At 40.8% G+C, this 43,690-nt stretch carries 36 protein-coding genes and 2 pseudogenes; 6 read left to right on the forward strand and 32 right to left on the reverse strand.

The genetic code is table 11. The features are described 5' to 3' along the window. From AC1DE7_RS30680 to AC1DE7_RS30755, 16 genes and pseudogenes are all read right to left on the reverse strand, one after another. Positions 1 to 127 (reverse strand): Imm26 family immunity protein (locus AC1DE7_RS30680; protein ID WP_477535816.1); only part of this gene is annotated, 127 nt, incomplete at its 3' end. A gap of 1,104 nt (positions 128 to 1,231) precedes the next feature. Further along, positions 1,232 to 2,923 carry a dihydroxy-acid dehydratase gene (gene ilvD, locus AC1DE7_RS30685; RefSeq protein ID WP_282321207.1) on the reverse strand — a complete coding sequence of 564 codons (1,692 nt, stop codon included), beginning with the start codon at positions 2,921 to 2,923 and terminating at the stop codon, positions 1,232 to 1,234. A gap of 15 nt (positions 2,924 to 2,938) precedes the next feature. After that, positions 2,939 to 3,604, reverse strand: a complete 666-nt coding sequence (locus AC1DE7_RS30690; RefSeq protein WP_100527506.1) for a GntR family transcriptional regulator — start codon at positions 3,602 to 3,604, stop codon at positions 2,939 to 2,941. 522 nt (positions 3,605 to 4,126) lie between these two features. Next, positions 4,127 to 4,885: a formylglycine-generating enzyme family protein gene (locus AC1DE7_RS30695; RefSeq protein WP_127549216.1), complete on the reverse strand. Its 759-nt coding sequence runs from the start codon at positions 4,883 to 4,885 to the stop codon at positions 4,127 to 4,129. A gap of 234 nt (positions 4,886 to 5,119) precedes the next feature. Then, positions 5,120 to 5,230, reverse strand: a complete 111-nt coding sequence (locus AC1DE7_RS30700) for a hypothetical protein (RefSeq protein WP_477535807.1) — start codon at positions 5,228 to 5,230, stop codon at positions 5,120 to 5,122. Next, positions 5,196 to 5,699 carry a histidine phosphatase family protein gene (locus AC1DE7_RS30705; protein WP_477535808.1) on the reverse strand — a complete coding sequence of 168 codons (504 nt, stop codon included), beginning with the start codon at positions 5,697 to 5,699 and terminating at the stop codon, positions 5,196 to 5,198. Before AC1DE7_RS30705 ends, AC1DE7_RS30700 begins: the two co-directional genes overlap by 35 nt. 536 nt (positions 5,700 to 6,235) lie before the next feature. After that, a complete protein-coding gene (locus tag AC1DE7_RS30710; RefSeq protein WP_477535809.1) occupies positions 6,236 to 8,212 on the reverse strand; it encodes a sigma-70 family RNA polymerase sigma factor in 1,977 nt (658 codons plus the stop codon). A 204-nt stretch (positions 8,213 to 8,416) separates the two neighbouring features. Beyond that, a complete protein-coding gene (locus AC1DE7_RS30715) occupies positions 8,417 to 8,743 on the reverse strand; it encodes a hypothetical protein (RefSeq protein ID WP_282321211.1) in 327 nt (108 codons plus the stop codon). Positions 8,744 to 8,786: 43 nt separating this feature from the next. Further along, positions 8,787 to 10,103, reverse strand: coding sequence for a sensor histidine kinase (locus tag AC1DE7_RS30720; RefSeq protein ID WP_477535810.1), 1,317 nt, complete (start codon positions 10,101 to 10,103; stop codon positions 8,787 to 8,789). Then, entirely contained in the window at positions 10,090 to 10,785 is a 696-nt protein-coding gene (locus AC1DE7_RS30725; protein ID WP_036673666.1) for a response regulator transcription factor, read from the reverse strand. The genes AC1DE7_RS30720 and AC1DE7_RS30725 overlap by 14 nt, the downstream gene beginning before the upstream one ends. Before the next feature lie 26 nt (positions 10,786 to 10,811). Continuing rightward, the gene (locus tag AC1DE7_RS30730) at positions 10,812 to 11,936 is read right to left on the reverse strand and encodes a dimethylarginine dimethylaminohydrolase family protein (protein ID WP_127549222.1); all 1,125 of its coding nucleotides are present in this window, start codon (positions 11,934 to 11,936) and stop codon (positions 10,812 to 10,814) included. A 158-nt stretch (positions 11,937 to 12,094) separates the two neighbouring features. Beyond that, positions 12,095 to 12,412: a hypothetical protein gene (locus AC1DE7_RS30735; protein ID WP_477535811.1), complete on the reverse strand. Its 318-nt coding sequence runs from the start codon at positions 12,410 to 12,412 to the stop codon at positions 12,095 to 12,097. Positions 12,413 to 12,914: 502 nt separating this feature from the next. Further along, positions 12,915 to 13,934, reverse strand: a complete 1,020-nt coding sequence (locus AC1DE7_RS30740; RefSeq protein WP_477535812.1) for a DUF4367 domain-containing protein — start codon at positions 13,932 to 13,934, stop codon at positions 12,915 to 12,917. Then, positions 13,895 to 14,479: an RNA polymerase sigma factor gene (locus AC1DE7_RS30745; RefSeq protein ID WP_036673664.1), complete on the reverse strand. Its 585-nt coding sequence runs from the start codon at positions 14,477 to 14,479 to the stop codon at positions 13,895 to 13,897. The genes AC1DE7_RS30740 and AC1DE7_RS30745 overlap by 40 nt, the downstream gene beginning before the upstream one ends. Before the next feature lie 220 nt (positions 14,480 to 14,699). After that, positions 14,700 to 14,993: a hypothetical protein gene (locus AC1DE7_RS30750; RefSeq protein WP_036673663.1), complete on the reverse strand. Its 294-nt coding sequence runs from the start codon at positions 14,991 to 14,993 to the stop codon at positions 14,700 to 14,702. Beyond that, positions 14,962 to 15,153, reverse strand: a pseudogene (locus tag AC1DE7_RS30755) (PhzF family phenazine biosynthesis protein); the annotation flags it as partial. The pseudogene AC1DE7_RS30755 and the gene AC1DE7_RS30750, both read right to left, overlap by 32 nt. A gap of 88 nt (positions 15,154 to 15,241) precedes the next feature. Here AC1DE7_RS30755 and AC1DE7_RS30760 point away from each other — a divergent pair. Then, positions 15,242 to 15,586 carry an SDR family oxidoreductase gene (locus tag AC1DE7_RS30760; protein ID WP_235193947.1) on the forward strand — a complete coding sequence of 115 codons (345 nt, stop codon included), beginning with the start codon at positions 15,242 to 15,244 and terminating at the stop codon, positions 15,584 to 15,586. A gap of 406 nt (positions 15,587 to 15,992) precedes the next feature. On the opposite strand, the gene AC1DE7_RS30765 is transcribed toward AC1DE7_RS30760, so the two are convergent. Next, positions 15,993 to 16,934, reverse strand: a complete 942-nt coding sequence (locus AC1DE7_RS30765) for a ketopantoate reductase family protein (protein ID WP_051449946.1) — start codon at positions 16,932 to 16,934, stop codon at positions 15,993 to 15,995. 149 nt (positions 16,935 to 17,083) lie between these two features. Here AC1DE7_RS30765 and AC1DE7_RS30770 point away from each other — a divergent pair, with 149 nt between their 5' ends. Beyond that, on the forward strand, positions 17,084 to 17,635 hold the full coding sequence (locus AC1DE7_RS30770) for a TetR/AcrR family transcriptional regulator (protein ID WP_036673661.1): 552 nt from the start codon (positions 17,084 to 17,086) through the stop codon (positions 17,633 to 17,635). A 412-nt stretch (positions 17,636 to 18,047) separates the two neighbouring features. Here AC1DE7_RS30770 and AC1DE7_RS30775 read toward each other — a convergent pair whose 3' ends face one another. Further along, entirely contained in the window at positions 18,048 to 18,659 is a 612-nt protein-coding gene (locus tag AC1DE7_RS30775) for a DUF1349 domain-containing protein (protein WP_036673660.1), read from the reverse strand. A gap of 481 nt (positions 18,660 to 19,140) precedes the next feature. Here AC1DE7_RS30775 and AC1DE7_RS30780 point away from each other — a divergent pair, with 481 nt between their 5' ends. Further along, positions 19,141 to 19,581, forward strand: coding sequence for a GNAT family N-acetyltransferase (locus AC1DE7_RS30780; protein WP_036673659.1), 441 nt, complete (start codon positions 19,141 to 19,143; stop codon positions 19,579 to 19,581). 967 nt (positions 19,582 to 20,548) lie between these two features. On the opposite strand, the gene AC1DE7_RS30785 is transcribed toward AC1DE7_RS30780, so the two are convergent. Both AC1DE7_RS30785 and AC1DE7_RS30790 read right to left on the reverse strand, forming a co-directional pair. Next, positions 20,549 to 22,459, reverse strand: coding sequence for a beta-glucoside-specific PTS transporter subunit IIABC (locus AC1DE7_RS30785; protein WP_477535813.1), 1,911 nt, complete (start codon positions 22,457 to 22,459; stop codon positions 20,549 to 20,551). Positions 22,460 to 22,539: 80 nt separating this feature from the next. Continuing rightward, a complete protein-coding gene (locus AC1DE7_RS30790; protein WP_036673657.1) occupies positions 22,540 to 25,233 on the reverse strand; it encodes a glycosyl hydrolase in 2,694 nt (897 codons plus the stop codon). Positions 25,234 to 25,539: 306 nt separating this feature from the next. Between AC1DE7_RS30790 and AC1DE7_RS30795 the strand changes: the two genes are divergently transcribed. Beyond that, positions 25,540 to 26,541, forward strand: a complete 1,002-nt coding sequence (locus tag AC1DE7_RS30795; RefSeq protein ID WP_036673655.1) for a helix-turn-helix domain-containing protein — start codon at positions 25,540 to 25,542, stop codon at positions 26,539 to 26,541. 860 nt (positions 26,542 to 27,401) lie between these two features. On the opposite strand, the gene AC1DE7_RS30800 is transcribed toward AC1DE7_RS30795, so the two are convergent. The 4 genes from AC1DE7_RS30800 to AC1DE7_RS30815 all read right to left on the reverse strand — a co-directional run bounded on the left by AC1DE7_RS30800 (position 27,402) and on the right by AC1DE7_RS30815 (position 31,582). Next, positions 27,402 to 28,385, reverse strand: coding sequence for a glycoside hydrolase family 43 protein (locus AC1DE7_RS30800; RefSeq protein WP_477535814.1), 984 nt, complete (start codon positions 28,383 to 28,385; stop codon positions 27,402 to 27,404). Positions 28,386 to 28,413: 28 nt separating this feature from the next. Beyond that, positions 28,414 to 29,232 (reverse strand): carbohydrate ABC transporter permease, encoded by an 819-nt coding sequence (locus AC1DE7_RS30805; protein ID WP_405159396.1) that lies wholly within the window; start codon positions 29,230 to 29,232, stop codon positions 28,414 to 28,416. 31 nt (positions 29,233 to 29,263) lie between these two features. Further along, positions 29,264 to 30,160, reverse strand: a complete 897-nt coding sequence (locus AC1DE7_RS30810) for a carbohydrate ABC transporter permease (RefSeq protein WP_127549236.1) — start codon at positions 30,158 to 30,160, stop codon at positions 29,264 to 29,266. 84 nt (positions 30,161 to 30,244) lie between these two features. Beyond that, positions 30,245 to 31,582, reverse strand: a complete 1,338-nt coding sequence (locus AC1DE7_RS30815; protein WP_076317732.1) for an ABC transporter substrate-binding protein — start codon at positions 31,580 to 31,582, stop codon at positions 30,245 to 30,247. 261 nt (positions 31,583 to 31,843) lie between these two features. Here AC1DE7_RS30815 and AC1DE7_RS30820 point away from each other — a divergent pair, with 261 nt between their 5' ends. After that, positions 31,844 to 32,908, forward strand: a complete 1,065-nt coding sequence (locus tag AC1DE7_RS30820; RefSeq protein WP_047843252.1) for a GntR family transcriptional regulator — start codon at positions 31,844 to 31,846, stop codon at positions 32,906 to 32,908. A 187-nt stretch (positions 32,909 to 33,095) separates the two neighbouring features. Here AC1DE7_RS30820 and AC1DE7_RS30825 read toward each other — a convergent pair whose 3' ends face one another. From AC1DE7_RS30825 to AC1DE7_RS30860, 8 genes and pseudogenes are all read right to left on the reverse strand, one after another. After that, a complete protein-coding gene (locus AC1DE7_RS30825) occupies positions 33,096 to 33,932 on the reverse strand; it encodes a class I SAM-dependent methyltransferase (protein ID WP_076250501.1) in 837 nt (278 codons plus the stop codon). 528 nt (positions 33,933 to 34,460) lie between these two features. Then, positions 34,461 to 34,598 (reverse strand): paeninodin family lasso peptide, encoded by a 138-nt coding sequence (locus AC1DE7_RS30830; RefSeq protein ID WP_106427116.1) that lies wholly within the window; start codon positions 34,596 to 34,598, stop codon positions 34,461 to 34,463. Between the two features lie 421 nt (positions 34,599 to 35,019). Further along, a complete protein-coding gene (locus tag AC1DE7_RS30835; protein ID WP_339193560.1) occupies positions 35,020 to 36,198 on the reverse strand; it encodes a hypothetical protein in 1,179 nt (392 codons plus the stop codon). Between the two features lie 256 nt (positions 36,199 to 36,454). After that, positions 36,455 to 36,937, reverse strand: a pseudogene (locus tag AC1DE7_RS30840) (LLM class flavin-dependent oxidoreductase); the annotation flags it as partial. A gap of 435 nt (positions 36,938 to 37,372) precedes the next feature. Continuing rightward, positions 37,373 to 38,368 (reverse strand): glycoside hydrolase family 43 protein, encoded by a 996-nt coding sequence (locus AC1DE7_RS30845; protein ID WP_477535815.1) that lies wholly within the window; start codon positions 38,366 to 38,368, stop codon positions 37,373 to 37,375. Positions 38,369 to 38,731: 363 nt separating this feature from the next. Next, positions 38,732 to 39,085, reverse strand: a complete 354-nt coding sequence (locus tag AC1DE7_RS30850) for a hypothetical protein (protein WP_340982404.1) — start codon at positions 39,083 to 39,085, stop codon at positions 38,732 to 38,734. A 637-nt stretch (positions 39,086 to 39,722) separates the two neighbouring features. Beyond that, positions 39,723 to 41,096, reverse strand: a complete 1,374-nt coding sequence (locus AC1DE7_RS30855; protein ID WP_340982405.1) for a UDP-N-acetylmuramoyl-tripeptide--D-alanyl-D-alanine ligase — start codon at positions 41,094 to 41,096, stop codon at positions 39,723 to 39,725. A gap of 514 nt (positions 41,097 to 41,610) precedes the next feature. Then, on the reverse strand, positions 41,611 to 42,300 hold the full coding sequence (locus AC1DE7_RS30860) for an SDR family NAD(P)-dependent oxidoreductase (protein ID WP_340982406.1): 690 nt from the start codon (positions 42,298 to 42,300) through the stop codon (positions 41,611 to 41,613). 157 nt (positions 42,301 to 42,457) lie between these two features. On the opposite strand from AC1DE7_RS30860, the gene AC1DE7_RS30865 reads away from it, so the two are divergent. Then, positions 42,458 to 43,042, forward strand: coding sequence for a TetR/AcrR family transcriptional regulator (locus AC1DE7_RS30865; RefSeq protein WP_051447337.1), 585 nt, complete (start codon positions 42,458 to 42,460; stop codon positions 43,040 to 43,042). Positions 43,043 to 43,690: the final 648 nt, after the last annotated feature.

Below are 43,690 nucleotides of genomic sequence, written 5' to 3' on the forward strand. Positions count from 1 at the left end.
CACTTATCACATTATAGATTGCAATGCTGGCATCTTTAAGCCTTCTCCCAAAGGCAAACTTAGCGTTAGGCAGAGGTATAGCGTAGATATCACCCAATTTTATTCGTTTACGTCTCGTATTTTTCACGGTTTTCCAAACTCCTTCGTTGCGGCTTTAATATACTTACTGTACTTCTTATTTTTTGGAGCAATTCCATTATACGATGTGAACTGCACCCCAATTGTTAGACCAGCTAGCAATTGGAGGTGCAGTTCAATTGTGTCAGCTGCTTTCTTAGTTGTATTAAGCTAACGTTTCTACGTTAGTTTAATCCCAGTTCTTTTTTGATTTCGGCCAATTCTCATGATAACTTATCGAAAAGAATTTTGTTCTTTATATTCGACCTATCTCTGAAATTGCTCTTTCCTAAGAAGGCCATATATGTGCTTGCGAGGTTCTTCTTGATCTTCTCTTCGATTTCACCTTGTTGGTATTCATAATCAAAAAAGCTATCCATCGTTTTTCGAGCGCGGTCATTAAATCCAAAGTACTCCATACCTAGTGATAATAAATCAGTACAATCTAACGCGTCATTATAAAACGCCTTTTTGGACTTCCTTTTCATGCTATCCTGCCCGTTAGCTTAATGAATTAACGAGGAAAAGAACCGTTTAGTTTTATGCCTAATCGGTAATCGGACTATGTTCTTGTCCATTCCGGCAATCTGTACAAGTTCTTGTCCTTGACTCGGGACACGAACTTGTACAGATAAAATAAAAAAGCCGCTAAATTAGCGACTTCAATGGGACTATGTTCTTGTCCCTCGACATTTTTCTGTTTCCCTTTCTTCGAGAGTTTAATTTAATATTGAAAGCAGCTAGTTTGGATTGCCTAACGGGCTAGCGACTTGCATTGGCAATATTTACTCATTCGAGATTTACTCCATCCAAACATTCCTGCACTAGCCGGAACCTGCCTGCTATTCGTAGCGAACCCCCAATTAATGAAAGTCGAGAAACGGTACAAGCAAAAATACACCCCCCAGAATTTCATCGGCTAAACTCAGGGGTTTTTCCAATGTCTATTCTAGGGGGTGCACTTCATTTTCGAATGATGAAACTAAATTCTTCATCTTTTTCTTGCGACATTCTTGATCTCTAAAACTGGCGTTTTTTTGTTTAGCGCGCTTCATGCATTCGTTGTAGTAGCTTCTCCCCTCCCATTTTATATGTAGCATCAATGTTTAATTGTCTATTCCATCAAATCTGTTACTGCACCTCTTGAAGCAGAGGAAACTAATTTAGCATATTTGGCAAGTACACCGGATTTCACTTTCAGTGGCGGTTGTACCCAAGCTTGCGCTCGAGCGGCCAACTCTTCTTCTGGCACTTCAACCTTAATTTCCTGAATGTCGCTATCAATGGTGATAATATCTCCATTTTGGAGCAAAGAGATCGGTCCACCTACTTGTGCCTCAGGGGATACATGGCCGACTACAAATCCATGCGAGCCACCCGAGAACCTACCATCTGTTATGAGAGCAACTTTCCCCCCGAGACCTTTTCCTACAATGAGTGCTGTAACGGAAAGCATCTCAGGCATACCTGGTCCACCCTTCGGTCCACAATAGCGTATGACCAATACGTCCCCTTCTTGAATTTCATCATTCATGATCGCTTCTGTCGCTTCATCTTCGCTATCGTACACCTTTGTCGGCCCGGAAAACTGTTGTATCTTCATGCCTGACATTTTGGCAACAGCGCCTTCAGGAGCTAGGTTTCCTCGAAGCACAACCAGTGGTCCATTTGGTTTAAGCGGATTATTGAGTGGACGTATAATCTCTTGATCATTCTGAAGTGGAGTAGCTTCCGCTAAATTCTCCGCCAACGTTTTACCAGTTACGGTGAGGCAATCCCCATGAAGTAATCCCTCAGCGAGCAATAGCTTCATTACCCCGGAAACACCACCAATATCATTCAAATCCTGCATGACATACTGACCACTTGGCTTCAGATCTGCCAAATGAGGAACACGCAAGCGAATTCGTTCAAAATCATCCAAGGTTAAATCCACTTCTACGGAGTGCGCAATAGCTAGCAGATGGAGAAATGCGTTGGTTGATCCCCCTAGAGCCATAACAACGGTGATCGCATTCTCAAATGCTTTCTTCGTCATAATGTCTCTTGGGTAGATTTCCTGTTCAAGAAGTGAGATGACCTGCTTACCGGCTGCTTCGCATTCCAATGCTTTATCCGCTGAGATAGCTGATGTCGAAGAAGAACCAGGCAAACACATACCCATTGCTTCTGCAGCTGCGGCCATCGTATTAGCGGTATACATCCCCCCACAAGCCCCTGGACCTGGACAAACACTGCATTCGACCTTATGCAATTGTTCATCTGTTATTTTTCCATCTTGATATTGCCCAACGGCTTCAAAAGCTGAAACGATATCCACTTTTTTACCGTCGAGATTACCAGGTTGAATGGTTCCTCCATATACATAAACAGAAGGAATATTCATCCGTCCAATAGCCATCAAACATGCAGGCGTATTCTTGTCACACCCACCGATTGCAACAACGCCGTCAAAACGCTCGGCTCCGGTCACAATTTCAATCGAATCAGCTATAGCTTCCCGACTTGGTAGCGAGAACAACATCCCGCCATGCCCCATCGAGATCCCATCAGAAACGGTAATCGTATTAAAAATTAGTGGAGCACCGCCGTTATTACGTGCGCCCCGCTTAGCTTGCACCGCTAAATCATTGATGTGCATATTACACGGTGTTACTTCACTCCACGTACTTGCTATTCCGATCATTGGCTTTTTAAAATCCTCATCTTGAAATCCAACTGCACGCAGCATCGCTCTGTTCGGTACCCGGTTAGCACCTTCACTGATTACCTTGCTTCGAATGCGAAGATCTTTTTTATTTTCCATGTTTCTTCCCTCATTTCAAAGTATTTCGTTCAGTTCCTGCATCGGTCGAATAAAATTTTGTTTCATTAAATTATGGGCATCGTTGCTATTTTTGCCTTCAAAAGCTTTAATAATCTGATCATGTTCTTCAACTGAAGCTAGTGTAGCCGTAATAGGTTGTTTTAAAAATACGTATTTAAATCGCCTAATGTGAATCTGAAGAGATGTATTAAATGTAGCTACATAAGGATTATCTGAGAGCTCCACAATATAATTATGAAATTGCTCATCCACCTCCATAGCCTGATAAACTTGTCCATTTTTAATAGAACTTGCGAATTCCAAATTTATGGATCTTAGTTTCTCGATCTGTTCTGGAACAATAGTTTGGGCGGTGATTTCAGCAGCTAAGGCCTGAAGAGCAGCCATCGTTGAATACATCTTAAAAATATCGTTTTTCTCAATATTCGTTACTTTTGTTTCTTTTCCTGGATGCATGGACACGAGGCCTTGAACTTCGAGTAACTGAAATGCCTCCCGAATCGGTGTCCGGCTGACTCCAAGCGATTCAGCCATTTCCGCATCAATAAGCTTTTCACCTGGTTGCAGTGTTCCATCAATGATCCATCGCTGAATCTGAGAAAACGCTCTTTCTTTTGCGGACATACGGACTGGTAAGGAAAAATCTTTAGGTATTGGCATTGTTTTCATCCTCAATACAATTATTCTTATATGCAATATATCGCATACACGATCGAGAAGCAATTATTATTTCATTTACGCGCTCAATTAAGTTTATCCAGATAACTACCTGTTTCTATTGAGAGTCTGAGACAAAAAAGAGAACTATAATTTAAGAGTCTTTCTTTGAGAAATGTTACATTAGTAATATATTTTAATGTGAATGTTCTTATATAAAATTATTTGCTACTAATGAGGGCTTATGTACTTTTTACTTAAGTACACATCTAATCGGCAATCGGACGATGTTCTTGTCCATTACGGTAATCGGTACAAGTTCTTGTCCTTGGCTTGGGACAAGAAATTGGTTCCTTAAATCAAATAAGCCGCTAAAATAGCGACTTTGAATGGAACAATGTTTGTGTCCCGCGACATTTGGTGATTCTATAATCTTGCCTTCTGGTCATCAGTAAGTTATATTTTCGGATAGTTGAACACCTACCGTCAGCTCAACGACTTGAGCATACTCGATGTGTCGTTTTCTCAAGGATTTGTAAGTGCTATTCTAAAACCAAGATCATCTATTTTAAAATTGGGCATGCTTTTCCTTCTACTCGTAGAACCACAATTGTTCTCCACTTCAGCCCAACTGCCTCCCCTGAAAACTCTATAGTTCCCATATCGTTCAGCATCATATAGATCCCAGCACCATTCCCAGACGTTACCGATCAAGTCATAAAGTCCCCATGGATTAGGAAGCAACTGTCCTACTTTATGAACAGATCCATTGGAATTTCCTTGATACCATGCAATATGATCAATTCTTGCATAACGATATCCCGTTGATCCTGCTTTACACGCATACTGCCATTCAGCGTCTGACAGTAATCGAAATCCATTCGCTATTTTGTTAAATATTGTGTTCTCACTTTCGTTTGTAACTGTGTAACATTCCATCCTGCCAAGCTTTCTCGATAACTCATTACAGAAAGTAATAGCATCCATCCACGAAACTTCCGTAATTGGCAGCTTACTCACAATCGGCTCTATTTCTTCTTCATGCATGACAAAATGATATAACTGCTGTGTTACTGGATACTTCATTACATGGAATGGCTCTATAGCTTCAGTCCACGTTATAGTCTTTTTACTACTTCCTGGGTTAGATAAAGTGTAATCAGTGCTAAGCCATTTATCTGTATTAAGAAAATCGCGTAGTTCAATTGATCCGCCTTCTATGGGTACCATCAAATCCATTATTTCTTTTAGAAAACGTGCCTTGTCACTTCCGTACTTTTCCATATCTTATCCCCCCCCCATTCTAACTTACCGCCAACCAAATTCGACCCCAAAACTGTATTATCCTGCTTAATAGTTGCTAACGACGATAAACTCGTCGATACTTTTAGTGTGGTTCACCGCGTCTAATCTTGAAAGTATCCTATCCGTTAGTTGAATAAAGCAACCAATCACAATGATCGGCTGCTTTTTTTGTTTTATTGAGCTAATGTTTCCCGTTAGCTTAGTCCACAATAGCTAAAGGTGTTTGGTACAGTTATATAATTGGCATGCCCACTTGTTGTTAGTGTATGTAAGAATGGTTATAGAAGTATTATCTATATACGTTTTTTGGAAATGTTGCGGCAAAAGATGTTGTAATGACAGCCCAATCCATGCTCCATGCTCCATGACTTATAACTAATATTCTTTTATCAACATATTCTTTAATCAGTTTTTCGAGAAAAGTTAGACCTCGCTTTGCGACCATTTTGAAATCTTCTATACCAAGATTTTGCTCACGCCAATTTGCTCCCCAACGAGTGATACGCTCTTCCTCGGTGGTGCCCTCAATTAGGCCGCAATTAATCTCTCTAATACGTTCATCATTGAATACGGGTACTCCTAAACATTGCTGAATGATTTCGGCAGTTTGCCTAGCTCTCGTTAGATTACTGGAGAATATAACATCCCATTCTTCGCTTGAAAGTCTTTTTGCCAGTGCAGTTGCTTGCGCTATTCCTTCTTCGTTTAGCGGTATATCAGATATTCCTTGAGCCTTGCTAAGATTATTCCATTCAGTAACCCCATGTCTAATAAGACCTATTGTGGTCGCCATACCTGCCCCCTTAATGACTAAAATTTCCCCATCATTGCCTAAACAAATAGTACCACATATTGGAACTATACTGCCCGTTAGTTTAATGAATTGAAGGGCAAGATGACGATTAGATACAGGCCTAATCGGTAATCGGACTATATTCTTGTCCTTTCCGACAATCGGTACAAGTTCTTGTCCTTGGCTCGGGACAAGAACTTGTACCGATAAAATAAAAAGCCGCTAAAATAGCGACTTCAATGAGACCATGTTCTTGTCCCTCGACAGCAATATTACGGTTGAACGCAAAGACCGCTTCTCTGGCTTTCTCAAAAACTCCATCGCTCTTCCTGCATGATCTCGCTCGATGACCTTGTATACACATGACCTTGTATACACGGGACGGTGGATAGGAAGAAAGGATGGGATCGTCCTTCCATAAGGAACCATCGATGGGCATTCTGGAATGGACACCAACCTCCTTCCAATGCTGTTCTACGTCCGCAGGCTTTTGAATGCCTTCCAGCCCTTAGTTTCGGGCTAGATGTTTTTGTTTGTCAGTAAAAAGTATTTTCGTATAACTTCCCCGTATGCGCATCAAGCACTTCGGGCGTCCGCTCGTGCTCGCTACCAATCATTCGATACACTAGTTCGTACGGTGCCTCTTCCGCCCTAGCATTGTGCATCCGTTCCCATTGCAGACGCAGCTTGGCCTGTGCCGTCCATCGGAGGATGGCTGTCTGGTAATCAAATGAGGGCACGGTCTCCAGCTTCTTTAACTGTTCTGGCCTTATGGAGGGGGACATCAAACTTTTGACCCTCCCATTAGAGCGGTCAACAGCTAGTTGATAGCATTCATCCCTGACAGATACGTCTTGAACATATACACCAAAGCGAATGATTTCCAAACGATCTTCGTCGTCGGTCTCTTCAGTTAGAAGCTTGAGATACGGCAACATTTCAGCTGCTAGTCCTCGGACATAGTCCATAGCTACTTCTAGACATGCGTCTCGATCCCAGGTTAATGGAGCTAGTTGATCTGGCTTACCATGCGAAACAAAGTCAATCAGTTGTCCGGTTTGGCTGTCTACTCGCGCCTTGACCGCTCCCTCCATCTGATCAGCCCAATAGGCCTTCCAAGACCGGTCATTCTTGGCTGGACGCTCTTCATTCTGTTGCTTCCACACCATCAACTTGGTGTTCGAGCCAATATTGTCGTCTTGTACTAACTGAAATTGGTCGTTGTTTACACCAATCCACTCTTCTAGGCTTCGTGCGGGCGGGAACTCACCTGGCCACTCGTCCAGAGTTCTTGGGTCAGAGGGGACAGCTTCTGCCCTATAGGCTGTCGGAACTTCCTCCTGTGATGATGCAGTATAGATTAGCCCTCTACTTCGGGGGGCGTAAACAAGATGGACCTGATCGTCACCATCCGTGTACACGGCTTTGTCCAATACGCAATATTCCACATGTAGCAAAAAATTCGCCTTCATACACGCCATCTGTTCCTCTTCTGGTGTGATCATGGTTGGGAGTGCTGGCCCTGGAACGGTTCCATAGTACCTAAATCCGACCACGCGACCGCTGGGATGAACCATAATCAGGCATCCCGTCTCAGGAAGCGGCAGCCCCATCGCCTTCTGCTGTCGTGTGTACACAAACATCCCTTCCATCCACTCCATCTCACAATACGGAAAATCACGCAGTGCGCCGGGATAATGATCTTCCAGGAATTGCTCTGCCTGCTGTTTGAGCTCCTCCTCAGATATCCGTGTCTCGTTGTCCAATGAGGCCCAGGAAATGGCATAGTCTAGCAAGTTGCCGTCCCTGGAGAGCGTGGCAGAAACGGCGTCATCACTCCCCGTTTTAACCCATAAGAATCCCGCTTCTCCCTTCCCTGTTCCCCTCCTGGTGTTCTCTTGATAGTCATTGACGATCAGATCATAATCCGGTGAAACGGCAAACTGGTGCTCTGCCTGTTGTCTTAACTGCAGGCGTAATGTATCCAGGTCTCGTTCGAGAAAATCTTGAGCCATTTCGTTGCGCAAATGTTCCAGCCCCTTCCGTAATTGTGTTTTTACAGTACCTAATGGCATATCCAGGAGATGGGCGATTTGCTGCTGGGTCAGGTCCTTCTTATATTTTAAGAACAGGAGCTGACGCAGCTTCGGATTCAGACTGGCCAATGCACGCTCCAGATCCAGGGTTTGATCGATATCATTAACGACCAATGGCTCTTGCGCCTGCGGGTCTTCGCTCAGGTGAACACGCTTGGATTTCTTCAAATGATTGAGCGCCCGGTTCACCACAATTCTGGTAAGCCAGCTCTCAAACGCTTCGGCTTGCTGCAGCGTTTGCAGTGACTCATAAGCCTTAACCAGGGCATCCTGAACGATATCCTCCGCATCTTTGGACTCCCGTACATAATGGCGAGCCACTCGGTGCAGCTTATCCGTTCGATCCTTTATAAGAGAAACGAAGGCATCGTGATCTCCGTTTTGTGCGGCGTTGATTTGTTGCTGTGCATCGATCATTGTCGTTCACCTCCTGTTATATAGACAGCTAACTCGGGGGTTTGGATTTAATTAATGTAACATTATTCTTATAGTTGTTCCCAAATAAGTGCATATGCTGATTATTTAGATATACACCTAATCGGCAATCGGTACAAGTTCTTATCCTTAGCTTGGGACAAGAACTTGTACCGATAAAATAAAAAAGCCGCTAAAATAGCGACTTCAATGGGAATATGTTCTTGTCCCTCGACAATTCATTTTGGAATGGGCTGGAAAAATATTGATTCTCGTGATGTCAGGGCATCCTGTGGTCGATCGATCAGCATGGGCCAGTACCTTTAGCTCTTTCACTTCATCAGTCCAATTATAAAGGTGAACATGAGTTGTGGCTGGATCTTTGTGGGCAGATTTCCAGTGCTCGCTTCGTTGAGCCCCTTTACTGCCCATTAGCCCTTTCATCTCTGCTGTACCTTCTTCCAACAGAATTACCCGTTTTGTCGTAACAACCCCGCGCATAACTTCATCGTCGAACGAATTGAATACAGTCAACGTGATAGATCTACGAAAACATGTTACATGCAATTTTAGTCAGCTATTTAAAAGCTCGACTTATTTTAAATTTCAGAATAATCTTGTAATTCTCTCGATCTTCAGATGAAGAGAATTGTCCTATCATCCGATGCATAACTTTTTCTATGATTTTTTCACCTAATTTATAACTTTCTACAGATTCATTATTTATTTTTAATTTGTTTTCTACACAAATCACAAAATGATGATCTTCTATATAAGTAAATAAATTAATTTTTTGCTCTCGATCTGCATATTTTAGTATGTTCGACAGAAAATTATCAAATACACGTCCAATATTTTCCATGTCCACAATAATTATGACATCCGTTGGGGAGGCATTTACAAGCACCTGAAATCCTTCCGCTCGAAGTACAGCTGTAATATCTGACAATACATCATGAATTGATTCCCGAACTGAAAGGGTTACTAAGTCTGCCTCCCTCTCTTTATCTAATAAAAAGTATGAAAACAGATCGTCTGTACGATTCTTAAGTTGGAGAGCCTTTTGATACGCACTCTCGATTTGATACCTTGTTTCTACACATAAATCTTCTGGTGTATTACGGGCAAACTCTAAATACATGATGAGAGATGTCAGTGGCGTACGCATATCGTGAGACATTTCGGTTGCAAGATTTCTACTCTCATTTTGCAAATTTTCTATCCTTTCTAACCTGCCTAAAAATGCTTTACGTAGTTCCTCTATACTTTCCGCAATCATCGCCAATTCATCATACCCTCGTACCGTTATAGAATAGTCTAATGAGCCGCCTTCAAGGATATGAATTTCATTATTAATTGTGCGTAAATATTTGATCCCTCTACGTATTCCAAATAAAACAATGGTTATAAATAACATTGCGGACAGCAATATTTCAAGCATGTAGGCCACATTATAGTAGTGAGAAAAATAAAATCCATAGATTGAAACGTTACCTGTCCCATCCTTAAATTTTACTGGGTAAGAGTTCCGTCGATCATAATCAGTTTCAGGCTGACTTCCATATGCTCCTTCGTCATCAGCATGGTACAAGGAATCATATTGAAGCACCTGGTTCTGAAATACGTATAAAAATAAATTACTCTTCTGACTTTTAATCCAGTCTGAAAACGCAATACGATCTGTCGTTGACAGATCGTTTGCTGAAACATATTCTGAAAATTTTTGGACGTAAACTTGAGATTCGGACTTTAAACGCTCATCAGAAGTAAAATAATGATCCATAACCCGATTGCTTATGGACTGCAAAAGTAAAAAACAAAGAACACTTATGGTGAGAGCAATAATTATTAAAACAGTCAACTTTTTAGTTATAGTAAGTTTATGAGTGGCCAAAACGGTAACCTCTTCCCCATTCCGTTAAGATATACGCTGGTTTTGCTGGATCTTCTTCGATTTTCAATCGTAATTTTCGGATGTGTACTACTACCGTATTATTTGAACTGTAGAAATAAGGTTCCTTCCAAATACTCTCATAAATATTTTGGGCAGAGAAAATTTTATTTCTTCTGGTCATCAACAGTTTAAGTAGACCGTACTCCAGATCGGAAAGCTCAATCTTCTGACTGCCTTTCCATACATCGTTAAATTGTTCACTTACTTTTAAGCGTCCCCCGATAAGAAATGTTTCGCCATAATCCTTTTTATCCTGATAAATCGTATACCTACGCAACAAAGCAATAACTCTTGCCAGAAGCTCCTGTACAGAAAAAGGTTTAGTTAAGTAATCATCTCCACCAGCAAGCAAACCTTCCGTTTTGTCCAAAGTTCCGGATTTAGCAGTTAGAAAAAGAATAGGAACATTGTATCGTTCTCTGATTCGTATACAAGCCTCCAGTCCGTTTATTCCAGGCATCATAATATCCAGAATCACCAAATCCAATGACTCATTTACTAATTCAATTCCCTGTTCTCCATCTTTAGCTGTTGTTACTTCATAACCTTCACGGACAAGAGACATACGTAGCAGATCACGAATTTCCTGATCATCTTCAACCACTAAAATCCGGCTTGTCATAGTTCACCTCATACTTGATTTAACTTTTAGCTATCCGTGCGGAGCAATGGCTGTGTACTGCAACGGAAAGCTCCGCCGAAAGAACGAGAAATTTCGTAATCAACATATTCTACTTTGATTCCTCTTTTCTCAAGCTCTTTTCCAATTGTATTTTTGAATGCAATGTCCGTAACATATACTTTGCTACTGATTGGCAATCCATTTACTGCCAAATCTTGAGCATCCTTGTAACTCACTTCGATTTTGTCCCAATTTTTAAGTTCTTCTGGGAGCCCATTGGCTAACGAATCCATGCTAACAATCATTAATCCATCTCTTACAAAACTGATAGCACAATCCAGGTGCAATGTGCCAGGCTCTAGCTTCACCTCAACCACCTTATAACCTGATGGTGTCAAATAGTTTCTGAGCCAATCAATACCGGCTTTGTTTGAAGCTAGACCAGAATTACCGACGAACACAGTCTTTCCATACACGAGGATATCTCCACCTTCAAGGTAAGGACCGGTAGCAGAGTTGATTCCTTTAGAAACGTCTGGTTGTGGGACAGCTACATGCGGAACGTTATTTTGGGCTGCTTCCTTATCCAGAATACTTCTAACAGGTAAAACCTCAAGTCTCCGGTAAGCCGATTTAAATGAACCTTCAATTAGATGATTTCCGATTGTGAAGAATGGATCTCTGACAAAGAAATTAGTTACTCCTTCCCCACCTGTAATGCCATCTTTCACAGCCCCTAGTTGTTTTTCCTTTTCAGTTAAAAGGCGTGGACGTTGAACCTCAACCCCGTATTTTTCAAGAACCTTTTTAAGGTCTTCACGCTCTTTCTCCCACTTTTTCTGTGCCTCTGCCGGATCCGTATTCATTATAGACATGCCTCCTTCAGGCATAGGCATGTCTCCTTCTGGAAAATCATCAAAATTGAAGTGCATAAAAGCTTCAGATTGTGTCAATACAACTCTTTTTAGCGTGGCGAATTCACTCTCTACATATACATTGTTTTTCTCACTTTTTGTAGTCACAGTTCCATTCACTTCCGTAACTCTATTAACTTTAGACACACCAGTCGCCCCTGCCACTGGTAATATGCTAGTTACCAGTACAAGTGATAATGCTGTTGATCCAACCCACTTCAAACTCTTTTTTTTCATATTAATGCCCTCCTAATAATTTGTTTTAATGCTTACAGTTTGAATTATAGAGAGCAATTCTTAACAGTTTATGAAGGCATACTATTTTAATTTAAACTCCTTCCCTTAAGGTCTGACAAGAGATCTTTAAATGAATCACATCTTCTTCCATCAAAAACTTAGATACCCGCTTCTCCATGTTTTGGCTCACGCAGTTTAATAGAAGGATTGCTAGATAGATAGGTTTCTTCATATGTAAAGCAAAATAAGGAACGTACAAAACGGATACGGTGCCCTAGGCTGCTTGGTTTTAGACGATCAGATTGCTTTGCTAAGTATTCCTTCAGGAGATTTAGAGTTACTCCCGAAATATCTACAATCCCTTGATCAGAAACCAACATCTTGAGTTGTAAAGCATACGCACACAATGTATTCAGGCTCAACCCTTGAATTCGTTTATCTGCCTCATAATGATTCCAAAGTTCACTTAAATTCATAATAAAACCTCCTATTAAGAGCAATTAATTTTAGTTTGCTTCAAATAGAAGATTTTAATTTGGGGCTATTTAACTAAAGTTTCCCGTTAGTTGATTAATGATCTAACCCTTGCCCCCTTTAGAAACACCACGGAAAAATTCATCTTGAATATTAACTTTAAATACTACTGAACGTTGTTCTTTAACTGTCATCTCAATAAATTGTCTCTTATTCATCATATTATGCAATGTTTCCCCTCCCTTTTAGAGATAAAGTATTCTATATAAAGGAACCAAGTTCTTGTCCCGCGACAAATAATAACTAACAGTTCAACGGCAAGTTTAAAGGCCATCCTCCTTTGTGGGATGGCCCTTCCTGTACATATTCCTCCATTAATAATACTGCCTTATAGGTTTTGTTAGCATTATTCAAATTATAACTGGCTGGAAGATTACTTGGGTCCTTCAGTAAAGCAGAACTAATGTCTAAAGTGCCTTGTTTATCCCTTTGTTGTTTAGAACACTAAGGAGATGTAAGCATCTCTTCAGCAATTTTGACCAGATCCTTTTTACCTAAATTGCTGTCCCCATTATTGGATATTTCATACAACAAATGATTGTGATCGTCCCTCCATCCAATCCGATGGTAAGGAACGGAATTAGTTTCCCTATCCTTAATATCGGATTGAATATAATAGACCTCATTACCTTGGATGTTCAGCTTCTCCGATTTAGCGTGATCGTCCTGGAATATGGTCACTTTGGAGTCGGGGAATATTCTTGTTGCCATTACAGTTACAACGTTCTTCCCCTTGACATAGCGTGCCAAAGAGAAATCAGCCTTGTTCCAATTCAGTTTTTGAATATAGACCCGTTGCCCATCCGAAGAAGATTCAGCTTGTCTTCTAAGGTCGTCTGTTAACTTCAGGTAAGCAGCATCTGCGAGATGGTTTGTATACAGATCGGCAGGATAAACGTATCCGTAATCAAACTGGTACCCTTGAGGAAGTTGCGTTATTGATTTTAAAACTGGAGCTTGCGTCCGTGTAATTTCAGCTTGCAAACTGCTGAAATTTGAATACTCGATCCACTTATATTCAAATTTTACGGGGGTTAATTTATCCGCGTTGTTAATTAACTCATCTTTGACATAATAGGCTACATAATCCCCAGGTTGCAATTGTTCTTTAATCTGATTTGTGTAAAAGCCCAGTCTTTTTGTGTAATTGGTAACAAAGTCAGTAGGCTCTTTTGCGGCGGCAGTGTTTAGTACCACCTCTCCTTTATTGTTAAGGAATTCAATATATTGCGAGGCCGCATACCCTGTCACTGATACTCCAAGAACGAACATTGCGGTTAGCCCGGGAACCACGAATCTTTGACGAACTCGTGCTCTGGCATGCAAGCCTCTCTTGTGAACTGCCAGCTTATGGACCCGAGTCATGACTTTGTCAGTGACATCAAAATTCTGAAACTCCTCTTGGATCAAGAGATCCATTTCTTTCAGATTTTCGTTTTGAGAAGTACGTTGTAATTTTGGCATAGTTCTTCCTCCTTTGGTTTCATCCATTTTTTGAGTTTGATTTTGGTTCTAGCAAACTTTTTCTTGACGGCATCGGGACTTTTATTCAAAATTTCAGCTATTTCTACAAACGATTTTTCTTCAAAAACGCGCAGAATCAGTAGGTTCCGTTCAACCACATTTAGTTTTTCAAGCGCCCGGCTTAGTGGTTCGTTAAAGAGTTGGTTATCCAGCATCTCTGCAGGACTAATGGCAGATTGATCTTGAGCCATTAGTCTGAACTTCCATTTCTGTTGCATTTTTTTTCGACGGATTATGTTTATGCAGTGATGATAGGCTATTTTGTAGAGCCAGGCGGAGAAATTCACCTCAGGTTTATAAAGATCTATTTTCTCATAGGCTTTAACCAGAACGTCTTGAACAGCATCCTCGGCTTCCTGTTTGTTTGAAATAAGTCTCCAGCAATACATAAATATCTGTTTTTGGTATTTTTGAACGATATAAACGTAGTCCTGAATTTCGCCCGCTTGTACTCTTTTAATTCTGTATTCGGTTTCCTCATCCATGTTTCTTTAAGGCACCTCCCAGGTATTCGCGATGAAGTTTATATATGTATAACAAACGAGGTAGTTCTAAAGGGACATTTTTTTAGAAAAGTCTCTAAATTGTTGTTCAACCATATCCTCCTTATTTGTTTGTGATACAGAATCGGTCTGGTTAATAGGTCTCAGATTATTGACAACAGTACCAATCAAAACCCAAACACTGTAAGAGCAAATTCAACATCTAATGTTTCAATAATAGAGCGTTAGAATCTCTGCTTTTATAGAGCGCGGCTAAAACTCTAGCTTGCCTAAAATTAATAAATAATGGGATTTTGTTTAACCAAGCTTGAATCACAGTATTTTCCTGACAATAGCCGTTTAAGAAGTTGCAATAGTAACGCTTTGCAATTTCCTTCCTTACATATCCAGACACAACCCAAGGAATAGGGATTTCATAGAATAAAGGAGTAGCAATATCAGAAACAAACCAGTTATATTCCGCACGGAGCAAAATTTCGGCATTCCGCAGTAGCATTGTCAGGAGTATCCAGCATAAACAGATGATATCCCACCACATCATATTTTTTGCTAATGGCGGTTATGGCATCAAAATTGGGATGAACCTCATTCAAGAGCTTTCTACTGCGGATCGGAATCAAAATGTCCCGCAGCCCCGTCGAAACAATCTGGATCGGTTCTTACTACTGTATTTTTTCATCAGCTGCCTGATCTTTGGCTCTGCCAAAAACAGCAGACCGATCTTCCATCGCGCTACTCGCTTGAATCGTTAACTTCTCAACGGGTCTTACTCGTGTTTCTTACCCCGGATTCTCAGCTTATTCGGCAGCTAAGGGTGCAGTGGAAATTCTAAGCATCTATATGGCAAAAGAGCTCGGTCACCGCGGTATCACTGTGAATACGATTGCCCCTGGTGCAATCGAAACCGATTTTTTAGGCGGCGCTGTACGTGATACGCCATCTTACAATGATGCGTTTGCTTCAATGGTTCCCCTTGGTCGTGTGGGTGTACCTGACGACATTGGTCCCGCAGTTGCCAGCCTACTCGATCCTGATAATCGCTGGGTGAATGCACAGAGAATCGAGATCTCAGGTGGTCAAAACATTTAATTTTTCATAGGAATACAATGATATTCCGTGACTTTTTGTAAATTCGCTTTCTTTACGCAATATGATTTCCAATACTAAACTATTTAGGTAATAATCTAATCGGGAATGCTACAATATTCTTTTACCTCTTCATCGGAGGACTAAGAAGAAGCCGATCACAATGATCGGCTTCTTTTCTGTTCTTATTGTGCTATTACTTCCCATAAGTATAAAAAACACATTTTAAAGCAGAATACGATCATTTGCTCCCTCTCTCGGCTGTAGCTCATTCATTGTAAAAAGCGAATAACTCCTTATTTTGATCAGATCAGCCTGTTCATGATTAATTGCATGGCCTGAATCAGGGATGATTTGTAGTTCATCTGGTTGTCTTATAGCTTTTGGATAGTTCGACAATCTATCATATTTACCGATCAGGAACAATTTGTCGTGAATCCATTTCCGATTTGATACCATTTTGACTTAAAAATTTTATTAAATCATTACTCAGCTGCACAATCTCATTGTTAGCATGATTCGCATAATCCGGCAACATCATATCTCTAACCATTTTAGTTCGTAGCCATGCCATAAAGAAAAGATCCAAAAATAAGTTTGGAAATTTAAGCACCATTTTAAGCATTGGTGGATCAATTGAAACGCCAGCTTTTTGTATTGCCTTGAGATGCGCTTTTAAAGTGACTGTTATTTTGCGTGCCATTTTTCTGGTTCGGGCAGTTTTTTTGTCAATGATCTTATTTTCAGAATGCAAAAAGCTTAACATGGCAATGTCTGATACCGAATGTGTAATTAGATACGCTTGCATATCCTTTTTAATGACGTAAGGAAGCTTTGCAGTTTTTAATATTTTTGCGAGGTTTTTTATACGTTCTGTCACTACACCATTAATTTCTCCGAATGCAGTTGCCGCTATAATCTTTGGTAGAAATCGAGCATGCAATACTCCATCTTTAATCTGTCCACCGAAACCCGGAAAAGCGGGTAATAGTCTATCACCTACGATATCCAGCCACGAAGAAAATCCCATTGAATTACTAGTCATCGTAACTATATTTTTGCTTTGATTATCTTTTAGCGTTAACAACGCTGATTCGGACCGATCATAACGAACGGTAACGAAAATAAAATCGTATATGTCGTCGTTTTGGAGTGTATCAATGACATTCACTTTTATCGATCTAACTGTACCTTTTTCCATATATCGCAGGCCATTTTCTCTTAATGATTTATATCTATCAGAACGGGCAAATAGGGTAACGTCAAACCCTGCTTCTATAAGCTTAATTGCGTACATGCTCCCGATGACACCTGCACCAAAAATTAAAATTCGATCTTGTTTATTTAACATTAAAATCACTCCTACCTATTATCATTTCTTGTTTAATCATCCGACAACATGTTGTATGATGTGATTATAAATTTTCAATATTCATTGATCAACCATCAGTTTTTTATGATTTGTCGGATGATATTCTTAGACGCTAATAGGAGGAAAACATGAAAAAGCAACCCCAAATAACAGAAAAAACAAGACAAACCTTTGTTGAAGTTTTTTGTGAGTTATATAGCCAAAAACCAATCGAGAAAATTTCAGTTCAGGAAATCGCGAATAAGTCAGGATATAACCGTAGCACCTTTTATCAATACTTTACTGATATTTACGAATTGTTAGATGCTCTTGAAAATGACTTATTGAACGACATAAAAGAAGAATTGGCGAAAAAAGAGCTATCGATGCATACGGTTCAAGATGCGCTCCATTGTCTGGACAAAAAAGAACATCTTTTGGTTCTCCATGCCCTTTTAGGTGATTATGGAAGTCCCCGTTTTTTAAAACGCTTAAAAAAAGAAATTACTCTAAATCAGTTGGAATTAAATGTTCCGCAAAACCCTGCCTTAACGCCATACTTGATTGAGTTTTACCTGTCAACCTCCCTTTCCTTATTTCGTCTTTGGCTCCAGCGACAAAAGGATTTATCGTCAGAAGAGTTTTTCAAGTTAGTGGACAACCTCTACTCAAAGGGGGTTACGTCCTATTCTAAAGAATGAGTCTGGCATTCAAACCTAATCGGTGTATAGTACAATAAAAAAACTGCCCTTTCTTGTGGTACGGTTCACGCTTAAACTATCTTGCCCGTTAGTTTAAGGAATTGAAGGACAAGATGACGATTAGATACACGCCTAATCGGCAATAGGAACATGTTCTTGTCCAATACGGTAATCGGTACAAGTTCTTGTCCTTGGCCCGGGACAAGAACTTGTACCGATAAAACAAAAAAGCCGCTAAAATAGCGACTTCAATGGGACCATGTTCTTGTCCCTCGACATTGTAGGTATTGTTGGCTCGGGACAAGAACTTGTACCGATAAATAAAAAAGCGGCTAAAATAGCGACTTTAATGGGAATATGTTCTTGTCCCTCGACAGCACCAATTAAAACTGCATTGCAGGTTGTATTTAGGTTATTCGCCGAAACGAATATTTTTAACAGTTTTATTGACTAACGAGAAGTTCTGGAAAGTCCGTGGTCCACCCTCTCCTAATGGCGCCTGTGCTTCAAGGCCAACCTTAATGGTCTCTTCCACTGGTAGTGTAAAGAAACGCATCATCACATATTTGAGACCATCCAGTGAATAGTGGAATGCAAAGGAATTGCCGACTCGTGCTATTTGTAGCCAAATGGTGTCACTGTCGATATTGGACCCGTTTGCATCATCCGATGTTTGATTTGTTACTACGCTAACTACTGCATGTGTATCAAAATCTGTTTTTTCAAAACAAGCTTTAGCCCACACCTGGAAATCCTGCATAATCATAAGTGTTGCTGAATCATAAGTGTCCTTAAATCCATGGGAGACTTGAGCACGCATTACAAAATCCCCCGTAACTTCTTGATAATAAAAAGGTGCATTGGCAAGACTCTCTGGTGTGATCCCTTCTTCTGAAACGGGTCCAGGTCCACAATTATTAAAGAAATCGGATTTAGCAGTTGCCTCAATAATCAATTTGTCATTCTCAAAGGTTGCTTTGCTTTCATTAATCCATTTGAAATGTTCAAAAGCTGATTTTTCCATCTAATTGCCTCCTTAAATTATGTCACAAAGTATCACTAAAACTTTAAGGCTTAATAACCATGTAACTTAGGTCACTTTATAAACGTATATTGAAATCATGTTACAAAATGGCAATGTTTCTTTTACCGAATTACTGTGGTTGACCTCTGAGAATTCTATCTTATATTAGTTTCCCCCTACTGTCGTGTACAGTGGCATTCTTTTTAATAAAACGATCGTTCTTGAAAAAGAATACATTGATTCTTAGGTGTTTGAAAACTAGGAGTCAGATTAATGACTTTTCCAAATCAAATATAGCTACTTGGGAACGATCAGTCAACATATCGGTTACATGGATTGAGATCGTTTTTTGTAATCGTAGTCCTTTAGCTCCTCTTTTTTTGTTGTATTTACAACAAAAAAATTATCGTTTATAATCATTCTAAAAGTATGTTTAATTTGTTTTTAATTACAAAATGAATTTCTGAAAGGATTATAAGAAATGAAATCAAAAAAAATAGACTCAATTGAGGGGCTCAACATCGCTTTTCAAATAAGAGAAGAAGTGTTTGTGAAAGAACAAAATGTACCAATTGAAGATGAGTTTGATGATTATGATAATTTAGATGGACAGTGTGAGCACATCCTGGTCTATTTTAATGAACTACCCGCCGGAACAGGCAGAATTATTATTCGAGATGGCGTAGGTAAATTAGATCGAATATGTATCTTAAAACCTTATCGCGAATATGGTCTCGGTAAATTAATCGTTACATCACTGGAAGAAATTGCAGAAAATAAAGGAATATCCAAAGTTAAATTACACGGACAGACACATGCAGAGGGATTTTATCACAAGCTAGGATACCATACTACCTCCGATGTATTTATGGAAGATGGAATTCCGCATTATCTAATGGTAAAAGATTTATTATCGAAATGATGCCATTATCACGTGTAAATCAATGTTTAATTTATGCAATAGGTATCTTAATTCTAACTCTTGGCATTACCTTGACCATACAATCAGATTGTTTTTCAAATTTTTGTGTTTCGGCTGCGTTTTGGTTGTTGCAGGAATAGGAACGGCCATGTATCTACAGACCAATTTTGCACCGATTCCGATCGATCGGTTAACACTCTCACTAAAAAAATAACTCGAACGAATATATTTTTTTCGAGATTCGAGAACTCTGATTAACGTTGTACTTCTGTTCACGGCATTCATTTTTGGTGGACCCATAGGTATAGGAACTGCACTGGCTGTCTGCTACAGTGGGGCCATTTTAAATGTTTTTATGCCATGTATCAGAAAGATGATAGAAAAATTGAGTTCAACAGAACCAGGAAGTAATGAGGTGGATGGAAACAATTCCGCTAAAATCATCGTGTATATAAGACTTTAGTCTTTATGAGTTGTATCTACTCATTATTTAGGTCTTTGTCTAATCGGATATGGGAACAAGTTCTTGTCCCTCAACGGCTAGTTTTATTATGAAATCTCACTAATGTAATCCTTAGCAACCCGTGTTTACCCTCAGAAACTCAGTTGCTTCATCTTGACGCGACAATTGTATAATGTGTATTTGTCCTAATAAAGCCTTACCTGAATGTACTTTTTACTTAGATATTCATCTAATCGGTAATCGGACCATCTTCTTGTCCATTTCGGTAATCGGTACAAGTTCTTGTCCTTGGCTCGGGACACGAACTTGTACCGATAAAACAAAAAAGCCGCTAAAATAACGGCTTCAATGGGAATATGTTCTTGTCCCTGGACAGCATAACACATAGTGCTGTTATTGAGCTAAAGTCAATTTATATGATCTCTTGACTTTAAAAAAATAGCCCGCTATGCGAGCGAGCTTGATAATCATCTTCATTGAGTTAAAGAACATAAGGAGTTGCCTCTACACTTTTATTGTAATTACTGGACTACCCGCAGAAATATTTTGTGCCCCCATCCGACTTACTGACACATAATTGTCAGAGTTCGTTATTATCAGCGGAGTAATCAATTCAAAACCTCTTTCTTTAATTTTCGCCAAATCTACTTCCATCAGGACATCACCGACATTCACCAAATCACCTTCTTGGACTTTGAGAGAGAAGCCCTCGCCTTTCAGTTTGACCGTATCAAGGCCAACATGGATAAGAACCTCCACACCATCGTTGGCAATGACTGCAATCGCATGTCTTGATTTGGTTATCGTGGTAACTACACCTTCAACAGGAGATACAATCGTTCCGTTTGAAGGGATAATTGCAATTCCTTTGCCCATCGCTTCACTAGAGAACGCCTCATCTGCAACATTTGCAAGGTCAACAACCTCTCCAGTCACAGGGCTATACACCGTCATCTCTGCTTTCGTAACAGATGAACTTGAACCTTCATCCGTTTCCTCAATACCGGAAACAGATACGGAATCCGTTGTGCTTTGCGTTGCTAACTCGCCGGATTTGGTGCGGGTTTGGTATCCCCACAGATAGGTCAAAATGAAACCAACCACCAGACCCACCGCCATTTGCAACACATAACCATAGAAGCCGGGATCAATGCCTTGAGGATTGACTGCACCAGGAATACCGAATACGCCGGATGGAGCAAATGCATAAACTTTGGACAAAAAGGCTCCACCGATCACTCCACCAATACTACCACCAATAATCGCCATTATGAGCGGTTTTTTTTGAGGAAGCAGTACACCGTAAAGTGCAGGTTCACTCACACCGAGCAATGCTGTGCCACCCGTTGAAATACCCAGTGTTTTCAGCTGTTTATCCCGTGCTCTCAGTCCAAAGGCCAAGGCTGCGCCTGCCATCGCAAACTGATTCGCTGCCAGTAACCCCATCACAGAATCGTAACCAACAGTTGCCATGTTGTTAATAAAGATTGGGATAAAGGCCCAGTGCAAACCAAACATGACGATCAGAATCCATGGTCCACCCAATACAAGTCCAGCAAGAATCGGATTAAAATTGTAGATAGCCGTTGTAATATCAGCAAGACCGTTACTGAGGTATGTGATTACAGGACCGATGATGAACAGTGTCAGTGGCACCGTAACCAAGAGTACGATAAATGGAGCCAGAAAATATCTAAAACCTTGCGCGATATGCTTCTCAATAACACGATTTAACAGGGATGCAAACCATACTGCAACAATTGCGGGGAATACGGATGATGTGTAATTCATGATATTCATCGGCAGACTGAGGAAGGTCAACTGCTGCTCAGAGCCTACAAAACTCACTAGCGCGGGGTAGACCATGGAACTTCCAATAATCATTCCCACATATTGATTCAAGCCAAAGTATTTGGCGGCGGAGCTACCCAGGAAAATCGGGAAGAAATAAAACAGTGCATCACCGATAGCATTCAGTACGATATACGTTCCATCCGTTGCCGTCAGAGCACCGAATGCAGATAGACAAGCCAGCAATCCTTTAATAATACCACTTGCTGCAAGCGCTCCCATAACAGGCATAAAAACACCGGAAATCATGGATGTGAAGCGGTCAAAGAGACTTTTTTTCTCACCTTGTATCTCATTGGAGGATTCAGTATTGCTCATGTCTCCCAGGAGGGAAGACAGCTCATTAAATACGGGAACAACCTGATTCCCGATGACCACCTGATATTGTCCTCCTTGCTGAATAACGGTCAGCACGCCATCCATTGCTTTGATCTCTTCGGCATTGGGGATTTTGCTGTTTTTGAGTTCGAATCTCAACCGGGTTACACAGTGGGTAACCTTATTGATATTTTCTTTGCCTCCGACACTGCGTAACACATCCGTTGCCAGTTGACGATGATCCATGCCTGCTCACTCCTTCATGGGTGAGATATGGAATGAACAAATAAGCTCGTGTGCATTCAATGTGCATTCCATATCTATTCTCAGTACTCTAAATAGACATTACCTACAATACCTGTCGGTTCCTGAATCAGGAACTGGGACAGGAAATCTTGCTGTTCTTTTACAAGCGTATTCGTCACTTCAATCACAAGTCTGTTGCCCTTTGGTTCTAAATATCCGCTTGCTTCGTACGCATAAGGCGGACAGATTCGCGTTCCGATATCATGCCCATTCAGCCACACTTGAGCTACTTCGTACGGTTCATGAATGACCAGCCGCGCTGCTGCCGGTACTTCGTGCATATCGAACTCTATTTCATATCGCACGGTCCCCGAGAACTCGGGTAACATCGTCGGTACGGCAAGTGAAGTAAGTTCAGCACATGTCCCATATGCAGAGAATTCCGGGTATTGCTTAGCCGTTGCCAAGGAGAGCTTCCACTCTCCTGTAATCTCGTGTAGGTTGGTGTATGAACAATGTGCAGTTGAGACTTCCGCGATCTCCTCACTCAGTGCAGTCCCCTGCACAATCAACACAGATTCATATTTTTCGAGCCTCAAGGAGAATGATTGCTTGTTTCCATACATCCTGGTGTGAAGTGGTGAGAGTGTATTCGCAAAAGCATTATAGATGTACATCTCATCCACGCCTTTCAAAGCCGGAACGGTAATCGTGGTCTCAATCGCTTTTGCCGGATCTTCATTGAAGAACATATATACCTCACCGTCGTTATGACGGTAGTGGTAATAACGCAGGTAGGGCTGGTATTCCGAAACGGTGATCTCATACACATGGTCACTCCGCAGGCGCGTCGCCAGTTCATCTAGTGCAACAATACTCACAGATTTATGCTTCTTCAGATCTGACAACTCGCTCGTGCAATCCTCTCCTTCACTGCTTCGAGCAGGAAGTCCATCCACGAAATAGACCTGTAAACCCGCTTCGGCATAGGCAACCAGTTGAGCAATTAATTGACTCGGTAGCGCTTCGGCATAAGGAATAATCAGGGCAGGGAACTGTTCACGGTTCATCTGGAGTTTTCCGTCTTTCACCTGCGCCGAGATCACCAGTTCCGATGGAACGATGTCAAAATCTATCTGGTTCTGCGTAAGCTCTCTCGCGGGCTTCTGGAACAACATATACTCTCCAGCCCACTCCGCTTCTGCATGATACAGAATGGCTGCCGGTGCAACATGCACACCATCCGATAACAGATGACTTACTCTGTTCATGTAGTAAGCTAGTATTGGCAGATACCGATACTGCGGATCATATCCGTTCGCGTATAGATGAGGTGGACAATCTGGATCAGGATACTTTTTCGGCGAAAATGCATGTGGCACAAAATGGTTCACACCCCGTACCAGCATGTGGTCCGTTAGCCATTTCATCAGTTTCAGCCCTTCTCCGAACCCATATGCACCGTACACTTCACACATGGTACGACCGTGCTTCTTAGGGTCCAGGTGTCCGAGTGAGGTTCCCATCTTCGCCATTCCATAATGGAAGAACTCACCGTCCCATCCAGTGGATGTGAATGATTTGTAATAGCCATCATCCATGCCTGGCAGAATCTGATGAAGCACCACGTCAATGCCGGACATATCCTGCCCCCACAGACTGCGATAGAAATGCCCTGTACCATAACCGAGTCTTGCATGAGCGTTATTGTCTTCAATGACATGCCCAATGTACTCTACACCATGGGCGCGACACCACTCTCCCAATCTGTCCGTGAAATGTTCTGCGTATAATCGAGTGATCAGATCCATGTAGCGATAGCGCATCTCTTGTCCTTTCACACCTGCATTCGCCCACAACAAGGGGAGTGAACGAATAACATCATCGTCGGATCCTTCCTGCTTTAACATGTCCTGCAAATCTTCACACCACGGAAGAATCATATCTAGGCGTCCGATGGAAGCCAGTGGTCCTTTTACATTGCCAAACCTTGGCTCATCCGAGAAAAATCCAGCCAGTGTCGATCCAAAATCATCTTTGTATCGATCATAATGTGCCTCGTACACCGTATCAATCAGCACCTGTGTGGCTTCGGGCACAATTGGATTCAGATATCCTTCGGTTGCTTTTTCCCCTCCATCATAGGTAAGAACCAGCGTAAAGATTCTCCAACGCCCCTCAGGCAGATCCCATTGCACCGTTCCTTCATGTAATTGTGAGGTCAAATCAACCAGGGAATCGGGATCAATCTCATCAGGTCCCGTTTTGCGAGCGGCAACTACACCAACAATCCGATCTTTAGCCGAGAAGACTTGCTTTTGTTCTCCCTCATGATCCGACTTTACTTGCTCCACTCCAACACTAATACCTCTCTGGCCGGGTCGTTGCAGCGCCCATTTCACCAGAATTCCCGCCTGAAGCTGGGGTCCGACGAAATCCTGTTGATGTATTTTCAGAAACTGCTTCTGGTACTGGGGATAATCCGTCTTGATTCTGCCAGCGGCATATCCTGTAGGAAAATGAGAATCATCCAGAATCCACACTTTCATCTTCCGGTTACGCGCCTCATCCATGATGATATCCAGATCTGTCCACCATTGGGGCCCTACAAAATCCGGATGCGGGCGGGATTCCACGCAAACCGCCTTGATGCCACTCTCATCAATAATCTGCATATGTTCACGCAGTACAAGTTCTTCTTCACCATGCTGCCAGAAGAAAGGCAAAATATAATTGTTCTCCCGGTTTTCCAACACCTCGGTCATCTTTCTCATCAAAAACCCTTCCCTTCTGCTAGACAGACAACTTCGTTGTTTATGCTCTCTCCTATCAATTAAGTGTCAAAATTACATATTATATAAAGAAAATCCCATATGAACCAAAACATAAATCAATACATTAAAATCCATTAATCAATCGTAAACAGACCAATATAAATATAAACAAAGATGTTTAATCACTTCACACTTTTAATATAGCGCTTTCAAATGAAGACCGAAATATCAAAACAGTACATATTGACTGTCATAAATTCAGATGTTAAGGTTACTACAAACTTCAGCCGACTGGAGGCAGTGAGCATGAATCACGACCAATTGGATGCAAAGCTTCGTAAGCTTACGGATAGGGATCTGCATTATCAGGCTCATCCTTCTGCACACTCTGCTACCTACGATTCATTGAAGAGAGTAGATCATGAAGGACAGAAAGTTTATGTTTTTGCGGACATGATTGGAGAGAAAGACAACATCACCATTTCCAAGCACACACGGTTTGCCGAGGTTCCGCTACATATTCACACTTTTATTGAGCTCAGCTTCGTATATTCCGGTCAGTGCACCCAGATCATCAATGGAAAAAAGGTCACGCTAAAGGGCGGACAGATCTGTATTGTAGATACAGGCATTCCCCACGCCATTCTGTCCACAACGGAAGAAGATGTGATTATTAATATTCTGATTCGTAAGCGTTACTTTTCCTCTTCTTTCCTGAGCAAACTGGCCAACAATGGCATTCTGTCTCACTTTCTGGCGAATGCCATCTCAGATCGTAAGAATCATAACCGGTACATTATTTTTCATTCCGAGAATAACACCAACATTCCTATCCTGATGAGACAACTGCTCTGTGAATTTTATGACCCGTCACTCGGCTCATCCGAGATGATGGATTCCTATATGCTGCTGATCTTCTACGAACTGCTGCGTGTGTTCCAGTACGACACGAATCGTCCTCGCACACTGACGCAGAACAAGGTGACGATCATTGAAATTTTGAAATATATTGAGAATCATTATATGGACTGCACCCTCACATCCACCGCGGAGCATTTCAACTTCAATGCCAACTATTTGTCCACCTTGATCAAAAAAACAACCGGTCAGACCTTCAAGGATCTGGTTCAGAGTGAAAAATTCAACTACTGCGCGTTCTTGCTCGCCAATACCAATCGCCCGATTTATGATATTGCCAGCAGTACGGGGCACAGCAACTTGAGCTTCTTTTACAAAAAATTTCAGGATCACTTCGGCATTACGCCTCAGCAATATCGGGAACAACATGCTGCCAGAATAATGGAATGATAGTGAATAAAGAACCCTTTGCATCTGTTATGGCTTCCCTCTCGGGCTCAGTGAAATGTTTATAGTTCAACCAATATTGTCAGCAAAAAAACAAAAATACTTACTCCCAGGCTTTTATGTCGCTACATGAGTTCCCTCGCAGTAATATTTAGATGAATACCTAATCCGAAATGCCACAATGTTCTTGTCTTTTTCGGCAAAGGAACCAAGTTCTTGTCCTTAGCTTGGGACAAGAACTTGGTTCCTTAAAACAAAAAAAGCCGCTATAATAGCGACTCCAATGGAACAATGTTCTTGTCCCTCGACAATAAAAAAAGTCGCTAAGCAGTTTGATTATAACCTGCCCTATCCTCGGTTTTATTGAGCTATCGTTTCCCGAATCTTTAGATTGCAGCTTCTTCCATAACTCGCCTCAATTTCTTTAGACAATACATTTGTTTGTTCCCCTAGATATTTCAAGTCGTTAGTCAGAACTGTTGTATCGTCGCCTAACCGAGCCATAACTGATACACTTACAACATTTCGAACATCAACATCATTACTTAAAGCCATTGTTCGATAAAACCCAAAATTATCACAAGTATTTTTTCCTCACTTTTGGTTAATTCATAGTTAATTTAATTGTGAACAACATTTTTATAATTTAACGTTATCTCTTTCCTCTTTAAGCAAGGTTAGTCCCACTCAACTCTTCGACTTGTTTGTTAAACTATCCTGCCCTTATGATACGGTTCGGCGTATTATCTGTAGAGCGAAATCGAAGGCACCCAGTAGGGTGCCTTCGATGTTCTAACTGTCTCTCTTTGGCAAGTTGGATAAACGAACTCAAATCCATCAACCAACCTTGTTGGGACACTCGATCATTGTAAAGAACGTGCAAGTGCTGCAACAGAACCGCGGAAATCGGGTCTGCCGTCAGCCGTCCACAAAAGCGCTGTCACAAATGTATGGCGATTCGGATCGTACAGCGGATCTCCTATAATGTTCTTGTACGTTCTTGCGTGAAACACAAATAGCGTCTCTTCGTCGTCCTCTGACACCGTGAAGGAATTATGACCGGGACCATACATTGAGATGCTCTCATCTGTCGAGAGAACCGCTGTTTGCGACTTGCGCCATGAGGTGGCATCGAGCAAATCAGCATCCGCATCGGCTTCAAGTAGGCCCATGCAATAATTGAAATCGGTGGCGCTAGCCGAGTAAGAGAGGAATACCCGATTACCCTTGCGAAGAAATGCCGCGCCTTCGTTCACTTTATAACCAATGATCTCCCAGTCATATTCCGGCATCGAAATCATCGTTTGCGACCCAGTCAGCGTCCACGGATTGCTCATTTTAGATATATACAGATTAGAGTTACCTCCGATGTTCGGATCTTTTTGTGCCCATACGTAATAACGGCTGCCATTATGCTCAAAGGTAGTGGCATCGAGGGCGAAGCTTTCCCATTCGGTACGAACCTGCCCTCTTTCCATCCAACTGCCTTCGAGCGGATTGTCATTTTCATTCTCTAGCACGTACATCCGATGGTCGAACAAGCCTTCATTCGTTTCCGTCGTGTATGCGGCAGCGAAATACACGTACCATTTGTCATCAATAAAATGCAGTTCGGGTGCCCAAATATTGGCACTAAGGATACCATTCTCGCGCTTTCTCCAGATCACTACAGGAGTTGATGTAACAAGCTTCTCAAGGTTCTGGGCTCTACGGATTTCAATCCGATCATACTCCGGAACGGATGCTACGAAGTAATAATAACCATCCGAATGTCTGTAAATAAAAGGATCAGCTCTCTGTTCAATTAATGGTTGAATGTCGTGTGACGCTCGTTGTTGGATTTCCATCTTATCACCTGTTTCATCATAATATAGATTACCCTTTAACAGCGCCTGCAGTCATACCGTCTATGAAATATTTCTGAAAAGCAATGAATAGTATGAAAATTGGAATGATGGAGAAGAAGGAGCCCACGATCAATAAGTCATAGTTATTGCCATAAGGAGTTAACAACGTTTTCAAACCGATTGGAAGTGTATATTTACTCTGATCTCCGAGCACCATGAATGGCCACAATAGATTATTCCAGCTATTCATACCATTCAATATGGCCATTGCTGCAAACGATGGCTTCATAATCGGCATAATTAGTCTGAAATAAATCGCATACTCGTTTGCGCCATCAACCCGCCCAGATTGAATAATCTCTTTGGGTATGCTTCGTAGATATTGCCTGAAGAAAAATATTGTCGCGGCATTGGCTATACCGGGCAGAATGATTGCCGAATAGCTATTCACCATTCCCAAATCATTAATTAGGCTGTACAAAGGAACCAGCAGTATTTCGAAAGGCACCATCATAATGAGCAAAACACATATAAAGAGGAAGTTCTTACCTTTAAAATGATATGTTGCAAAACCATATGCAACAAATGCGCTTACAAAAAGTGTTAAAACCACTTGAACGATTGTTAAAATCATACTGTTCCAAAACCACACAAAATAATCATGTTCTCCAGTAAACAGAAAGATGAAATTATCAAAACTCATGATTTCAAAATCCAAACTTAGATTAAGACCATATCTAACTAATGATTCACCTGGTTTAAAGGAAGATAGGGCCACTGCGTAGAATGGGATCATAATTATAACGAATAGTATAATGAATAAACAAATAATTACTATTCTAGAGATGAAATCACTCCTCGTCTGACTTCTGCCCACTTTAATCCTCCTCCTTTTTGAACATTCCACTAAATTTCAATTGCGTTAAATTGATAACCATAGCAATGATTAACAGAACGATACCAACTGCAGCTGCGTAACCCAGCTTATTCTGCTCAATCCCTTGTCTATACAGATATCCAACAATGGTTAAGCCAATATTTTGGGGTGATTTGTTACCGTTGAACATCATCAGGCTCTCGGTAAACATTGCTAAACCTGCATAAACACTAATTGTGGTAACATATACCGTGGTCGGCTTCAATAATGGCATTGTGATCGTTCTAAACTTCTGCCAAGCAGATGCACCGTCAATTGAAGCAGCCTCATAATATTCATTGTCAATGCTTTTCAAACCCGATAGATAGTAAAGCATATTAACGCCTGTCCATCTCCAACATGCGAGGATTAACAGTGCTGCCATACTCCAATTTCCGTCTTTCAAAAATTTGATAGGTTCTACACCAAATAGACCTAGGAAACTGTTCATTAATGAACCTTCCATCTCACCGAATGTAAGGCGGAAAATGGTACCCGCAACTGCGACAGATGTCAATGCAGGGAGAAAGAAAGAAGATTTAAAAAACTCTCTTCCCTTCATTAACTTACTGTTGATCATAACGGCGAATAACATGGGAAAAGGAATCAACAGCACTAAGGTTCCTAACATGTACACAACGCTATTTTTAATAGATGTCAAAAACACTTTATCAGTAAGTAATTTCGAATAATTTGCTTCACCAATCCATTTAGGATCCTGTCCCAGCATCCTATCTTGAAAGCTCATTACGAATGAATTTACAAGCGGAAAAAACCAGAATATCAAAAATATAAGTATAAATGGCAATACAAAAACATAAGGTGCAACTTTTTGAGAGTATACAAATTTCTTTATCATATTCTCAATCTCCCTTGACTATGGTTAAACCTGCCGACCACTGTACCTGCCGACAGGTTTAATCAAATCATTTACTTATTATATTTATTTCAATTCTTGTTCAATTGCTGCTTGTGCTTCATCCAACGCTTCCTTCACGTCTTGGCCATCTTCAAAGATAGCATTCAAAGTAACCGTATTGAATATATTGCCGATGGTTGGTGAAGCTTTAACGGACTTAATCGCTCTAATTTCGTCTTTGATTTCATTCAAAGTATCAAATGCATTTGTTTTAAAGTATTGGACGTATTCATTTTCAGGGTTTTTCGTAACTGCATCATCTTTCCATACTTCCATGTTGATTGGGTCAAATCCAAGTGTATTCCAGATTTCTGTAGTAGCTTCTTTCGAAAGCTTAGCAAAGGCTACAAATTCTTTTGCCAACTGAACGTCTTTACCATTCTTAGTAACAACTGTGCCAGTACCGCCTAAGCCAACGGAACGAGGATTACCTTCTTCGAATACAGGCAATGGAGCTATTGCATACTTACCTTTAAGGTCTTTCATTTCGTTTACAAAGCGGGACATGTACCACTCAGGCATCAATGCACTTGCGTAGTTGCCTTTGTTATATTCACCTTTTGCTTCTTCTGTGTCGGGTTGTCCGCCAGGGATCGTATGAATAACATTGTTCTTCTGCAGATCGACTAACATTTCATACGCTTTAATCATTTCAGGCGAGTTCACTTTTGGATTACCATTTTCATCTGTAAAATCGGCATTTTGCTGAGCTAGTAGCAGCGATGCTTGCCACGAAGCTGATGTATCAGCAGTACCTAAGTACTTGCCAGTCTTTTCGTAAACCTTGATACCTGCTTGTTTGTAATCTTCCCACGTTTTGATTGTCTTGTAGTCAACACCTGCTTGTTCGAGAATTTCAGTGTTGTAGAAAGCAAGCGTAGCACCTACGTGATAATCAAAGCCATAAACCTGATCGGCTTTGGAGTAAATCTCGACACGTGAAGGAACAACAACGTCTTTGTATGGTGTAAATACATCATTCAAAGATTCCAGGGGAACGTTGTCACCTTCCAAGAATTTAGGGAATTGACCAAGCTCAATATCCGCGATATCAGGAGCACCTTTTCCGCTTGTAACTGCCAATAAGAGCTTGTTGTGCATATCATCGTAAGGCATAACCGTTACATTCAACTTAATCTGTTTGTCTGGGTTCTGTTGGTTCCATAACCCCAGCATTTTATCCAAATGCTTGCCGTGCAAATCTGCGAATGTCCAAAATGATAATTCTGTTGCATTCTCACCGGCATTAGCGCCTAATTGCTGTGTTTCCGTTTTTGAACCAGAAGGATTACCACATGCAGTAAAAACAAGTGACATAATCAGGAGAGTAACGATGGAGATTAAAGCACTACGTTTTTTCATTTGTTCGTCATCCTCTCTTTTTTGTTATGCATTTGAAAAGTCGGCTGACTAGTTAGTTCTGTTAATTTAAGCGGTTACAATCCATCTTGGCACCACCATCCTTAACATAATTCTAACCTTTCAAAGAAAAGACCCCTTCGCAACAATTTCTCAGATTCCATATTGTAAGCGCTTTACATGCCGTATTATAATATATATGAAATAAGCTTTATATAACCAATTGATTATAAAATCATAAAGTTTATGGGGAGATGCTACTCTTTGAAAAAGCTGGCGCTCTACAAACAAATTCGAGAAAATATTATACAGAAAATTAAATCAGGGCAGCTTCGGCCAACGGACCGCATTCCTTCTGAACAAGAACTAATGGACGAATTCAGAGTAAGTAAAATAACCGTCAGGAACGCCCTAACCCTACTAGCTGACGAAGGATTAATCATACGCGTACAAGGCAAAGGCTCATTCGTGTCTTCCAGTCTTGTTGTTTCTAGCATCAATTTCTCGCCATCCCCACGCAGCGCGTGCTCCATGCCGCTCATCGGCTTCATCATTCCGACGATGAGAACCCGTGTCATTCAGAAGCTCGTTGACTACACGGAACACTTCCTACAAGAAGCCTGCCTCAGCATGGTACTAAGCATCACGCGCGAGTCCTCCTCTATTGAATCAAACGTCATTCGTACACTAACGGAGCTCGGTGTGAAGGGGTTGATCGTTTTTCCAACAGAAGATGAGAAGTATAACGAATCATTACTTCGTCTGTCGCTCGATAAATTCCCGTGTGTGTTCATCGACCGCTATCTGCGCAACATTGAGACGTACACCATTACATCCGACAATTACGGCGGTGCGTATAAAGCTGTATCCCATTTGTTATCCAAGAGTCATCAGCAGATTGCGCTCATCTCACCTGAAAATGCCAATACAGCCGTCGAGGATCGCACGCTCGGCTTTGAGCAGGCGTACACAGATCAAGGCATCTCGATTGACAAGAGCTTGTGGTGTCACATCCCTCTCGACATTCTACGCAGCGAGCAAGCATTGGACTATGTAAGCAACTTCTTGCAGAACCACAGTGGAATTTCGGCAGCCTTTTCCTTGACTGAAGAAACAGCACGCCTTACATCCGCCGCTATCAGTCTTCTGAACGTTCACTCAAATATCGACTTGCTATCTTTTGATAATCCACATCTTTCAGGCGTAGCTTATGTGCAGCAGGATGAACAGGAAATGGCACGAACAGCCGTAAAGCTGTTACGTGAACAAATGGATGATATCTATTCTCCTAAGAACGCCGTTATTCCCGTGCAACTCATCTTCCCTTGACACGACAAACGTTGCAGCCTACACAATGATCTTGTCTTCAGCTTGGGACAAGACTTGGTTCCTAAAAACAAAAAAAGGCACCTCTGTGGAGAGATACCTTTAGCTATATTATCCGCAAGACATGTTTCTGGCTGAGCAACGGATAAACATTGAATAATGTTGCAGATTTCAAACACCATAAATAAATTTAGTTGTCATTGTATACAGCCTCCCTTTTTCGCAGTACCACTACGATATCTGTCTGAGGTACAAATAAATTATAATTCGTTACATGCACTTGTCTCGTTTCGGTTACTGATTCTATCTTTAATTCAGGAGGAAGACAGCGCTCTATGTGAGTAATTAATGTTTCTTTGGTAAATCTCCAAATTACACCATCAATCGAAGAGTTCGCCATATAACCACCGTCCGTTACAGAACCTGAAAGAGACTTGAGAACAACCGGGTCCGCAATAATGATAGATCCACCGTCACGTAACAGTCTGCAGCTCTCTATGAAGGCTTTTTTGTGATAGCGAATGTGATGAAAGCTTCTTGCAAACAAAATCATATCGCAACTATGATCAGGTAAAGAAGTCGGTTTATCAATGAAAGCATGGATATAAGAATTAAACCTTCCCCACTTCTTTCCAAGTTTTAGAGCATTTATATTCGGATCCATGTTGAGAAAACGAACATCCTTCTGCTTGCGAAGATACTTGTTCAATAAACCTGTACCACAGCCCACCTGAAGAACATCGCCCTTTAAAGGGGGTAAAACTTTATAAACATTACGAGGAATAGGAAAATTTTGAACGTACATGGCCAATTCGTAGAAAATCGGATAACGCTCTTGCAATCGAACCAATTTACTGGTGTAGAAAGGATTCCGCTTTTTGTGACGTTTAAAGTCCCATTTGTTCAAATAGTAGATAGGGGTTAACAGCAAGAACAGAATAATAAAGACACTTTGGACGCTATAAATTCCAAGTTTACTAAAACGATCATTGGAATTATGAGACATCATTTGTTTAGAAGTATTCAAAATGATCACTCCCCTCTCACAACGCTATAAATGGTGTAGAACCTCTTTAACATAATAAACGAATCCAATATATGGTTGAATGCGCCGAAAAATACAGACATACTGTCCGTAAGCAATGCTTCCTTCCAAATGACTTACGAAGCGAAGGGAATCTGATCATGCACAATTCAATCGTATTTAGAGAAGAGTATTTTTTGACTCCTTCACCTCCGTCCATTTGAAGCTGACAAAAGAAGAGCCGTTTACGATGATGTATCACATGTGTTTCAACCACTGGATTTGAAAGAACAGGTTCCGTTATATATTATGAACTGTCTGTATAAGCCGTTTTTGGAGAAATCATTTTTTCGTGGAGGCCTCAATTGGACAATGTTTGTCGAGCGGCGTAACGAATTTCGCAACGTATTCGAACAAATGTTACATCAACAGGAGGCTGGCTACGTTCTTATCCCTCATCTGAGCATCGAAAAAGCCGCCCACAGGCGACCTTTTGAGCAAGAATACGATTTTCAATTTGAAGTATGATCATCAGGACGATGGATCATATAGGTCTGCATCATGTTCTTCGATCCAATCAATTTGCCTGAATCCATAGCCAGCCATCGTTTGCTGCACATCCAGCACCTCTAATTCCGGTGCCTGCCAAGGCGTTTTTTTCGTTTCCATCGGTCGTCCCCGCTATCTACAAAAACTGGAACCAAGATGCGAGCACCCTTAAATTACTTGTGCGATACAAACTTTTTAAGATACGATATGTATCTTTGTTAAAATTATAAGACACAATACGTATCTAAGTAAACAACTATTTCATCCCTTTCTATGGGTTAAGTATTCCCCTGTAGCGCTACTGACCCGAGTTAAAGCCCACTCTCCTCTATATAGCTTTTTTATTTTGATACTCATCTAATCGTTAATCGGACTATTTTTGATCTGATCACTGAAGTGAAGAGCAGTAAAGAAATCATTCATGAATTGATGGCTGACTTTATTAAGGAGTAGCACAGGTCACCTGGATCATATGATATCAAACAAACCGATAACTGACTTGTTTCAGTTGTCGGTTTGTTTTTCAGAATTTGTTAAAACCTTATTTCAATAAATGCTTTGAGATCCTATTCTCATTCCAGTCGTATACTAAGACACTATTCTCACGGTAGTCCAATACAGACCCTTTTACTCCATTAAATTCGTGAATAGAGGCCAAAGTTTTTACATCTAAAATATACTGGGTGGTAAGCAAATCTACATATAGGTTTCCTTCTACCGTTTTCTTTGCTGTCGGCAGACCGTCTCCCTCAGACATATTAAAATTCGATAGTACCCTATCCTTTACTAAACCCTTCTGGTTGAACAATCTTAATTTTTTGGTTTGAGGATTAAATACCATATAATCATCCCCAGCTTGGAAAGCAAACCCAAATTGATCGATTGTTCTTCCCCAGATAGCGGAACCTTTTGGAGATAAAGCTATTAGTTTACGCGTATTTGCTTGATATACTGAAAACACAAAAGTACCATCATCGAGTGCAAAAGCAGTATAAAAGTTGACTCCTGCTCCCTTTGGGAATGTGTATTGAAATGAGCGCTGTAAGGAAGAGTTGTATACTTCAACTTTTTGAGCATTGCCTTGCTTTGTTAACAGCTCTATGGCGATTTGGTTCTTCGACACAGTAGTTAGCTTTCCGGATACCACCTTACTTGCTTTCTGCTTGCCATTTTTATCGAAAGATAGTAGTTGTACCGTTTCTGCACCGATTGTATTCGATTTCTGACCTGCAATAATTAAGTTTCCGTCACTCATGCGATATAACTTGCCGTCAAATGCCCCTAGATCTTGTCCTACGCGCTTACTCCAATTTTCCTTCCCTGCAGGGCTCACAGAATAAAGAATTCCTGGAAATGAGAAATAGGCGTATACCGTACCGTCTGGTGCATAAGCAAAAGGATATTCTGTACTTGGCCATCCGTATCCCGCCTTTGCAAACGAGAATACCCATTTAATCTTTCCTGTTTTGGGATCTACGGCTCGAAGTGTATCGGGTGACCAAGCTTTTGTCTCAGAGAATCTTTCTTCTCCAACATGTAAGTACAGCGTATCTTTTCCTGGCACATAAAAACTCTCTGGTTGAATCGATATGTAATCTTCATTCGGTGATTGAGTCCAAACCGCTTGTGGCAAGGATTCATAATTCTTAGCAGCCACCACCCCACCAACATTTGCAAAAACCAGGGTAGCTACCATGAGACTAATTAACTTCTTTTTCATACGAAAACCTCAACTTTCCTTTTTGAATTGATACTTCATAACCGGAGTTAGATTCAATAGGGTTGCCCCTTATAAACTTGCATTGTTTTCCCCTCTCCTATTGGACTATATAATTTTATCGACATTATTTCACTATTATTAAGGAATATAACATGACATTTTTTGAAAACACCTAACAGCGACATATTTCATTCTTCGTAGCATACTGTTTAGAGGCGCTAATCCGCTTTGATGCAGCAGCGCTCTAGTCATCCGAGAGTGCATCTCGATAATCGGTAGCAGCCAAGAATTGTTGCTCATGGTAACCACTGCCTCTCAATTGAACAGTAACGTTATTAATATATGGGTAGTATTCACTTAAGGCTGTTTGGCTATCTTTAGCTACGTACATGACACTCGTTGTGGAGATGGGTAATCCTGCTAAACCTGCTTTAATCGCACTTGCTGGTGGTCCTCCTACTGTACGCCATATCGGCATTTTCCCATGTAATGGTTGGGGGATGATTTAGGTATGATGTAGTGGTGCCCGGAATTCACCTTGCCATGTAACACGCTCTTCTTCGTTAATCTTCAGCAGTAAAGCCAATTTCTCTTCAAATAGTTCTTCATAGTTACTCACATCAAAACCTAATAACTCATATGCACCTAGACGTGAACCACGTCCTGCAACAATCTCAGCACGTCCATTTGGAATCAGATCCAACGTTGCAAAATCTTCATAAATCCGTTGCTGTGAAGAGATGCGGTGGCCTGTTAAATGGAATAGAGACCGATCTCCATACCTTTTTCTTGGTGAATACGATATTGTTCCATCTTGGTCTGTTCTTCCATATGAGTTCCATGGAGGCCTAGAAACCAAAAGTTGATTTCATCTCAATTTATTCGTTGAACTTACTGGCACCTAGTCCGAGCTTCTTGAGAAGATCGGTTAACTGTATTTTTTCTTCAGTGGTAATCGAAGACAGATTTTTGGATTTAATCCTAATGTTTAATTAAGTTAAATTTATTAATTCAATCAGTATACTGCTGAAGTATTCTTTGTTCAGCAGAGATTTTCTCCAAGTTTGAGTGAAACAACTGATCCTCCTCCTATCAAAAAAGCAGCCCCGTCAGGAGCTGCCTCATGTATTATGCCTTATATTGTAATCTTATCTGTTTCCGCTAACCTGTCAGCTTACTCAGCACCCGGATAAGGGTTGATCTTCTGGATCGTTCCGTCTTCGTTGTATTTCAGCTCGGAATATTTAACGCAGCGCTTGTGGTTGACGCCTTCCGACAGGGAGCTGTCGTGATAGAACAGATACCACTTGTCTTCAACTTGCACAATGGAGTGATGGGTTGTCCAGCCGATAACCGGAGAGAGAATCTCGCCCTTGAACGTGAATGGTCCCATCGGGTTCTTGCCGATCGCATATACGAGCTTATGCGTGGTTCCTGTAGAGTAGGACAGGTAGTAATAGCCGTTATATTTATGCACCCATGGGCCTTCAAAATATCTCCGTTCCTCATCCCCAGCCAGAATCGGATTCCCGTCTTCATCGACAATCGATATCTCGGCAGGCTTGCCTTGGAAGGACAGCATGTCGTCGCTAAGCAGTGCAACTTGCGGTCCAAGCGCCGGCTGGTCAGGAGCAGGTCCTTCAGCATCTGGCACGAAGCTGCCGGTCTGCCATTTCTCCAACTGGCCACCCCAGAGTCCGCCGAAATAGATGTATGACTGATTGTCGTCATCCACCAGTACGGCCGGATCGATACTGAAGCTGCCTTCCATATAATTCGGTTGCGGCATGAATGGGCCTGCCGGAGACTCTGATTTTGCCACACCCAGACGGAAGATGTCGTCATGATCCCGTGCCGGGAAGAACAGGTAATAGGTATTGTTCTTATAAGCGGCATCTGGTGCCCAGAGCTGCTTGGAGGCCCACGGAATATCTCTCAGATGCAACGCTTCGCCATGATCAACCACCGGGGAATCGAAGTTGTTCATCGAGAGGACATGATAGTCTTCCATTTTATACTGGTCGCCGTTATCGTTGCTCGGCTCGTCATGATCGAGGTCATGGGAAGGATAGATGTAGATTTTGCCCTCGTAGACATGGACGGACGGGTCAGCAGTGAAGATGTGGGTTACGAGCGGCTGGTGGGGCTTAGGTAGTTGTTGTTGATTCATAAGGCATCTCCTTTGGTATTGGAATAATAGAATCCTTCATATACGGGATTACGGTAATTCATTGATTGCATCCTCAGAATTAAAAGCAAGCGTTTACAATCTCTAATGTTATTGTATAAGCTCCGCTTATTCTTTCCTAGTACACATAATAAAGAACTTCCCCCGAAAAAATGTACAATTCCCGCCCATCTCATAATTCTTATATTCTACAATGAAGTGATCTTTTTTGCGTTGTCTTGTCGCACATATTATTTCTTCTCCTATGGATCACAACCATTATATGTCTTCACAAGTTTTTGAGCTCGTAAGCTTTTTTCTCGAAGTTCCACCGTCTCACGTTCGTAATACACTTTTCCTTTATTATCACTTCACTCTTTCGGAAATATTTTCACTTATTTCTTCAGGATTTTCAACACCAATGATCAACTTTGATATTTTGAACATACCAACTTTCAAGCTATTCAAATCTAAATGAAGAGTTTCAAGCTCATTTTCAAAAAAGTGGAGTTGAAAACCACCATTTGATCTAAATAACCCATTTCTCTTTTCTCCTAATAAAGCACCATATAGTTTAAAAGCATTGGGTATTGGTCTACCTGTTGTTATTCCCTCGATTGAAGAGTATGGAATTTGCAACCCTTTATCTAATTTTATAAAGGGTGAGTTTCCAAAGTCGATATTTACGTAGGTTTCCATTAATTGAATTTTACGTTCCATACTTTGATTCCCCCATTTTCTTTTCAAATAATCCATTTATTTCATAACCCATAATTACATATAATACCACAGACACCTCTTTTATTCATGAAAGTCTAAGCACTGCCCTCCGCGCCTTCGCGGGTTACGTCCTCCTTTTTATATTCCATTTCCAATCATTTATTAAAGAACCTACGCGTGTAGCATGTAGTGCTTAAACAGGGACTTATCTTTAACCTAACACTAAGAAAATACTATATTTTCACTGGACAATTAGTTTATTTTTCCTACACATTTGTTAAATGAAATTGTATGAAACTTAGTTAGGTGTTTATCTAATCGGCAATCGGTACAAGTTCTTGTCCTCGACTCGGTACAAGAACTTGTACCGATAAAACAAAAAAGCCGCTAAATTAGCGACTTCAATAGGAATATGTTCTTGTCCCTCGACAGCAGGTGTCTGAGGACAAAAACTGGTACCGTTAATGTCGAGACGGTTCATCTAGTTTTGCGCGGGTCTCCTAGTAAGTCAATAACTTAGGTTCCCTCAGTTCTTACTTATTTATCAAGCTATGCACCATGTCATTCCTCTTGTTTGGTTCTTTTAACCATGTTTCTTTAGTAAACTGACTGCTACATGAACCCCTTATTTGAATGATTACTTCATTAAGGAAGGAATAATTGAATCAATCTGCATCCCTCTAGATGCTTTTAACAAAATCACATCATTTTTATTAATTTTTCGCTTTAATGCATTCGCCAACACTATTTTATCTTTAAAAGTCATTACAGTCCCTATTGGATATCTCCTTTTTGCTTCTGAGGCAATATGGCTACTGAGATCACCAAATGTATAAATATAATTTATTTTATCTGGATCAAGATTTCTGCCAATTACTCGGTGAAACTCTATTTCATCATCACCCAGTTCAAGCATATCACCAATTACTAAATGCTTTTCACAATAAGCCGTCAGTTCCTGAAAAGTCATAATTGCTGCATTTACGGAATCCGGGCTAGCATTCCAAGCATCATTAATAATTGTAAATCCCAATGGTGAACTAATCTTCTCTAATCGCATATTAGGCAATTTCAACTGATTAAATCCTTCATTTATTTCAGCAGAGTTTAAACCCAACCTCAGAGCTATGGCAATTGTAGCAAGTGCATTATTAATATTATGTGCACCAAGAAGTGGAAGGTAGTAAGTATCGTTTGCAACAGAGAATTGGGAACCATCGGAGTTTGATAATGTATTCTCGGCGATCACATCATTAAAATCCCCCTGCCCAAAACTAATTGTTTCTATTGAGATATTTTTTTTGATATTACTTAGTTCTTTGGTTAAATACGGCTCGTCACCGTTGAAAACAAAGCACCCACCATTCTTTAGACCACTAATAATTTCTAATTTTGCTGCTGCTATTTGTTCTCTAGAGCCGAGACTAGATAGATGGGAAACTCCTATCATTGTAATCACAGCTATGTCTGGATGTGTAATTCGGGAAAGTTGCTCAATTTGACCTCTTTCACTCATCCCCATCTCGATTACTGCAACTTCAGCATCCTTATCTATCCCTAAAACCGTTAATGGGACACCTAATTGACTGTTTAAATTACCTTCTGTTTTATAAACTCGAAATTTTGTCTGTAAAACAGAATTTAGCATCTCTTTTGTAGTTGTCTTACCGTTGCTACCCGTAACACCAATAACTTTGACTTGTAATTCTCGTCGGTATTCTGCCGCTAATTTTTGTAAGGCTTCTAAGGAATCATTTACATAAATTAACGGAAGATGAACTGGTGGGTTAGGGTGATCCTTTTCCCAGAAAGAAGCAATCGCTCCTTTAGATATTGCTTCACTTACATAATTATGCCCATCTAACTCTCTTATAATTGGGACAAATAAATTTCCCGGTTTTATGGACCTAGAGTCAATAGACACTCCTTGAATCATGAGTTCCTCAAACTCCACAGATAACCCATCACCTGAAGACATTCTTTCAATAACTTTGAGTTCATGAGTAATCATCATCGCACCACCTATTGAATTGAATTTTTATGTGGAGCTTATAACCTAACCTATTTTTGATAATGACATGTAAGTCGAGAAATCAACAGATCCATGACTAAGGCTTTTTCTTTAAATAGTGGTTTTCACACTATTTAACTTGGATAAGTTTCCTGTTTTTGATATCTCTTAACCTGATACTCTCCAGTATTCATTAAACTAACTGCCCGTTAGTTTAATGAATTGAAGGGCAAGATGATGATTAGATACATGCCTAATCGGCAATAGGAACATGTTCTTGTCCCTTGACAAAATCCCCCCGATACTTTTCTTACTACATCATAGACACCTCTTGCTTCTATTGCTTCTACAGTGCAGTAGATCGGTTCCTGTGCCAACCAAAAAAGAAGTCGCTCCTATAGCGACTTCTTCATCTCTTTCAAGCGTTTCTTAGCACAAAATATATGCCTAGTTCTAAAGCTCATCTACTTGGTTACAACTGTATGTTATGACCTGCTGACATCATCACCAATGCTTAAAACAGGATGGTTTCGGGGGTAACACCCTTAGGATACTCTTCTTCCCATACGGTTTTCTCTACATAGGCCTGGTACCACATCTCTGCAATTACATCCGGATCATTAATTGCGCCGGTACCTGACTCCTTGATCAATAAACCTAATGAGCGGTGGCCCACAAAAATCCCTTGAGCAGACAATGAAGTATGAAGATTAGTAACATAATTGCGTAACCCTGAAAGAGCAATACCGATATTCCCCATCATGGACACAGGGTACATGGCGGATAATCCTGAGGTAAAGAGCAAGGCTCCCTCTTTCCTGGCGAGCATATCAGGGAGAACCGTATTGACGACATGGATGGCACTAACCACATTCGCCTCAAATGCGTCCCTGGCGTTCTCCGCCGTTAACTCCAATACAGAAGTGGGAGGATAATTGCCTGCTGTTGGACTGAATTCCAACACATCAATCTGACCATACTTTTCTTTCATGTTGGTCATAGCCTGTTCAATCTGTTCCTTGTTAAAAATATCTGCTACGAAATAAGATGCCTCGATACCATCCGCTTTCAGTTCCTCCACCATATCTTGCAGTTTTGCAGCATTTCTTGCAACTAATGCCACTTGGAAGCCGCGCTTGCCAAAGCTCTTCGCAATAGATAATCCTAATCCCTTACCTGCACCAACAATCGCCAGTGTTTTCATTTATGATTCTCCTTTTATGAATGAGTTAGTGAGTTCAATTGACAGTTTTAATTGTAAAACGTACACTTAAAGGGCTCAATGGTTGATATAATTCAATGTGTTAATTAAACATCACTTTTGATAAATCCGACTATTATTTATGGAGGGGAAGCACGAATTGGGTAAAGATAAAGTGGATCTGCGCATTCTCAAAACGCGGAAAGCCATTAAAGAAGCGTTTCTGAGATTAGTACAAACCAAAGGCTATGAACGAATTACTGTGCAGGACATTGCCAAAGAAGCGATGATAAATCGCAACACATTTTATTTGCACTATGTAGATAAACCTCAATTCATGGAGAAGTTATTTCAGGAAAACGTGGAGAGTTTAAATGCTTGCTTAAGCCTGGAAGTGAGTTCAATTCATGAGATGGATAAAGATATGTTTGCGACCATGTTAAAAACGATTTTCGACGATATTGAAGCCAATATGATATTCTTTAAGACAATGATCACTCAAAATATTTATCCAAACTTCTCCGTTTACTTGAAAGAGGCTTTTAAAACGATCATTTTTTCGGGAATCGGCGATCATCGCCACGATGAGAAGATAAAAATTGGCATCGAATACATGATATCTGGATTGGTAGGAGTAATTTGTCTCTGGATAGTTGAACCGGAAAACTACAGGGTAGATAACTTTATCGAGCAACTGAGTGAAATTCACTATTCTAACATGGTTGACTTGCTGAAGGATACTTGATAATAAACTAGTATGATCTGAACAGAAAGGCTATTCTTGCCGAATCTGATCTGGCTCGACTCCCTGCTTAGATCTGTCAGAACTAGGCAGGCATAGAATAATGTTTGCAGCCGAGAGAGTTCAGGTTGGTAGGATGGCCTGCCTGTTTCACCATACTTTGAATCAACTTGCTTAATGGGTAATTACCACCACTACAAAGCAGAATATCCCCGTTAAGTATAAATTCTCACTTACATACAATTGATTTCATTAAACCGAAGATTATTTATAATCCATATTTTGTAAAATTAATCTTAATCCAAAATAGCAAATAATCGGTTGCTTCCTTTATGATGTTGAGCTTGAATGCGGCAAGTGTTTTTTTGTACTTATGAAATTTGCATTCACGATCTTAGGTGGAACCCCTAAGCACATATTCGCGTCCCGATGGTTGGCGCAGATTGATTGGTCTTTACCGGAAAAAAGTTATTTCTAATAAAAAAATCGTTATTCACGCGAATTGGTATTATCCCCTCAAGGTAGACAGTGAAAAAAAGAGATCATGTTAAAATGAACTCAACACTGAAAACCGGAGGGGATTTTTGCTATGCCAGCGAAAAAGGGCCAAACTTTTAATCAATATAGTGAAGAAACGAAGAAAGAGGCTGT

The organism is Paenibacillus sp. 10L310, from assembly GCF_056395745.1.

Coding starts and splice junctions, on each gene's coding strand:
- ilvD (WP_282321207.1), bottom strand. CDS start 2,923: ATGGAAAATAAAAAAGATCTTCGCATTCGAAGCAAGGTAATCAGTGAA.
- AC1DE7_RS30690 (WP_100527506.1), bottom strand. CDS start 3,604: ATGCCAATACCTAAAGATTTTTCCTTACCAGTCCGTATGTCCGCAAAA.
- AC1DE7_RS30695 (WP_127549216.1), bottom strand. CDS start 4,885: ATGGAAAAGTACGGAAGTGACAAGGCACGTTTTCTAAAAGAAATAATG.
- AC1DE7_RS30705 (WP_477535808.1), bottom strand. CDS start 5,699: ATGGCGACCACAATAGGTCTTATTAGACATGGGGTTACTGAATGGAAT.
- AC1DE7_RS30710 (WP_477535809.1), bottom strand. CDS start 8,212: ATGATCGATGCACAGCAACAAATCAACGCCGCACAAAACGGAGATCAC.
- AC1DE7_RS30725 (WP_036673666.1), bottom strand. CDS start 10,785: ATGACAAGCCGGATTTTAGTGGTTGAAGATGATCAGGAAATTCGTGAT.
- AC1DE7_RS30730 (WP_127549222.1), bottom strand. CDS start 11,936: ATGAAAAAAAAGAGTTTGAAGTGGGTTGGATCAACAGCATTATCACTT.
- AC1DE7_RS30735 (WP_477535811.1), bottom strand. CDS start 12,412: ATGAATTTAAGTGAACTTTGGAATCATTATGAGGCAGATAAACGAATT.
- AC1DE7_RS30740 (WP_477535812.1), bottom strand. CDS start 13,934: ATGCCAAAATTACAACGTACTTCTCAAAACGAAAATCTGAAAGAAATG.
- AC1DE7_RS30745 (WP_036673664.1), bottom strand. CDS start 14,479: ATGGATGAGGAAACCGAATACAGAATTAAAAGAGTACAAGCGGGCGAA.
- AC1DE7_RS30750 (WP_036673663.1), bottom strand. CDS start 14,993: ATGCTACTGCGGAATGCCGAAATTTTGCTCCGTGCGGAATATAACTGG.
- AC1DE7_RS30765 (WP_051449946.1), bottom strand. CDS start 16,934: ATGTTAAATAAACAAGATCGAATTTTAATTTTTGGTGCAGGTGTCATC.
- AC1DE7_RS30770 (WP_036673661.1), top strand. CDS start 17,084: ATGAAAAAGCAACCCCAAATAACAGAAAAAACAAGACAAACCTTTGTT.
- AC1DE7_RS30775 (WP_036673660.1), bottom strand. CDS start 18,659: ATGGAAAAATCAGCTTTTGAACATTTCAAATGGATTAATGAAAGCAAA.
- AC1DE7_RS30780 (WP_036673659.1), top strand. CDS start 19,141: ATGAAATCAAAAAAAATAGACTCAATTGAGGGGCTCAACATCGCTTTT.
- AC1DE7_RS30785 (WP_477535813.1), bottom strand. CDS start 22,459: ATGGATCATCGTCAACTGGCAACGGATGTGTTACGCAGTGTCGGAGGC.
- AC1DE7_RS30790 (WP_036673657.1), bottom strand. CDS start 25,233: ATGAGAAAGATGACCGAGGTGTTGGAAAACCGGGAGAACAATTATATT.
- AC1DE7_RS30795 (WP_036673655.1), top strand. CDS start 25,540: ATGAATCACGACCAATTGGATGCAAAGCTTCGTAAGCTTACGGATAGG.
- AC1DE7_RS30800 (WP_477535814.1), bottom strand. CDS start 28,385: ATGGAAATCCAACAACGAGCGTCACACGACATTCAACCATTAATTGAA.
- AC1DE7_RS30810 (WP_127549236.1), bottom strand. CDS start 30,160: ATGATAAAGAAATTTGTATACTCTCAAAAAGTTGCACCTTATGTTTTT.
- AC1DE7_RS30815 (WP_076317732.1), bottom strand. CDS start 31,582: ATGAAAAAACGTAGTGCTTTAATCTCCATCGTTACTCTCCTGATTATG.
- AC1DE7_RS30830 (WP_106427116.1), bottom strand. CDS start 34,598: ATGGAAACGAAAAAAACGCCTTGGCAGGCACCGGAATTAGAGGTGCTG.
- AC1DE7_RS30835 (WP_339193560.1), bottom strand. CDS start 36,198: ATGAAAAAGAAGTTAATTAGTCTCATGGTAGCTACCCTGGTTTTTGCA.
- AC1DE7_RS30845 (WP_477535815.1), bottom strand. CDS start 38,368: ATGAATCAACAACAACTACCTAAGCCCCACCAGCCGCTCGTAACCCAC.
- AC1DE7_RS30850 (WP_340982404.1), bottom strand. CDS start 39,085: ATGGAACGTAAAATTCAATTAATGGAAACCTACGTAAATATCGACTTT.
- AC1DE7_RS30855 (WP_340982405.1), bottom strand. CDS start 41,096: ATGATTACTCATGAACTCAAAGTTATTGAAAGAATGTCTTCAGGTGAT.
- AC1DE7_RS30860 (WP_340982406.1), bottom strand. CDS start 42,300: ATGAAAACACTGGCGATTGTTGGTGCAGGTAAGGGATTAGGATTATCT.